Below are 57,671 nucleotides of genomic sequence, written 5' to 3'. Positions count from 1 at the left end.
GGTATTGGCCGACGGTAATCATTTCGATGTTGTGTTCACGCATATCGCGCATGATTTCGCGCACTTCTTCGTCGGTTTCGCCCAAGCCGACCATGATGCCGGATTTGGTGGGGATGTCGGGCTGCATTTCTTTGTAGCGGCGCAGCAGTTCGAGCGAGTGTTTGTAATCGGAACCGGGGCGCGCTTGTTTGTAGAGGCGCGGGTGGGTTTCGAGGTTGTGGTTCATCACATCGGGCGGTGTGCGCGACAGGATGTCGAGAGCGATATCCAAGCGGCCGCGGAAGTCCGGCACGAGAATTTCGATTTTGGTGTTGGGGCTTTTTTCGCGGATGGCGCTGATGCAGTCGGCAAAGTGCTGGGCGCCGCCGTCGCGCAGGTCGTCGCGGTCAACGGAAGTGATGACCACGTAGCGCAGGTTCATGGCGGCTACGGATTCGGCGAGGTTTTTCGGCTCTTCGGGGTCGAGCGGATTGGGGCGGCCGTGGCCGACGTCGCAGAATGGGCAGCGGCGGGTGCAGATGTCGCCCATGATCATGAATGTGGCGGTGCCTTTGCTAAAGCATTCGCCGATGTTGGGGCAGCTGGCTTCTTCGCAGACGGTGTGCATTTTTTGGTCGCGCAAGATGTTTTTGATTTCAAAAAATTTCTTGCCTGTGGGCAGCTTGGCGCGAATCCATTCGGGTTTTTTGAGTTTTTCTTCGAGGGGAATGACTTTGATGGGGATGCGGGCGGTTTTGGCTGCGCCTTTATGCTTCACGCCTTGGGCGTTGTCTAATTTGTTTTCACTCATGATGCGGTGTCTTCTTTCGGGGAGAGTTGTTTGGTGAGGTGTGCGGTCAGTTTTTCCGCGACTTCGGCTAATGCGGGGCAGGGTGAAACGAAATCGGCCATCTGAACCATTTCCATGCCGGCATAGCCGCAGGGATTGATTTGCTGGAACGGCGTTAAGTCCATATTAATGTTGAGCGCGAGGCCGTGATACACCGAGCCGTTTTTAATCCGCAGCCCGAGGGAGGCGATTTTGCGCCCGTCAACGTACACGCCGGGGCGTTGCGGGTCGGCCGCGGCGCGGATGCCGTATTCGTTTAAGGTGTCGATGATGCTGTTTTCGAGCGCGGTAACGATGTTGCGCACGCTGGTTTTACGGCGTTTGAAGTCGATCAGGGTGTAAACAACCAGCTGGCCGGGGCCGTGGTAGGTAATTTGGCCGCCGCGGTCGATTTGTACGACGGGGATATCGCTGTGCAACAATAGGTGCTCGGGTTTGCCTGCCAAGCCTTGGGTAAACACGGGCGGGTGTTCGACTACCCACAATTCGTCTTCGGTGGTGTCGGTGCGTTCGGCGTTGAAGGCTTTCATGGCTTCGAATACCGGTTGGTAATCGGCAAGCCCCAGTTGTACGGTTTTCATGTTTACAGCACTACTTTGACAAGCTCGTGGGAGGTAAGGTCGCGGTAGATGTTGTCTAACTGTTCTTGGTTTTGCACGTTGTTGATCTGTACGGTAGCGCCCAGATAGTTGCCTTTGCTGCTAGGGCGGACACTGATGTGGTGCGCTTGGGTTTCCGGTGCGTGTTTCTGTACGCATGAAAGCACGGATGATTCGAACTCGGGATGTTGCACGCCCATCACTTTAATGGGGAAATTGCAGGGGAATTCGATTAATGAAGTTTTTTGCTCTGACATAGGTGTTTCCTCAGGTAGAGGCCGTCTGAAAAGGTTTCAGACGGCCCTGTAACTTAAACCGGCAGTATTTTAACGCAAACACGGTGTGCAATCCATTATACTGCCGTGTAAAGGGCTGTTTGCTTGTGAAGCTAAAATATCGTCGCTTAAGGTTTTTTCAAGGCTTGAAATCGGGCTTCTTTAGCCCAATGTAGGCGGCAATCCGATAAATTAAAGACATATCCGAAACAATCGGCGCGTGTGCCGGATATTTCGGCAGGTCTTTCCAGTAAATGATTAAAGAGACTAAACATTATGGCTACAGATAAACATATTGAGGAATACGCCGCTCTGGCCACCCTGCCGTTGCGCGATGTGGTGGTTTATCCGCACATGGTGCTGCCCCTGTTTGTGGGTCGCGAAAAATCCATCGCTGCGTTGAACTTGGCCATGAACAACGACGAGCAGGTTTTTCTGTTGGCTCAACGCGATGCGAACGATGATGATCCCAAAGCGGAAGATTTGCATGAAATGGGTACGGTTGCCCAAATTCTGCAAGTATTGAAGCTGCCCGACGGCACGGTAAAAGTATTGGTAGAAGGCGTGCACCGCGCCCGTGCTTTAAAGGTTGAAGATACCGGCGAACTGTTTATGGCACACGTCGAAACGGCGGAAGATACGGATGCGGATAACCCTGACATGGAAGCCTTGCGCCGCACGCTGCTGTCGCAGTTCGACCAGTTTGCCAAGCTGAATAAAAAGATTCCGGCCGAAGTGATCAGCACCATTCACGGCATCAATGAAAACAGCCGTTTGGTAGATACCGTGGCGGCACATTTGCAGCTGAAATTGGAGCAGCGTCAAGAAGTGCTTGATACTGTGAGCATTACCGAGCGCATGGAATACCTGCTCGGCCAATTGGAAGCCGAACTCGACATCATGCAAGTCGAGAAGCGTATCCGCGGTCGTGTAAAACGCCAGATGGAAAAATCGCAGCGCGAGTATTACCTCAACGAGCAAGTGAAAGCGATTCAAAAAGAGTTGGGCGAGGAAGACGAGCGCGGCGAACTCGAAGCTTTGGAAAAGCAAATCAAAGAAGCCGGTATGAGCAAAGAGGCTGAAGAGAAATGTTTGTCCGAACTGAAAAAGCTGAAAATGATGCCGCCGATGTCGGCAGAATCTACCGTCGTGCGCAACTATATCGACACCTTGCTTGAGCTGCCATGGAAGAAAAAATCACGCGTCAGCAAAGACTTGGCAAAAGCCGATTTGGTATTGGATGCCGATCACTACGGCTTGGAAAAAGTCAAAGAGCGCATTTTGGAATATTTAGCCGTGCAAAAACGCATGGATAAAATCAAAGGCCCGATTTTGTGTCTGGTCGGCCCTCCGGGCGTAGGTAAAACCTCGCTGGGCGAATCCATTGCCAAAGCAACCGGCCGCAAATATGTGCGCATGGCACTGGGCGGCGTTCGCGACGAAAGCGAAATCCGCGGCCACCGCCGTACCTATATCGGTTCGATGCCGGGTAAAATTCTGCAAAATATGGCTAAAGCCGGCGTGAAAAATCCGCTGTTTTTGCTCGATGAAATCGACAAACTCGGCAGTGATTTCCGCGGCGACCCCGCCAGCGCACTGTTGGAGGTACTCGACCCCGAACAAAACAATTCGTTTGCCGACCACTATGCCGAAGTGGATTATGATTTGAGCGACGTTATGTTTATCGCCACATCCAACAGCCTCAACATCCCGCCCGCTTTGCTTGACCGTATGGAGATTATCCGTCTTTCAGGATACACCGAAGACGAAAAAATCAACATTGCCATGCAATATTTAGTACCCAAGCAAATGAAACGCAACGGCGTAAAAGAAGGCGAATTGGTTATAGACGAGAGTGCAGTACGCGGCATCATCCGCTACTACACCCGTGAAGCAGGCGTACGCTCGCTCGACCGCGAAATCGCCAAAATCTGCCGCAAAGTCGTGATGAAAATTACGCTGGCCGAAGATAAAAAAACCACTGCTTCCGGCAAAGGCCGTCTGAAAACCAAAGCCGTGAAGGTTGATGAAAAAAACCTGCACGAGTACTTAGGCGTGCGCCGTTTCGATTACGGTGTTGCCGAAGACGAAAACCGCATCGGCCAAGTAACCGGTTTGGCATGGACTGAAGTCGGCGGCGAGTTGCTCACCATCGAAGCGGTCGCTTTGCCCGGCAAAGGCAACATCATCCGCACAGGCCAACTTGGCGACGTGATGAAAGAATCGGTATCCGCAGCATGGAGCGTCGTACGTTCGCGTGCCGAAGCCGTGGGTCTGTCTCCCGACTTCTACGAGAAAAAAGACATTCACGTCCATGTGCCCGAAGGTGCTACGCCGAAAGACGGCCCCAGTGCAGGTATCGCCATGACTTTGGCCATGGTATCGGCTTTCACCCAAATTCCGGTACGGGCCGATGTAGCCATGACCGGCGAAATCACCCTGCGCGGAGAAGTATTGCCCATCGGCGGTTTGAAGGAGAAACTGCTGGCCGCACTGCGCGGCGGCATCAAACATGTGTTGATTCCGAAAGACAATGTTAAGGATTTGGAAGAAATCCCCGACAATGTGAAAAAAGGGCTTACCATCCATCCGGTGAAATGGATCGAAGAAGTGCTGGCATTCGGCTTGGAACGCCAGCCCGAACCATGGAAAAACGAAGAAGCGCCCACTGATTCGTCATTGGCTAAATCAGGCCGCAAGTCAAGCGTAAAGGCAACTAAGCACTGAATTTGTATGAATGTGTTGTAAAAGATGCGGGTGTTGTAAAGAAAGCTTTAAAAAGCCCGATACTACGCATCTTTTTGCTTGACACGTTGATTTTAGGCTTGCTATAAAGTCGGCAGATGTACGGATTTGTACCTAAACGCCCGATTTTTAGGGGTTTCATTATTTCAAACGATAGAAAGGGACTTAATTGTGAACAAGTCTGAATTGATTGAAGCTATTGCCCAAGAGGCTGATATTTCTAAAGCTGCCGCAGCCAAAGCTTTGGACGGTATGACCAATGCCGTAACCAATGCCTTGAAAAAGGGCGACACTGTAACCCTGGTTGGTTTCGGTACTTTCTACGTTGGCGAGCGTGCCGAGCGTCAAGGCCGTAACCCTAAAACCGGTGAGCCTTTGACTATTGCTGCGGCTAAAACGCCTAAATTCCGTGCAGGTAAAGCATTGAAAGATGCTCTGTAATTTGACGGATCATTTGATTTTAAAAAGCAGGCTGCCAGCCTGCTTTTTTGTTTTGTCTTTTTATCAATCAATAACGTAATGATGACATTGTTTCAAGAGAGATGCGATAAAGCGGTTCTTTATTTTCAGACGGCCTGAAATCCCAGTGAAATCTAAAAAACATTGACGCATTGTGAAAACACCGAAATCATTGCCATCTCAAGGCTGCAAGCATATTGAAAGGCTGTTACAATGTGCACCGAAATATCTATTGAAAATGCAGCCTAACGGTTTTGAAAATCGTATATCAAAACAGCTTTCATTCAGGTTTGCATAATTCACAAAATAATTTTAATTCAATCACATAATATTTAAACGCCATGTTTGTAACAGTTGAAAAATACAAAACGCCCGCCAAGATTTTATTGGGCCTGATTGCCGTAACGTTTGTGGGTTTCGGTGTGAGCACCGTTGCCGCGCCGGGTTACGATTATATTGTCAAAGTGGGTGACAGAAAGGTCAGCGAATTTGATTTGAATTCGGCCATGCAGAATTTACAGCATTCAGGCGGTGGTTCTGAATCGCGTGAGGCCGTGTTCCAAGCATTGCTCCAACGTGCTTTATTGGCCGAAGGTGCTGAGGAAATGGGTTTTGCTGTATCGCAAGAGCAGCTGAAACAAACTATCGTTAATAACCCTGTTTTTCACGATTCAGACGGCAAATTCAGCCAAAGCCTGTTTAATCAGCATTTGAGCCAACGCCATCTTTCCGAAGACCAATATATCGACGAATTGCGCAGTGAGTTTACGGTTCAGCATCTGCTGGCTATGGTAGGCGGTGGTGTCTTGGTGAGTGATGCGCAGGCCAAGCAGATTATCAATGCCAGCCAAGTGGAACGCACCATACGCACGATGACGTTTGCGCCCGAAGCATTTGCGGCTCAAGTGAAAGCAGACGATGCGGCATTGAAAAAATATTATGATGCCAATAAGAAAAACTATGTGCTGCCTCAAGCGGTTAAGTTTGAATATGTGGCATTGGGCATTCAAGATTTGGCCGAGAAGCAAACGGTTAGCGAAGATGAACTGAAAAAAGCGCTTGAGCAGGTTGTGCCGGCGCGTGAGATTGCCCATATTTTGTTTACGGTTGCCAAAGATGCGCCTGAAAATGTGCGTGCGGCAGCCAAAGCTGAAGCGGAAAAAGTGTTGGCTCAAGTTAAAGCCAATCCGGCTAAATTTGCTGCTTTGGCGAAACAATATTCGCGCGATGAAGCTTCTGCCGAAAAAGGCGGTAATCTCGGTTATCTGCCTAAAGACGGCGGTTTGTTGAAAGAGTTTGAAGACAAAGCGTTTTCATTGGAAAAAGGCCAGATTAGCGATTTGGTTCAAACGGATGCGGGCTATCACATCATCACGGTTTTGAATATTCAAGACCTTGCTCAGGAAAAAGCGCGTGTTGAGGCGGAGTTGAAACAGAAAAAAGCAGCTTCGGCTTTCAATGAAGCCAAAGAGAAGCTGTCTGAGGAAGCGTTTAATCATCCGGACAGCTTGAACGAAGTGGCGAAGAAGCTGAATTTGAAAGTTGAATCTCCGGCTGAGTGGCTGACGAAGGAAAACGGCAAGGCGGCCGGTATGCCTGAGTCGCTGATTAATGCCATATTCAGCGATGATGTGATTAAGAAAAAACATAACTCCGAGCCGGTAACGGTAAACGAGGGTTTGGTTTGGGTGGTGCGTGCCAAAGAAGTGCGTGAAGAATCTACCCAAACATTTGAGCAGGCTAAGGATTTTGTGAAGACTGATTATGTGCGCGCAGAAGCCGTCAAGCTGGCTGAAAGAAAAGCGAATCAGGCTTTATCGGATGTTCAAAAAGGTAAAACCGACGGTTTGGCGTGGTCGCAGGTATCGCAGATGACAGCGGAGCAGGCGCGCCAATCTATGCCGCCGGAAGCTTATGCTCAGCTGGTTAAAGCCCGTCCGTCTAAAGACAAGCCTGCTTATGTATTGCTTTCCAATCTGCCTGCTCCGGTGTTGGTGGAAGTTCAGGCGGTAAAAGTGCCTGACAATATCAGCCCCGATCAGATTAATGCGATTAAGCAGACCATCAACCAAGGGCAGGGCGTGACCAATTTGAATGCTTTGTTGGCTTATTTGAACTCCCATATCAAGCAGACTCAGGGCGCACAGAAGGTTAATAGTTCGCAGGAATAAGTTGAAAGTAAGTAGTGAAATAAAAGCGGAGCAGATGAAATAGTCTGCTCCGCTTTTGTATTTCAGACGGCCTCAATAGCTGATTAGGACAGGAGGCCGTCTGAAAAATCACTTTTCGATTTTATTCCTCATCATCGCGGTTGCTGTTGATGCGGATGGCGGTATGTATTTCACCGGTGGCGATGGTGGAAGGCGAAGATTTGTCGTTAGACAATTTTTGCAAATATTCTTCATCGATATCGCCGGTGATATAGCAACCGCTGAAGCATGAATCATCGAAACTTGTGATGGCAGGGTTCAGGTCTTTCACCACTTGCTCGAGGTCTGCCAAATCTTGGAATACGCAGCCGTCTGCGCCGATTTCACGGGCAATGTCTTCGGTGGTGCGGCCGTTGGCAATCAATTCTTCCCGTGTGGGCATATCGATGCCGTACACGTTGGGGAAGCGTACTTCGGGAGCGGCGGAGGCGAAATAAACTTTGCGTGCGCCTGAAGCGCGTACCATTTCCACGATTTCGCGGCTGGTGGTGCCGCGCACAATCGAATCATCTACCAGCAATACGCTTTTGCCTCTGAATTCGGATTCCATCGGGCTGAGTTTTTGGCGCACAGATTTTTTGCGGGTAGCTTGACCGGGCATGATGAAAGTGCGGCCGATGTAGCGGTTTTTAATCAGGCCTTCGCGATAGGGTTTGCCGAGGTGGTGGGCAAGCTCCATGGCGCTGGGGCGGCTGGTATCGGGAATCGGCATCACCACGTCAATGTCGTCAATCGGCAGTTCGCGTTTGACTTTTTCTGCGAGGGTAACGCCCATATTCAAGCGCGATTGATAGACGGATACGTTGTCAATTACCGAGTCGGGACGGGCGAAATACACATATTCAAACAAACACGGGCTGACTTGGGGATTTTCGGCGCATTGGCGCGAGAAAAAACGGCCGTCTAAAGTGATGAATACGGCTTCACCGGGGGCGATGTCGCGGTCCAAATCAAAGGCCATGCCGTTGAAAGCTACCGATTCGGAAGCAATGGCGTAGGCGGTTTTGCCGTTTTCATCGGTTTGGGTACCCAGAACCAGAGGGCGGATGCCGAAAGGGTCGCGGAAGGCCACCAAGCCGTATCCTGCAATCATGGCGACTACGCCGTATGCGCCCCGCACGCGTTTGTGCAGTTTGGCGACGGCATTGAAAATGTTGTCGACGCTGAGAATGGAAGAATCGGAGTCGGTAACTTCCCGGCGCAGTTCGTGTGCGAATACGTTGAGCAGCACTTCTGAATCGGAACGGGTGTTGATGTGGCGCAAGTGTTTGTTACACACGTTTTCATACAGCTCGGCGGTATTGGTAAGATTGCCGTTGTGTGCCAATACGATGCCGAAAGGGGAGCTGACGTAAAAAGGCTGGGCTTCCGCGGTGCTGTCGGCATTGCCGGCGGTAGGGTAGCGCACATGGGCGATGCCGGCATGGCCGGTTAAATCGCGCATGTTGCGGGTGCGGAAAACATCGCGCACCATGCCTTTGCCTTTGTGCATATGGAAAATATTGCCTTCGACGGTTACGATGCCGGCCGCATCCTGCCCGCGGTGTTGCAGCATTTGCAGGCCGTCGTAAAGGCTTTGGTTAACGGGTTGGTAGGCTACCATGCCTAATACGCCACACATTGTTTTTTCTCCGAAAATTAAAGAGAGGGGTTGGGTAGTTGTTCTGTAATCACAGACGATAAATAGGGTACGGCAAGCTGTGCCAATGCTTCAAAATAACTTGCGCTCAACGACTGCTGCCAGCCTTGGGTGTGCGGCAGGTCGGTAAACGAGCAAACGGTTACGGCCAAAGTAACCAGCAAGATGCCTTTGGCCGCACCGAACAGGCCGCCGAGCAGGCGGTTCACGCTGCCCAAGCCGCTGGCTTTTACCGCCGAGGTGAGCAACGAACGTAAAAAATGCTGCACGAGCCATGCAGCAAAGAATAGGGTAACGAAAGATAAAGCGATGCTTAAGGCTTGGGGTTCGAACGAACTGAATGCAATTTCGGCAAAAGGCACGGCAAATATTTTGGCTACTATAAAAGCCACAATCCATGTGATCAGCGAGGCGATTTCAACAATCAGCCCGCGCATCATCGAGACGATGATACAGATACCGATAAGACCAAACGCGAGAATATCGAAAGTCGTCATTATTGCTGCCCGATGACCATGCCGTCTGCGCCTTTTTGGCGGATTTTTTCCAATGCTTTACCGGCGGCTTCGCGGTTGGGATAGCTGCCGGTGCGGACGCGGTACACTTTGCCTTTGCTGGTTTCGGTTTCGCTCACATAAGTGCTCACGCCCGCATCGGCCAGTTTTTGCTGCATTTGCTGGGCTTGCTGGCGGCTGCTGTATGCACCGATTTGAATCATGGCTTTGGTGTTGGTTTTGCCTTCGAGAATGGCTTTGGGGTCGCTTTTTTCAGCCGGGCGGGAAGATTTGTTGGCCAGAGCGTCTTGAGCGGCCTTGCGGTTGGCTTCTTGTTGTTTTTTCTGTTCGGCTTGGGCGGCACGTTTTTCCGCTTCGGCTTTGGCTTTTTGTGCGGCTTGTGCTGCTTTTTGCTGTGCGGCTTTCTGTTCGGCAGCTTTTTTCTCGGCGGCTTTACGCGCGGCTTCGGCTTGGGCGTCGGGTTCGACGCGGTTGTTGATGATGACTACGGGAGGCGGAGCGTTGTCTGCTTCGGCTTTCGGTGCTTCGGTTTTGGCAGGCTCGCTAACCGGTGCAGGTGCGGTTTTGGCAGATTCTTTTACTGTTTTTTCAGACGGCGTTTCAGGTTTGGTTTCGGGTTTGGCTGCGGCTTGCTGTTTGGCCGTCGCTGTTGCGGCTGCGGCAGTTTCGGTCGACGGTGCGGGAGCAGGTTCGAGCACGGGTTGGGGGGCGGTTTCTGCTTCGGTTGCGGCAGGAGCGGTGAGCGGATTATCCAGCTCGACGCTTTCCGTGCCGCTTTCGGGTGCGGGTTCCAGCACGGCGGCAGGAGACAGATCGGAAGCGTCGTCGGACGAAGCGGCGCGGTTGGGCTGGATAACCGATTGCGTTTGTTCCGGAGAGGCCGTCTGAACGGAAGAGGCGGCTTTAATGGTAATGTTTTCGGCTTCGGCACCTTCGTTGCTTTGGCTTAATACCCTGGCCAAAATAAAGCCCGCCACAATAACCAGTGCCGAAGCTCCGACCAAGCGGCGGCGGTTTTTTCGCTTGAGTTGTTCGTATTCGTTTAACGATTGGAAGCGGTTGTTTGCCATGTTCTGCCTTGTTTACAGGGTTGCCATAACCTCGGCAACGGTGTGGAATGAACCGAAAACGGTAATTCTATCATTTTCCGAAGAAGCCGCCAAAGCTGCTTCGAAGGCTGTCTGAATATTGTTGAAACAGGTTATGTTTTCGATGTTGTGTTCGGCCAATTTCCGGCTTAATGAGTCTATATCCATGCCGCGCGGCAGGTGCAGCGGGGCGATGTACCATTCGTCGAACTGGTCTTTAACGATGTCGAGCACTTGGTCGATGTCTTTGTCGGCCAAGATGCTGAACACGGCGGTGCGTTTTTGGGCGAACGGCAACGCCATCAGCCCTTGCCGCAAGGCGCGGGCGGCGTGCGGGTTGTGGCCTACGTCGAGAATTACCAGCGGCCGGCCGGGCAACACTTGGAAGCGGCCGGGGTTGCTCACCAGCAGCAGGCCGCGTTTGATGGAGCCGATGTCGATGGGCAGTTTGTCGTTTAAGCATTCGATAACGGCCAGCGCGCAGGCAGCGTTGTTTAATTGGTATGCGCCGCGCAGGGCGGGAATCGGCAGGGCGTTGCGGTTGCGTTTGAGGCCGTCTGAAAACAATCGGCCGGATTGCGGGTGGAAATGGAACGACCATTGCTGCTGTTCGAGTTTGCTGAAATCGAAATCGCGCTTGATCAGCAGCAGTTCCGCACCGATGTTTTCGGCATGTTGCCGCAGGGATTCGGGCGGTGGATTTTGGCCGCAGATGGCGGGTTTGCCGCCGCGGAACACGCCTGCTTTTTCGTAGCCGACTTGTTCGACGGTGTCGCCCAAAAAGGATTGGTGATCCAAATCAATGCTGGTAACGACGGCACAGTCGGCATCGAAAATATTGACGGCATCCAAGCGGCCGCCCAAGCCGACTTCGAGCACCATCACGTCGACTTGTTCGCGCATGAAAATATCGATGGCGGCTAAGGTGTTGAACTCGAAATAAGTCAGCGAAATATCGCCGCGCGCGGCTTCGATGCGCTCGAACGAAGCGACGATGGTTTCGTCGCTCACAGGCTCGGCGTTGACGGCGATGCGTTCGTTGAATTTGAGCAGGTGCGGGCTGGTGAGGGTGCCGACTTTGAAGCCTGCCTGTTTGTAAATCTGGGTAAGAAAGGCGCAGACGGAACCTTTGCCGTTGGTGCCTGCCACGACGATCACGGGGCATTGCGGGTTGAGGTTCATGGCGGTTTTGACTTCGCCCACGCGCGACAAACCCATGTCGATCAAGCCTGCGCTGTGTGCGGTTTCGAGATGTGATAACCAGTCGTTGAGTGTTTTCATGATGGTGTTGTGTCGGTGTGTGAGGCCGTCTGAAACACGCTTTGCGTGTTTCAGACGGCCTGTTTATGTTTTCGGTTGCCCCCAGCGCGCCCACACGAGCAGGCGGCGGTAGCTTTCGCGGTCGGTCATATCGGGCAGGATAAACTGCCGAATCTGCCGGTCGCCCAAGTCCCATTTTAAAAACAGGGCGTAGCGGGAAACCAAGCTGCCTGCACACAGTCCGGCGGTAAAGGCGGTTTGTTCGCTGCCGACAAAAACGGCGGCGTTTCCCTGCGGGCCGACGGCGATTTTGTGTATGGCATCGGGGCGGTTCAGTTTATGTATGCGCCATGCCCAAATAAGGCTGGCGGCCAGTAAAATCAAGCCTGCCGCACGCGTGGTTCCGTGGAAAGCGAACAGGCAGGCAAGCACCGCCCAAAGGTGCAGCAATACGGTAAGGGTTAATGCGGTGCGGGAAGGTTTCAAGGCCGTCTGAAAAGCCTGCATGGTTTACATCATGTTGTCGAACACGGGGCTGACGGTCATGTCGGCTTCTTCCATGTCCAGCACCATATCGTGGATTTCCACTTCGAAATATTCCCAAAATGCTTTCAGGCTCATGTCTTCGGGCCATTTGTTTTTGAGGATGTCCCAACCGGCGATTTCGGCTTCAAAGATCTGCTGGTAACGCTCGTCGAAGTAGGAAACCACGGCTTCGGGTTCGTCGAATTGCGGCACGAGAAATACCGAGCAGTTGCTGCGGATTTGTTCGAGGGTCAGGTCGGGCATGTTGTCGTCGGCCTGTTTGAGCCAAGCCAGAAAGTGTGCGGTGGGTTTCAGCACCACGGCGGTGCGGTCTACAAAATACATGAAGTTTCCTTACGGGCGTTTGTTTCAGACGGCATTGTACTCAATATTGAGGCCGTCTGAAATATCGTTTTCAGACGGCCTGTTATGCTACGGAACGATGTTTAGTGGTCGCTGGCTTCAGCCGCGCCGATACCGGTCATCGAGCGTACATATTGAGCTTCGAAACCTGCTTTATCCAATTCGGCCTGTTTCGATTTGTCGGTAATCGAGAAGAACCAAGCTGCGATAAAGGCCAGCGGAATCGAGAACAGGGCAGGGTTGCTGTATGGGAAGATGGCTTCTTTGTTGTGCAGCACTTTCACCCAAACGGTCGGGCCTAAAATAATCAGCACGAAAGCAACCAACAAGCCCAAGAAACCGCCGATAACTGCGCCGCGTGTGGTCAGGCCTTTCCAGAACATCGACAAAGCCAAGATAGGGAAGTTGGCCGAAGCCGCCAGCGCAAACGCCAAACCCACCATAAACGCTACGTTTTGGTTTTCAAACGCAATGCCCAACACAATCGCCAGAACGCCCAAGCCCAAAGTAGCCAAGCGGGATACACGCATTTCTTCTTCTTGAGTGGCTTTGCCTTCGCGGATTACAGAAGAATACAAGTCGTGGCTGACGGCAGACGCACCGGAGAGGGTCAAACCGGCCACTACCGCCAAAATGGTGGCGAACGCAACGGCTGAAATGAAGCCCAAGAACAGGTTGCCGCCCAATGCGCCGGACAAATGCACCGCCGCCATATTGGTGCCGCCGATCATTTCCACAACGGATTTGCCGTCTTGAATCATGGTGGTAAAGAACTGCGGGTTGTCTTTGGTAACGAAAATAATCGCACCGAAACCGATGACAAAGGTCAGCAGGTAGAAGTAGCCGATAAAGCCGGTGGCCACGAACACCGATTTACGCGCTTCTTTGGCATCGGGCACGGTAAAGAAACGCATCAGAATGTGCGGCAGACCGGCCGTACCGAACATCAACGCCAAGCCCAGCGAGAGCGCGTCGATCGGGTTGGACACCAAGCCGCCCGGCGCCATAATCGCAGTGCCTTTTTCGTGGATTTCGGTGGCTTTCAGGAACATGCCTTCCAAGCTGAAGCCGCTGGCTTTCAGAATCATGAACGCCATGAACGTCGCACCGGAAAGCAGCAGCACGGCTTTGATGATTTGCACCCAAGTGGTGGCCAACATACCGCCGAACAATACATACGCCACCATCAGCGCGCCCACGATAATCACTGCGGAAGTGTAGCTCATGCCGAACAGCAACTGAATCAGTTTGCCTGCGCCCACCACTTGCGCGATCAGATACAGAATCACCACCAACAGCGAACCGCTGGCTGCAAACACGCGCACGGGTTTTTGTTTCAGGCGGTAGGCAACTACGTCGGAGAACGTGAATTTACCCAAGTTGCGCAAGCGTTCGGCTACGAGGAACAATACGATCGGCCAGCCCACCAAGAAGCCGGTGGAGTAGATCAGGCCGTCGTAACCGGTGGTGTACACCATGGCGGAAATACCCAAAAACGACGCGGCAGACATGTAGTCGCCCGCAATCGCCAAGCCGTTTTGGAAGCCGGAAATGCCGCCGCCGGCGGTGTAGAAGTCTTTGGTGGATTTGTTTTGCTTGGCAGCCCATTTGGTAATAAACAGGGTACCGCCGACGAAAATCAGGAACATCACGATGGCCGCGATGTTTAAGGGTTGTTTTTGAACTTCGCCGGTGAAGGCATCCGCCCAAACGCTGCCGGAAGCCAAGAGAGCAACTGCGGTGATTAATAATTTACTCATCTGATTTATTCTCCCTGAACTTCGCGCACGACTTCTTTGGTCATGTCTTCGAATTTACCGTTGGCAATGCTCACGTAGATGCCGGTGGTAACAAATGAAAAGATAATGACAAACAAACCGGCATAAATGCCCCAAGTGGTAATGCTGCCTTCAGATACGGGTTTGGCAAATGTTTCGGGCGATTCGCCGATCATCCAAATGTAGAGGACGTACATAAAAAAAATCACCGCAGAAAACCCCCATCCGATCAGGGCTTTTTGACGGGCCATCCGCTGGAATTTGGGATGTTTGAGCACTTGTTGTGCCGTTTGTTTTTCCATTTTTCTTCTCCTTTTTTACAAAACCTTTAAGGTGTAAACGATGGGCATTAAAATTAAAAAATATTGCAATGGCTAATTTTATTTTCTGATAGTATCAATTTGTTTTGTTGATGGTATAAGCCAAAAAATATGATTTTAAAAGAAATATCATTCTTAAAAAAACTTTTCAGACGGCCTCGAAATGTGTTAAAACAAGCAAGCGGACACTACATTAAATCAAGCCGCATAACGCTTTATTCATAACATAATAAATAAATGAAGTGAGAAATAATGGACTACAACCAACTGAAAACATTCACCGAGGTTGCCCATATCGGCAACCTGACCCAAGCGGCGGAGCGTTTGCATTTATCGCAGCCCGCCGTTTCCGCGCAAATTAAATCGCTGGAAAAACGGCTCGACGTAACCCTGTTTAAGCGCACCACCAACGGCATGGAGCTGACGCCCGCCGGAGAAGTGTTTTTGCCGGAAGCCGAAACTTTACTGCAACATCACCATAAGCTCGACTGCTTTGCCAAAACGCTGGCTGAGCATTATGTCGCCCATGCCGATATCGGTTTGATCCATCCCGTACCTTCCGACAAAATCACCCGTCTTACCGAAAAAGTGCTCGGCCACGATCCTGATATTCTCTTTCATATTCAATATGGTATGAGCGGCGAAATCGAACAGCGCGTGCTGGATAAACAGCTGCACGGCGGATTTTTCCTCGGCCCAGTCAATCACCGCAGTTTGCGCAGTATTTTTCTGCAAGACATTCATTATTCGCTGATTTGTCCGCTGGAAGCCGAAGAGACTGTTCGAGAAGACCTGCCCGCGAGCTTGGGGCAGTATGCGTGGATTGAAATGTCGGGCGTGTCGGGCAGCCGCAAGCACATGCAGCAGTTTTGGCGCAAACATAAAATCTCGCCCAAGCGCCAGATTATTTGCGATTATTCCCAAACCATTATTGATTTGGTGTGTCAGGGAACGGGCGTTGCCGTCGTGCCCGAACACCGTGCCCGTTTTGCCAAAGAGAGCGGCAGACCGATTGCGGTTATCGAGGAATACCGCCAAACCATGCCGCTGCATTTCATTTATTTGAACGAGTTTGAAGAAGACCCCATTTTGAATCTGCTGAAAAATTGTGTGGAAGAAGTGTGGGGAATATAAAGTTGAGGGGAATATAAAGTTGAAATGCTTGGTATGAATTCCGATTGATATCGCTAAGCTGCCATTACATAAGTACATGAGGCCGTCTGAAAAAATATTTTCAGACGGCCTCATCTATTTTTAAAAGCAGTTTACTTGGCTTTCAATGCCGATGCTTCTTGAGCCAAGCGGGTGATGGCTGCCCAGTCCTGATTTTTGACTGAATCTTTGGGTGTCAGCCATGAACCGCCGACGCATAAGACGTTGGGCAGTTTCAGGTATTCGGGCGCGGTGTCGGGGCTGATGCCGCCGGTGGGGCAGAATTTCACTTGCGGGAACGGGCCGTAGAGGGCTTTGAGCATGTTGATGCCGCCCACGACTTCAGCAGGGAAGAGTTTCATGGTGTCGATGCCGTGTTCCAGCGCGAGCATCAGCTCGCCGGGCGTGGCGATGCCGGGGATAACGGCGATGCTGCTTTGGGCGGCGGCTTTGGCGAAATGGGTATTGAAGCCGGGGCTGATGGCAAATACCGCGCCGGCATCTTCTACGGCTTTGAGTTGCTCGCCGTTGATGACGGTACCTGCGCCGACGATGGCGCCGGGCACTTCTTTCTTAATCAGCTCGATGGCTTTGAGGCCGTGCTCGGTACGCAGGGTAATTTCCAGCGTGGGGATGCCGCCTTCTACCAGTGCGTGCGCCAAATCGACGGCGGTGTGGATGTCGTCGATGGCCATTACGGGCACTACTGCACCGGCGGAAAGAATGTCGCGTGCGTTCATGGGTTGCTCCAAGTTTGAAGACGGGGAGGCCGTCTGAATTTCTGAATAAATAATAATCAATAAAGGATTCGGCTGTTTTTCAGACGGCCTCATTAATTTAAGGCAGGCCGTCTGAAAATGGTGTGTTGCTTGTTAGGCAAAGTCGCCGCCGAAGCTCATGGCACCGGTTTCGGCGCTGCTGGTGATGCTGCGGAAACCGGCAAACAGTTCGCGGCCGATGCCGTGGGTGTTTTTGCTTAAATCCGGCACGGGTGTTTCGCGGGCGTTCCATTCGGCTTCGTTGACGAGGGCGGTAAGTTTGCCGGTAACGGAATCGAAGCGGATGAGGTCGCCGGTGCGGATTTTGCCGATGCCGCCACCGAGCAGGGCTTCGGGGCTCATGTGGATGGAGGCGGGCACTTTGCCCGATGCGCCCGACATGCGGCCGTCTGTAACCAGTGCGACTTTAAAGCCGCGGTCTTGCAGGATGCCTAAAGGCGGCGTGAGTTTGTGCAGCTCGGGCATACCGTTGGCGCGCGGGCCTTGGAAGCGTACTACGCACACGAAATCGCGCTCCAATTCGCCGCGCTCGAAGGCGGCCAATACTTCGCGTTGGTCGTCAAACACGATGGCGGGCGCTTCTATGATGCGGCAGTGTTCGCGCACGGCGGAAACTTTAATCACGCCGCGGCCGATGTTTCCTTTCATCAAACGAAGGCCGCCGTCGGGCGAGAAGGGGCGCGAGAAGGGGCGCAGGATGTCTTCGTCGCGGCTTTCGGCAACGGCGTCTTGCCATTCGAGTTTGCCGTCAATCAGGAAAGGCTCTTTGGTATAAGCTTCCATGCCGTGCCCCATCACGGTATCGACATCGTCGTGCAGCAGGCCGTTGTTGCGCAATTCGCGGATCACGAAAGGCAGGCCGCCGACAGCGGCGAAGTGGTTAACGTCGGCTTGGCCGTTGGGGTAAACGCGGATTAATAGCGGAATGATAGACGATATTTCGTCGAAGTCGTCCCAAGTGAGAATAATGCCGGCAGCGCGTGCCATGGCTACCAAGTGCATGGTGTGGTTGGTGGAGCCGCCGGTTGCCATCAGGCCGATTAGGGCGTTCACAAACGATTTTTCACTCAGCATCTCGCCCATGGGTTTGGCGGTGCCGTTTTTAATGCTTTCGACCAAATGGGCGGCGGCGTAGCGGGTTAAGGCTTCGCGCATGGGGGTGTAAGGGTGGAAAAACGCGGCGGCAGGCAGATGCATGCCCATCATTTCCATCATCATTTGGTTGGAATTGGCCGTGCCGTAAAAGGTGCAGGTGCCGGGGCTGTGATACGAACCCATTTCGCTTTCGAGCAGCGCATCGCGGCCGACCTTGCCTTCGGCGAAAAGCTGGCGGGTGCGGGCTTTTTCCTTGTTGCCGATGCCGCTCTGCATCGGGCCGGCGGGGGTGAAGATGCCGGGAATGTGGCCGCAGCTCAGCGCGCCTATCATCAGGCCGGGTACGATTTTGTCGCACACGCCGAAATACAATGCGCCGTCAAACATTTGATGCGACAGGCCGACTGCCGTGCTCATGGCAATCACGTCGCGCGAGAACAATGAAAGCTCCATCCCTTCGTAGCCCTGCGTGATGCCGTCGCACATGGCGGGTGTGCCGCCGGCTACTTGGGCGGTGGCGCCGTGTTTTTGGGCTTCGTCTTTAATCCAGTCGGGAAATTGGAAAAACGGCTGGTGGGCGGACACCATGTCGTTGTAGGCGGTAATCATGCCCAAATTCGGCGTGCTGTGTTTGAGCATTTCGATTTTAATGGTGTTGGGCATGGCGGCATAGCCGTGGGCGAGGTTGGAGCAGCCCAGCTGGTCGCGCTCGACGCGGCCTTGCTGTTTCAGGGCGCGGATGCGTTTGAGATACGCTCCGCGGGTGGGGCGGCTGCGTTGGACGATGCGCTCGGTTACGGCGGCGAGCTTGGGGTGGAGGGGGGCGGGGGTGTTCATGGTGTTCTGCCTTTCGTAGCGGTGTGCGGCGGAAGATATTATTGGCTGGATGTTGTGCCTTGTTTTTAAGAAGATTCAAACAGATAAGGCCGTCTGAAAATACTCTTCTCCAAATTATAATATATATTTGTAGTTTAGTTACAAAATAATGCTTGAGCTAAGTCAAACTTTTCTGCGTAGTTTTGTAACAAAATTAAAGCCGAAGTTCATGTAACGATTTGACTATATGTTTACATAGGTCAAAATTTTATTAAAAACAGCATGGACAAAATGTGTAGTGCTGTGTAGGATTGCTACTGATTTTATTTTGATTACAGTAATCAAAAACGGCGTGTAGTTTTATGCAAATCATATACATAGTTCCGATCAAAGAGCTGAAATAAAACAGAAGGTTGGCCGGGGCTTTGAATGGTACGCGGCAGATTGCCAGACTGCGTTTGGCAGCGGTGCGAGCCGGCCTCAATATCAATAAAAAAATGAAAGAAGATGGATGAATACGCAAACAAACTTCGATTTGGTGTTATTTGGTGCAACCGGCGATTTGGCCATGCGCAAACTGCTGCCCTGCCTGTATCAAGCACATGTGGCGGGCTTACTGCATCCCGACGGCCGTATCTTGGGGGTAAGCCGCAGCGATTTGGATACCGCCGGTTTTTTGGCAAAGGTCGAAACCAACTCTAAAATCCACATCAAACAGAATTTCAGTGAAGAAGCGTGGGCATCATTCATCAAACGCATTACTTATGTACCGGTGGACGTTACCCGACCCGAGCATTTCAAAACGCTGGCCGAAACCGTAAAAGCACGCCAGCAAACCGATAACGTAGTCATCTATCTTTCTACTGCGCCGAAATTCTTCGCGCCTGCTTGTGAAAATCTGGCCGCTGTGGGCTTGAATGCCGCCAACGTGCGCATCGTGCTCGAAAAACCCTTGGGCACCGATTTGAAGTCTTCGCAAGAAATCAACACCGATGTCGCCCGTTTCTTCAAAGAAGAGCAGGTTTACCGCATCGACCACTATTTGGGCAAAGAATCGTTGCAAAACCTGCTGGCTTTGCGTTTTGCCAACGTGATGTTCGAGCCGTTGTGGAACAACAAATATGTGAAAAGCGTTCAACTGACCATCGCCGAGCAATTGGGCGTGGAAGAGCGCGGCGAGTTTTACGACATCACCGGTGCGTTGCGCGATATGGTGCAAAACCACCTGATGCAGATGTTGTGCATGACGGCGATGGAGGCGCCCGCCGGTTTGGATGCCGATGCCGTGCGCGATGAAAAACTGAAAGTGATTAAGTCTCTGAAACCGCTGACTTCCGCCGATGTCGATGCCAACGTGGTACGCGGCCAATATACCGCCGCCCAAAAAGACGGCCAAACAGTCAACGGCTATTTGCAAGAGCATAACGTACCGGCCGACAGCCGCACCGAAACGTATGTGGCCATCAGAGCGGAAATCGACAACCAACGTTGGGCGGGCGTGCCTTTCTACTTGCGCACCGGCAAACGCATGGCGGGTAAAGTGGCCGAAATCGTGCTGAATTTCCGCGATTTACCCAATCATATTTTCGACGGCAGCCAAAAAGCGCCCAACCGTTTGGTTATCGAACTGCAACCTACCGAATCCATCCGCCTGTACACGCAAGTCAAAACGCCCGGAGCGGGAAATCATGTGGAACTCACCGCTTTGAGCGTGGACATGGGTAAAGAAGTGGCCGGTCGCCGTGCGGAAGCCTACGAGCGTTTGCTGTTGGATGTGATCAACGGCAAGCTGGCACTGTTCAACCGCCGCGACGAACTTGAGGCCGCGTGGGAATGGGTGATGCCGATTATGGAAAACTGGGAAAGCAGCCCGCCTCCGCCGCACGGTTATGCCGCACATTCTTGGGGCCCCGAAGCGGCACGCGAATTGCTGGCACGCGACGGCAATCAATGGCACGAAGAACAATAAATCAAGGTTGTTTCAGACGGCCTCCTGCTTCTTGAGGCCGTCTGAAAAAATAGAGAAAGGAAATATCATGGCTTACCAATGGCACCATCACGAAAGTGCCGCCGCATCTGCCGCCGCCTTGGCCGATGCCGTTGCCGCTGCATTGGAAGTTGCGCTGGATAAACGGGGCAATGCCGTTTTAGCCGTGTCGGGCGGACGTTCGCCAATCGCTTTTTTTGAAGCCTTATCGCAGAGAGATTTGGATTGGGCTCATATTGCCGTTACGCTGGTGGACGAGCGTATCGTTCCTACCGACCACCCCGACAGCAATACCGGATTGGTACATGAATACCTGTTGAAAAACAAAGCCGCCGCCTCGGAGTGGATTCCGGTGGTGGAAGCGGAACGGCAAGTAGCCGATCTACAACCCGAAGCTGTTGTTCAGACGGCCTTGAAACATTACCGCCAGCCGGACGCGTTGGTGTTGGGGATGGGCGGTGACGGGCACACCGCATCGCTGTTTCCGCAGGCACCGCAATTGGACAGCGGGCTGGATTTGGCCAACGAAGTGCCGCTGCTGCATACCACGCCCGTGACCGCGCCGCATGAGCGTGTGAGCATGACGCTGGCTGCCATTGTGAAAACGCCCGCAGTATTTTTGGCGATTCAAGGCGCAGAGAAAAAAGCCGTGTTCGATCAGGCCGCCGCCGCGCTTTCGAAAAACCTCCCGACCAGTTTTATTCTTAATAATGAAAAGGTAAATTGCCATGTCCACTACGCAAACTGAAACCGTTGTTGCCGAATGGCCGCGTTTGGTAGCCGATGTCGGCGGTACCAATGCACGCTTTGCGCTGGAAACCTCGCCGCAGCAGCTTGAGCAGATAGAAGTGCTGAAGTGCAATGATTACGACACCATCGTCGATGCCATCCGCGAATACCTGAAGCGCGCCGGCAACCTCAAAATCAGCCACGCGGCGATTGCGATTGCCAACCCGATTTTGGGCGATTGGGTGCAGATGACCAACCATCATTGGGCGTTTTCAATCGAGACCACACGCCAATCTTTGTGTTTGGACACCTTGATTTTGTTGAACGATTTTACCGCACAGGCTTTGGCGATTACCCGTTTGCCCAAAGAGGAATTGGTGCAGGTGGGCGGTTCCAAACCGGTGGAGAATGCGCCGAAAGCCGTGATCGGGCCGGGCACCGGTTTGGGTGTAAGCGGGCTGATTCCCAGCAATTCGGGCTGGGTACCGCTGGCAGGCGAGGGCGGTCATGTAAGCTTTTCGCCTTTTGACGACGCGGAAATTATGATTTGGCAATACGCTAAGAAAAAATACGGCCATGTGTCGGCCGAGCGCTTTTTGAGCGGTGCCGGGTTGGTATTAATTCATGAAGCTTTGTCAGAAAAAGAGGGTGTCAAACGTCAAAAAATGAAGCCGTCTGAAATCAGCGAGCAGGCGTTGAGTGGCTCTTCGCCCTTATGCCGTTTGACCTTGGATATTTTCTGCGCCATGTTGGGCACGGTATCGTCCAATCTCGCGCTTACATTGGGCGCAAGCGGCGGCGTGTATTTGTGCGGCGGCATCATTCCGCGTTTTATTGATTATTTCAAAAGCTCGCCTTTCCGCACGCGCTTTGAAAGCAAAGGCCGCTTTGATGCTTATCTGGCGGCGATTCCCGTATATATCGTGTTGGGGAAACATCCCGGTATTACGGGTGCGGCTGTGGCCTTGTCCCATCATTTGGAAGGCAAGTGCAACAACACTGCGGCATTAGGCGGCGCGGCAGGCAAAAAAGCATAAAGCGGTATGTTTTTCTGCATTGAATAATCTGAGCAAACCAGTATCCGGATATCCAAAAATAAAAAAATTAAAGAGAGTAGAATCATTATGTTAAGTAAAATCAGCGAATCACTCGGCGATTTGTCGGGTGCGGAGAGAAAAGTGGCCGAATCGGCTTTGGCCGAACCGAAATGGTTTGTTCATGCCGCAGTGGCTGAGATTGCCGAACGCGCTTCCGTAAGCCAGCCTACCGTTATCCGTTTTTGCCGCAGCTTGGGTTACAAAGGCTTGCCCGAGTTCAAACTGGCTTTGTCGGCAAGTCTCGGCAATGAAGGTATGCCTTATGTGCATGAAGAGCTGAATGCCGACGATGATATGGGTACGGTGGTGGAGAAAGTGCTCGGCAATGCCGCCGCCTCCATTTTGGGCGCGCGCCGCTTTTTAAAAGAAGCCGACCTTGAAGCCGCCGTGGCCATGCTCAGCCAAGCGCGCCGTATTGAGTTTTACGGTGTGGGGAACTCGGGCATCGTTGCTCAAGACGCGCAACATAAGTTTTTCCGCTTCGGCATTTCTACCGTGGCTTACGTCGATACCCACATTCAATTGATGGCTGCATCGGTGTTGAGTAGCCAAGATGTGTTGGTGGTGATTTCCAATTCCGGTTCTTCGATCGAATTGCTAGATGCCGTGAGCATTGCCAAAGAAAACGGTGCTTCCGTGATTGCGGTTACACGCTCGGAATCGCCGCTTGCTCAATTGGCCGATTGCGTGCTGAGTATTTCCTCCCAAGAAAACAGCGAATTGTACACGCCGATGGTGTCGCGCCTGCTTCAGTTGGCTGTTATTGATATTCTGACGATCGGTTTGGCGTTGAGACTCGGCGAAACCGCCAGCCTGCAATTGCAGAAAGGCAAACGCAGCATTCACAGCAAACATTTGGAATACAACAAGGAAGAGTCATGAAACATATGCAGGAATTGCCTGTATGGCGCGAGCTGTGGAAGCATTTTGATGCCACCAAAAACCTGCACATGCGCGATTTGTTTAAAGACGATCCGCACCGTGCCGAACGCTATTGGCTGGAAGTGGGCGGCCTGATATTGGATTATTCTAAAAACCGCATCACCGATGAAACGCTGTCTCTACTGATGCAGTTGGCTCGGGAAGCGGGTGTGCTGGAACGTATCAAGCAGATGTTTCGCGGCGAAAAAATCAACACCACCGAAAACCGCGCCGTGTTGCATGTGGCTCTGCGCAACCGTACCAATGCCCCGATTCTTGTAGACGGCGAAGACGTAATGCCGCAAGTGAACCGTGTTTTGCACCGCATGGGCGAGTTTGCCCACGAAGTGCGCAGCGGCGAATGGCTGGGCTATACCAATCAAGTGATTACCGATGTGGTGAATATCGGCATCGGCGGCTCGGATTTGGGGCCGCTGATGATGTGTACCGCACTCAAACCCTACGGCCATCCGCGTTTGAGAATGCACTTTGTTTCCAATGTGGACGGTTCGCAGTTGCGCGACGTGCTGGAAAAAGTACACCCCGAAACCACGTTGTTCATCATCGCTTCCAAAACCTTTACCACGCAAGAAACCCTTACCAACGCCCTGACTGCACGCGAGTGGTTTTTGAAGCATGCCGACGAAGAATCGGCGGTGGCTAAACATTTTGTGGCCGTATCCACCAATAAAAAAGCCGTTGCCGATTTCGGTATCGACACCGCCAATATGTTTGAATTTTGGGATTGGGTCGGCGGACGTTACAGCCTGTGGTCGGCAATCGGCCTGCCGATTATGCTTTATCTGGGCGAAGAAAATTTCATTGAAATGCTCAATGGCGCGCACTTGATGGACCAGCATTTTTTCAATGCGCCGCTGGAACAGAACATGCCGGTATTGCTGGCGATGATCGGGATTTGGTACATCAATTATTACGGCGGCGGCAGCCACATTATCGCCCCGTACGACCAACACCTGCACCGCCTGCCCAAATTTATCCAGCAGCTTGATATGGAAAGCAACGGCAAACAGGTTACGCTCGACGGCAAAGCGGTGGAGCATGAAACCGCACCGATTATTTGGGGCGAAACCGGTATCAACGGCCAGCATGCTTTCTTCCAATTGCTGCATCAAGGCACGCACATTACGCCCATCGACCTGATTGCCTCGCTGCAAAAGCGCAGCAATTTACCCGGCCATCACGAAATTTTGCTGGCCAACGTCTTCGCTCAAGCGGAAGCATTTATGCGCGGCAAAACGCCTGACGAAGTGCGCACAGAGTTGAAAGCGCAGGGTATGGATGAGGCGCATATCGAAGACTTGGTGCCACATAAAACCTTCTCCGGCAACCGCCCCAGTAATCTGATTCTAATGAACAAAATCAACCCCCGCAACATGGGCAGCCTGATTGCCTTGTATGAACACAAAACCTTTGTGCAGGGCATCATTTGGGGCATCAACAGTTTTGACCAATGGGGTGTAGAGCTGGGCAAACAGCTTGCCAAAACGATTTTGTCGGAGCTGACCGGCGAAACCGAAGTGCAGCCGCACGACAGCTCCACCGAGCGGCTAATCCGCTTATACCGCAATGCCAATTGCGACAAAGATGCCGGCTGCTAAGGTTTTTATCGCATAGAAAAAGCAAACGGGTAGCACAGCATAATAGGCCGTCTGAAAACATGTTTTTAGGCGGTAAAAAATATATGAGGTATATAAAAAATCGCAATATCCGTTTGATAAGAGTATGAGTATTATCGGTATTTCAACCGCTGTCGGGTTTGCCTCCGATAGCCGTGTGGGAATAACGGTTTTTAATAAATCACGTTTGTATAAGGATTTAAATCAAATGTCTACGCAATCACAAAACAATACAGCTGCGTTGAGTGTATTGGCTTCTTTATTTTTTATGATGGGTTTTATTACCTGTTTGAATGATGTATTGATTCCTCATTTGAAAGAGGTTTTTCATCTGAGTAATCGCGACTCGATGTTGGTGCAAGTTGCATTTTTTTCTGCGTATGCTGTGATGTCGTTTGTGGTCGGTAAAGTGATTGATAAAATCGGTTATAAGAAAACCGTAGTTTCAGGTTTTTTAATTACAGCATTGGGCGCATTTTTGTTTTATCCGGCCACTGCGATGTTAGGTAACGGTGTTGCAGATAAGTCTCTGTATTACATGGTATTCTTGCCTTTGTTTTTTATAATGGCTACAGGCATTGTATTTTTGCAGGTTTCCGGCAACCCTTATGTAACATTGCTGGCACGTCCGGGTAAAGAATCCGCAACCCTCACTTTGGTTCAGGCGTTCAACTCGGTGGCGACAGCGATAGCGCCTTCTGTGGGCGGTCTGTTGATTCTTTCTGATGCCGCACAATCTTTAACGGCTGCTGAAAAAGCACAAACATTGCAAATGCCGTATCTGGGTTTGACAGGTATTTTAGTATTACTAGCGGTGGCAGTTGCTTCGATTAAATTACCGGCAGCAGAAAAAATTGCAGAGTATGTTACAGAAGAAAATAAAGACGGAAAAACCAGTGTTTTTCAGTATAAGCATATGATTTTAGGGGCACTTGCCATTTTCTTTTATGTAGGTGCAGAAGTAGCGATTGGTAGTCAATATATTCTGACTATGGAGCATATGACGCAAAACTTGCCCATGCCAAATTATGTGCCGGCCGAAGGCAGTGGGTTGATCATGTGGGTTTATAACTTTTTTGCTAAGTATTATTACTATTTGGTAAGCGATATCCATATTACTCACTTAAGCGGCGCGGTGTTGTTAAGTTTGTATTGGGGTGGAGCGATGGTTGGCCGCTTTATGGGTAGTGCAGTGTTGAGCCGCTTTGCGCCAAACAAAGTTTTGTTGTTGAATTCTTTGATTGCCGTTGCGTTACTGCTTTTAGTAGTTTTTGCAGGGGATGTGAACAAAGCTTCGACTGCGAAATATGCATTACTGGCTATTGGCCTATTTAACTCAATTATGTTCCCCACGATTTTTTCATTGGCTACCAGAGGTTTGGGAAAGTTTACTGCTGATGCGTCAGGCATTATTTGTACAGCGATTGTTGGTGGTGCTTTGATACCATTGTTACAAGGTGATATCGTAACCCGCACGGGAGATAATTATTTGGTGTCTTATTGGGTTCCTGTTTTGTGTTACTTATATATTGCATTTTTCGCGCTAAAAGGCTACAAAGCAGACGAACACGCTTAAGCGCTGTTTTGAACCTTGCTTCATGAAAACAGGCCGTCTGAAATTTCAGACGGCCTGTTTTTGTGTTAATCCTTTGGTTTTACAGATGATGCTTTCAAAGGATTCGGCTTCGTTAGTTTGAACGGAGGCTTGGAATCTGTTGGGGCCAAATTAAAAACCGCATCGCTTGAAACGGCTGTTGCCGATATAAGCGATGCGGTTTTTGTTTTTCAGACGGCCTCAAATCAAGGCTGTCGGTTTTGCATTAGGCGCGTTTGCGGAATTCGCCGGTGCGGGTGTCGATTTCGACTTTGTCGCCGTTTTCAACGTAGGCCATCACTTGGATTTCGGTGCCGCCGACCAAACGCGCGGTTTTCATCACTTTGCCTGAAGTGTCGCCTTTAACGGCAGGCTCGGTGTATTCTACTTCGCGCACGATGATAGTAGGCAGTTCTACGGAGATCGGGTTGCCTTCGTAGAAAGTTACTTCGCACACGTCTTCCATGCCGTCTACGATGAATTTCAATGCGTCGCCGATGTTTTCGGCTTCGATTTCATATTGGTTGAACTCTTCGTCCATGAATACGTACATGGGGTCGGCAAAGTAGCTGTAAGTACAGTTTTTGCGGGCCAGAATCACGACGTCGAATTTGTCGTCGGCTTTGTAGATGGTTTCGGTGGCTGCGCCGGTCAGCAGGTTTTTCAGTTTCATGCTGACTTTGGCAGAGCTGCGGCCGCCTTTAATGTATTCGGTTTTTTGTACTACCATCGGGTCGTTGCCGACCATAAATACGTTACCTGCGCGCAGTTCTTGTGCGGTTTTCATGTTGTGCTTCCAATCAATGATTCGGTTAAAAATAAACGCATTATTTTAGCGGCGTTCGATAAATTTGGCTAGTTTTTCGATGGCGGACGGCTGTTTGAAAAGTGTGTTTTTCCAATCCGCGACACTTTGCCGCCATTCGTCGGCATGCCGCTGCAAGGTTTGCCATGCTTCGAGGCGTTGCGCGGGCGTTAGGGAGCGTGCGCCGTTGAGTTCGTCCGACAGGGCTTGATGTGCCGTCTGAATATTATCGGGGTAGTGCGCATAGGTTTTGCGCCAGAAGGCGTGCAGTTTGTCGATATGCACGGATTCTTCCTGCGGGTAGATGTGCCAGAAAAAGGGTTTGGCGGCGAATTGGGCGCGCACGAAGCTGTCTTCGCCGCGGATGATGAGGCCGTCTGAAAGGTGCAGCAGGCGGTCGAAATCGCTTTGCGGAATAAATGGGATTTTAATGAGTTGAACCGAGGCCGTCTGAAAAATGCTGCCGTCGCTGTTTAAGGTATGAGGCGGAATGGCACCCGCTTTTTTCAGGCTGTCGATGATTTGGTTGCCGGCCAGCAGCAGGGTAAGCGGCTGCCCGGCTTGCTGCCACATAGTCAGCCATTTTGCCCATATGGGGCTGTGATAGCCGAACAGCAGCCATTCAGGGGTGGTTTTCGGAGGGAGTTTTAAGATTTGGCGGAAGGCGTCTTCGTCAAAACGGCAGTGTATTTCGTAGTCTTGTTCGCGCAAGAGGCCGCCGCTTCGTTCGCTGAACCCCATAAACCAGAAATATTTTTGCAAGCCGTCGGTTTGGGGCGAGGGCAGGGCGTGAAGCTTTTCGTTGCTGTCTTCGGCGCTGAGATATTCCCAGTTGAGCCACAGCGGTCGATGCCGGCGGATAACTGCCAAAACATCGGGCGGTAAATCGCAGGCGAAGGTTTCGATAACGATGTGCGGCGGCGGGGCGCTATCCAAGCCGTCGGCGCGTTCTGCCTGCCATGTTCGCACGATGATGTGCTGATGGATGCAGGGCTTAGCGGGCAAATCGGGGCAAAGGGCGCGCAGGGCGGCGGTATCGTCCACCCATAAATGCACTTGCCAGCCTAGCTCTCGGGTGAGCATTTTTGCCAGCCGCCACGACACGCCGATATCGCCGAAGTTGTCGATCACATTGCAAAACAACCAGCAAATTTTGAGGGAAGTATTTTCAGACGGCATGGTTTCTCGGTTAAGGCTTTGACTGGTCGGAGATTATAGCGGGAAAAGCTTTTGTCAAGCATTTTTATGTTTTTATCCACACAATTTCATGCGGGTGGGTATGGCTTGCCGATTGGGTGCTTGACAACTTTAATTCTGTATTAACTTATTGATATTTATAAATTTTAGTAAAAGGCTTATTTTTTGTGCAACGATGTGGAAAGCCTGATTTTTCGAGGAAAAGGGGTGTATTTCACATATTGTCCACAAAGTTATCCACATCTTTTGTGAGTAAGCGGCAAAGTATTGATGGCACTTGTATTTAGCTTGATGTCATGATGCGGGAAGGGTAGAAATTTTCATGTTTTTTTGAATGAACATTTGCGGAAAAAATATTTTTTGCTTCGGAAAAAAGCTGGCGGGAAAGTTTTTCAGACGGCCTTTCGATGAGAAAAACGTCAGGCTTTGCCCTGCATATTGTGATGCTCGATTTCAAAGCCGCTGCTCCGATAAGCGCGGAACCGTTCGCGGGCTTCGTCGAGTTCTTCGAGGTTGCTGCCGACGATTTCCAACACCCGCGCAGGCGGTATTGGTGCGTCGCACCAAAAATCGGGCGCAAGATTCAGCACCACTAAATTATTTCCTACTTCGGGGAGAGTGTTGCCGCAAGCCAGCACCAGCGGCACGTCTCGGGGGCAGTCTTGGCCGGTTTCCCAAACTTCGTGAGCCAAGAAGCTGGTCGGCTCGAACTGCCATAAGTCGATATCCAAGCGCGCCACGGCTTCGGGCGAATCCGCCCACACCAATACGCGGGAGCCGCTTTGCATGGCGCGGGCGGCCAAACGGCAGGTGAAGGCGTAGGGGTTGCCGACATGGGTATAGAATGTTGCTTTAGGCATGTTGGTCTTTCGGGTTCGGTTGCGCTGTGTTTTTCAGACGGCCTGAAGTGTCGTATGGGTATGTTTAATTATGTTTAATATAGATGGGAGATGCGGTAAGGCCGGGTTGCGGCGGAAACAATAAGATGAGGCCGTCTGAAAGTGTTCAGACGGCCTCTGCCGTTATTTGGCTTCCAGCTTGGTTACGCCGCCCATATAAGGTTGCAGTGCGGCGGGGATGTTGATGCTGCCGTCGGCGTTTTGATGGTTTTCCAGCACGGCCACCAACGTGCGGCCGACCGCCAAACCTGAGCCGTTTAAGGTGTGTACCAAACGGTTTTTGCCGTCTTCGTCTTTGAAGCGGGCTTTCATGCGGCGGGCTTGGAAGTCTTCGCAGTTGGAGCAGCTCGAAATTTCGCGGTAGGTGTTTTGTGCGGGCACCCATACTTCCAAATCGTAGGTTTTGGCTGCGCCGAAGCCCATATCGCCGGTGCACAGGGTAATCACGCGGTAGGGCAGTTCCAGCAGTTGCAGGATTTTTTCGGCGTGCCCTACCATTTCTTCGAGCGCATCGTAAGATTTTTCGGGGTGGACGATTTGCACCATTTCCACTTTATCGAACTGGTGCTGGCGGATCAGGCCGCGCACGTCTTTGCCGTATGCGCCAGCTTCGGAACGGAAACAGGGCGAATGCGCGGTCAATTTAATTGGCAGATTTTCAGACGGCATGATGCTGTCGGCTACGGTATTGGTTAGGGTAACTTCGGCGGTGGGAATCAGGTATTGCGTGGTTTTGGTTTCGTCGCCGCCGCGGGTAACGTGGAACAGGTCTTCGCCGAATTTCGGCAATTGGCCGGTGCCGAACAGGGTGCTGTCGTTGACGATATAGGGCGTGTAGCACTCGGTGTAACCGTGTTGCATGGTGTGTGTATCGAGCATGAATTGTGCCAAAGCGCGGTGCAGGCGGGCGATTTGGCCTTTCATCACGGTAAAGCGTGCGCCGGAAAGCTGTGCGCCGGCTTCAAAATCCAAGCCCAGCGGCGCGCCCAAATCAACGTGGTCTTTTACTTCGAAATCAAATGTGCGCGGTGTGCCGATTTTGCGCACTTCCACATTTTCGGTTTCGTCTTTTCCTACCGGCACGCTTTCGTGCGGCAGGTTGGGAATGCCGGCCAACCATGCTTCGAATTCGGTTTGGATGGCTTCGAGTTTGACGGCGTTTTGTTCGAGTTCGTTTTTGATATCGGCAACCTGCGCCATCACTTGTTCGGCTTCTTCGTGTTTGCCTTGCCCTTTGAGCATGCCGATTTTTTTCGATTCGCTGTTGCGGGCGGCCTGTAATTCTTCGGTGCGGACTTGCAGCTGTTTGCGTTGGTTTTCCAATGCTTCGAAACGGGCGGTGTCAAATTCGTAACCGCGTTCGGCCAAACGGGCGGCTACGGCGGCGGTGTGGTTGCGGAGTTGTTGGATGTCTAACATGGTTGCTCTCAAACAAAGTAAAAAATCGGAATGGCCGTTATTGTAAACCAATTCAGGGCGGAAAGGCCGTCTGAAAAACATTTCAGACGGCCTGAGACCTTTGGGCTGTGTGTTTATCGAATCTGCATGAATGCTTATGTGTTTTCTTCGATGTCGAGTTCAAGTTGTGGATCGGGTGCGGGCGGTTTTTCTAAAAACTCGTTCACGCCCCGTTCGCAGCGGGTTTTCTTTTCATTCAATGTGGCTTGCAGCAGGGCATCGTTGCGCGGCAGGGCGGCGCGTTCGGCTTCGTGGTGCCACAGATGGTAGGCGATACCGGCGAATTTCAGATTGTGCCGTTTCATGCCGCTATGGTAGCAGCGGGCGGCAAATTCGCTGTCTTCGCGACCCCAGCCGACAAATTCGTTGTTGAAGCCGTTTACCGCCAGTGCATCGTCGCGGAAAAAGCCCATGTTGCAGCTTTTGATGCCTTTGTGTTTGCGGTTGCCGCGTTTGCCGATCAGCTTGGCGAACTTGGTAAGGCGCAGGGCCGACAGGCGTTTTTTCACACCGTTTGAGTTAAAAGACAGCTCCGGCAAAGGCAGGCCGGGGTGGTTTAATATGGCTTCGGTGCGCTCTTTGCTGAGAATCACGCGCGAGCCTTGAATCAGACGGCCTTTTTTGGCCGCGGCGATGTGGTCGGCGATAAACGACGGATCGAGCACCATGTCGCCGTCGATAATAATCAGGTAATCCGAAGTTGCGGCGGCAATGGCGCGGTTGCGTGATTCGGCGGCGCGGAAGCCGTCGTCTTTCTGCCAAGTGTGTTTGACCGGCACGGGGCTGGCTTGGGTGAAGTTGCCGACCACTTCGGTGGTGCGCCTGTCCGAGCCGTCGTCGGCGATGATGATTTCCTGCGGCAGACGGGTTTGCGCCAATGCCGATTTCAACACCAAAGCCAGCGCGTCGGGGCGGTTGTAGGTGGTGATGATCAGCGATACGCTCATGTTGCGGTTGTGTTCGTAGAGCTTAACGTATTTGTAGTAGGAACCTTGTGCATTGGCGGCGGAAATAATCAGGCCGTCTGAACCGTAGAGAAAGCCTTTTTTGAGCAGGTAGTTTTTGATAAACGATGCCGCGCCGTGCCAAAGGGCTTTAAACGGCGAAGAATCTTTTTTGTAGCGGTTTTCTTCGGCATACAGCGTGCTGTATTGCTGCATTTTTTGAATCAGCCCTTCGGCGTTTTGAAACGAATAATGTTTCAGACGGCCTTTGAGGGAGCGGACGTTGGTTTTGGGCGGCAACACCAAGGATTCATGCACTTTGCGGTCTGAAAACTGAATATAGTTGCGCTGATACAGGCGTGGCAAAATATCAGGATACCAGCCGCAGCCTTTGATTAAGCGACCGTTGTAATGGTTCAGCCGCGACAAGGTGTACACGGTTTGCGGGTCGTCGTGTTCTATGGCATTGCGGATGCTTTCAATCAGCTCGGCATCGGGCACTTCGTCGCTGTCGATACTGAAAATCCAATTGTGTTTGGCAAACGACGCGGCGAGGTTTTTCATCGGGCCGAAGCCGATAAACTCGTGCTTGCACACGCGCACATTATCGAAGCGGGCGGCAATTTCAAGCGTGCGGTCGGTGGAGCCGTTATCGAGCAACAGCACTTCGTCGAAATCGGCCAGCGCGGTCAGCACTTCTCGGAGATAGCGTTCGGAATTTTTCACCAGCATGGCTGCGCTGGCGTGGATTTTGTGTGTTTGCATAAATAGTTGGGATGCGGGAGGCCGTCTGAAAAACGGCTTGAGTCATTTGGGACATAGGGTAAGGTCGTCTGAAAAGCATGGTAGCACGGTTTGCACGGCGGCTTTTCAGAAAACGCTGAGTTTCCGATATTTTCGCAGATTTGGCAAAAGAATCAGGCCGTCTGAACATTATTTTTCAGACGGCCTTGAGGCTTGGATAAGGTTATTTCAGCGGTTCGCGCGAGCCGGCGATGCCGATTTCCAAGCTGTCTTGTTTTCCGTCTGCTCTCACTTTCATATGGTCGAAACGGAGATTTCCGGCAATTTCTTCGCTGTTAGGGCCGAAGAAGGTTACGTCATAGTAGCCTTTGTGATGGTTTGCCGAAGACGCCTGCCCCCAAATTTCACCACCGTTTTTAAGTGGGCCGGTGGTGATTTTTTTCAATTCGCCTTTGTGCAGACTGATGTCGCCGAAGCGGTTTAAGCCGCTGATGCTGCCGCTGCCTTCACTTTTATCGAAATCGACGGTGTAAGTGAGTTTGCCTTCTTCGTTTGCGGTGAAGGCAGAGCCGTTGTAGGTGAATTTACCCGCTTTGGGTAGTTGCTCGAAAGGTGTGAACCGGCCTTGAGCATCGTCAACTGAATATTCATTGTCTTTTAAGGTAAGCTCTCCTTGTTTCATTGAATAGAGCTTATCCAGATTATTGCCCGCGATGACAGAATATTGTTGCTTGTATAAGCGCATTGAGCCTATTGCAGACTGATCATCTTTGGTTTGATTAGAAAGGCGGGTTTGAGTAACTTGGATTTGATATTTCAGATTGTTCAAGCCCAAAGGCAGGTTGGAAATATCGATGACTTTATTACCGATATGGTATTTTTTGTTGTTAAAAGTCATCACGATGTTGTTGATACGGTATTCTTCGCCGGGTATGTCGCCGATGTCGTCTTTACTGGCTGTGTAAGTATATTCCCATTCATCGTCTTGGTAATGCTTGTACATGCTCCAGCCTTTTGTGCTGGTTGGTGTTGCCGAAATATCGGGCTGGCCTCCGCCTCCGCCTCCGCAGGCGGTGAGCAGAAGAGCAGAGACGGTAAGGGATAACAAAGATGCGGTGTTTTTCATGTTGGCTCTTTCAGAAAGCGTTGTATAGGCCGGAATCATAACAAGAATGTGCTTTGAATATGCTTTTGAAATATGAGCGGTTGTTTTTTAAGCCGGGATTCCCGGAAAGCAAGCAGGCCGTCTGAAAAGTGTTTCAGACGGCCTGTATCGGTAGGGCGGTTTATTAGGATTATGCCGACAAGCTGCGGTGTAAAGTCTGTGCGGTGTTAAACGCTTCGTCGGCATCGTCGGCGCATACGGTGAAATGCCCCATTTTTCTGCCGACGCGGGCGGCTTTTTTGCCGTATAGATGCAAGTGCGCGCGCGGGTGGTTTTGCAGCGGCAGCCAATCGGGTTCGCTGCCGTTTTCGCCCCACACGTCGCCCAGAATATTGGCCATGCAGCAGCTTGACAATAAACGGGTGTCGGCGGGCGGCAGACCACACATGATGCGTACTTGCTGCCGGAATTGGTCGGCGGCGCAGGCATCAATGGTGTGGTGGCCGCTGTTGTGCGGGCGCGGGGCGATTTCGTTGACGATTAATTCGTTTGTATCGCCGACTACAAACATTTCCACCGCCAATACGCCGACGTAATCCAGTTCGTCTGCCAAGCGGCGCGCCATTCGTTGCGCTTGCTGTTGGACATCCGCACTCAAGCGGGCGGGGACGATGGAGTAGGCGAGAATGCCGTTTTCGTGGATGTTTTCGGCGGGGTCGAAGGTTTGCACGTTGTCGCTGTTCAGACGGCATACGATCACGGAAATTTCGCCGCGTAAGTCCACCATTTTTTCCAACACGCAATCTACGCCGCCGTGTTCGGCAAACGCGGCTTTCAGTTCGCTCAAGGTTTTGACGCGGATTTGGCCTTTGCCGTCGTAGCCTAATGTGGCGGTTTTGAGGATGCCGGGCAGAAAGGCAGCGCTGGCTTCGGTGATGTCTTCAGGTTTACAGACGGCCTGATAAGGCGCGGTTTGCAGGCCGGCTTTTTGAATCCATGCTTTTTCCTGAATACGGTTTTGCGCAATGGCCACGCAGTCGCCGCCGGGTGAGACTACGGTGTGTTGTGCCAGAAAACGCATGGCATCGGCGTTGACGTTTTCAAATTCGGTGGTAACGGCGGCGCATTTGGCCAACTCGTTTAAGGCGGCCTCGTCGTCGAAAGCGGCGCACAAATGGCGGTCGGCAAAGTCGGCGGCCGGCGCGTTGGGATCGGGGTCGAGCACGGTAACCCGGTAGCCCATGGTTTTGGCGGCGACGGCGAACATACGGCCGAGCTGGCCGCCGCCGAGAATGCCGAGATTGGCGGGAGGAAGGATAGGATTGTGTTTATTCATGGTTGTTATGGAAAACGGTTGGCGTAGCGGTTGGAAACTGTGTTGAACGGAGCGGAATTATAAACCATCGCGTTGGTTTAAGTGGCATTTTCGGCGTGGGGAAACTGCGGCGGAGCGTGCGGCTGCAGGTGCAAAATGGCTTGGGTTCGGGCACTGCTGCTTGAGATGATGTTTGACAGCTTTTGCATAGGTTTGCTTTTTTGCAACGAAATCATGGCGTACAATCGCGGGCGGGGTGCAGTTGCAAGGGTTTGGGTGTGACTGTGCGCAGTCGGCGTTTGCTGCCCACTGCTCCGTACCGGCTTAACGGCTGCCGGCCTTATATTGCATGATTGCACCGCTCAGGCGGATGTAGGCCGATTGCATAAAAATGCAGGTACAATCCCCGCCGGTTTTAACTCTTTCAGACGGCCTGTTATACACTGCCGCGCCGCAAGCAGCGGCACAGGTTGAACTTTATACCGCCGCCCGTTTCTTTTAATAGTATGGTAAGGCCGTCTGAAAAATTGACACAAACACATGAGACACTACATTATCTGCTTCATGCTGCCATTTTTCTTTTCGGGCTGTTTGAGCCTGCCCTCATTGGAAAACCGCACCGTTACGCACTATTTGGACGTACCGGCGTCGAAGCGTTTGACTACCGCGCTCAAATCGCCCACCAAGCGCAATACCGACTGGCAGGACGACACTTCGGGCATCTATATTCTCGACGACGCGCACGATGCTTTTGTGGCGCGCGCCACTTTGATTGATTCCGCCGACCACACCCTCGATTTGCAATACTACATTTGGCACAACGACGTTTCCGGCAAAATCCTGTTCAACATGCTGCACAGAGCCGCCGTGCGCGGCGTGCGCGTGCGCCTGCTGCTCGACGACAACAACACCAACGGGCTGGATCATGTGTTGGCCGCGCTCAACAGCCATCCCAACATCGAAATCCGCCTGTTTAACCCGTTCCTCAACCGAAAATGGCGCGCACTCGGCTATCTGACAGATTTTCCCCGTCTCAACCGCCGCATGCACAACAAAACCCTCACCGCCGATAACCACGCAACGATACTCGGCGGGCGCAATATCGGCGACGAATATTTCAATATCAGCGCCGATACTGCTTTTTCAGACTTGGATATTTTAGCTACCGGCCGCGTGGTGTCGGAAGTTTCCGAAGATTTCGACCGCTATTGGGCGAGCGATTCGGCTTATCCGCTGGAGCGCATCGTGCGGCGGGTGAATGTTGAAAAAGGCTGGCGGGATTTGGAAATCGGCGACGATGATAAAAACAGAATTCTCGCCCGCTACCGCAGCGATTTGGAGCAGTCTAAGCTGTTTGAAGCCATTAAAAACAACCAGATAGAATGGCAATACGTCAAAACCAAGCTGGTGAGCGACGATCCTTCCAAAGGTTTGAACCGCGACCGGCACAAGCCGCAAATCAGCGAGAAGATCGACGAGGCTTTGGGTTCGCCCGAAAAAGAAATTTATCTGGTGTCGCCGTATTTCGTGCCCACCAAAGAAGGCACGGAAGCCATTGCCGATTTGGTAAAACAAGGCGTTAAAGTTACCGTGCTGACCAATTCTTTGCAGGCTACCGACGTGGCCGCCGTGCATTCCGGCTACGCGCGCTACCGAAAGCCGCTGATTAAAGCGGGCGTTGATTTATACGAGCTGAAAGCCAACCATGCCGTGCCCAAAAGTAAAGACCGCGGTTTGACGGGTAGCTCTTCCACCAGCTTGCACGCGAAAAACTTTATTGTGGACAGGCAGCGCGTGTTTATCGGCTCATTTAATCTCGACCCGCGTTCGGCAAGGTTGAATACCGAAATGGGCGTGGTGATTGAAAACCCCGAGCTGGCGCAAAAAATGCAAAACAAATTGCAGCAGACGACGCCGGAGTACGCTTATAAAGTAACCTTAAACCAGCGCAACAAACTGCAATGGCAAGACCCGGAAGACGGCACAGTGTCTTCAAAAGAGCCGGAAGCGGGCTTCTGGAAAAGGATAACGGTGAAAATACTGTCGGTGTTGCCGATTGAAGGATTGCTGTAAAGATTGAGGCCGTCTGAAAAAAGTTTTTCAGACGGCCTCGTTGTATGAGTTTAAAAATGCGGTATGCTTTGAATTGCCTTATCACGCATCAAACCAATAACGGAGAGGCGGTTGTGATGAAAAAATGTGTAGTTCTGACCGGTGCGGGTATCAGCGCCGACAGCGGATTAAAAACCTTCCGCGACGCAGGCGGCTTGTGGGAAGGCTATAAAGTGAGCGAAGTCTGCACGCCCGAAGCGTTTGCCCGCAATCCGCATATGGTGCTGGAGTTTTACAATATGCGACGTAAACAGGCCAATGCCGCTTCGCCCAACGCCGCGCATGAAGCACTGGTGCGGCTGGAGCAGCATTACCGCGTGCAGATTATTACGCAGAATGTCGACAATCTGCACGAACGCGCGGGCAGCCGCCATGTGCTGCATCTGCACGGCGAATTAAACAAAGTGCGCAGCTGTGCCGATGAAGACGAAGTGCTGGATTGGACGGGCGATTTGACCGAATCGGACACCGACAGCAAAGGCCGCCCCTTGCGCCCGCATATCGTGTGGTTCGGCGAAGAAGTGCCGCTGTTTCCGCAGGCGGTGGAAGAAATGCGCGATGCTGATGTGGTGATGGTGGTGGGTACGTCGTTACAGGTTTATCCCGCCGCGTCTTTATTGGGATTCGCCCCGCCGCATACGGAATGTTTTTTGGTGGACCCCAATCCGCAGGCGGGCAGAGCGGTGGAAATTCTGGCGAAAAAAGCCAAAGACGGCGTGCCGGAATTGGTGGAAGAGTTGGTTCGGAGGGCGGAAAAGGCGCACGGCGATTAAAGTTGGATGCCTTTGAAAAATCCGCAATGATTTTGAAACACTTGCGCCGATTGCGAAACAGATTGCATATCCGCCCGCTGCGATATATTGGTAACCGTGTTGTTCGCCCATTACATTGAGGCCGTCTGAAAAATATTTTCAGACGGCCTCAATGTGTTTGGGCAAGCATTTATCAGCTTAATTGTATCAAGTGCTTAGAAACCGGCTTGCTGCTCTAAGGCTTCCACCAGTTTCTCGTCCAAATTCAAAGCTTGAGACAGCTGGGAAAGGAACACAATTTCTTTGCGCGCCAAGTCGCCGCACACCATGCGGGCAGCCAAGTAGGCTTCGGCGGCCAAAGCGGGATTGTTGCCGATGTCGCGGGCGATATCAGCGGCGGTGGCGGGTTTCAAGATTTCGTCGGCAACCCATTTCGCCGTTTCGGGATCATTGCCGCTTTCGGCCTGAATCATTTGGCGCTCTTCGTCTTCAATCACGCCGTCGGCAGCCGCAGCCGCAATCATGGCGCGCAGGATAACGCGCCCCGCATCTTCGGCGGCTTGTCCGGTAGGATCGAACGACGCCTGATTCAATACGGGCTGGGCTTGTTGGTTGGCGGCGGCATTATTGTTGTTGCGCTGCCAGTTTTGGTAAGCATGATAGGCCAGCATACCCAAAGCGGCCATCGAGCCGGCACTCAGCAGTTTTTTAGAGGTTTTTTTCTTTAACAGCATGGAAGCCAAGCCGGTAACGGCGGCGCCGCTGCCGATTTTGCCGAGCAGGCTGCCGTTGCTTTTGCCTAAGCTGCTGCTGCCTTTTTGTACGGTGTTCAAAACTTGATTCAGAAGGTTGTTGAAGTTCATGTTGATCCTTTCGTTGATGTGGCAGGCCTGATATGGCGTTGTTTGACGGGAATGCAAGCGGGATTTATGTTAGGGAATGTAGGAATAAGGCAAAGACGGATTACAAAAGCCCAAACCGCGCGGGTAGGGCAGATTATTTCCCAAGCCCTTCCAGAATCGAACACTCCGGGCAGTCGTCGCCCTTGCAGGCGTCGTGAAGCGATTGAAGCTCGGCCACCATCTGCTGCAAAGAGAGGATTTGTGCATTGAGTGCGGCGATGTGGCGCGCGGTGATGGCTTTGACTTCGCGGCTGTTGCGCACGGGATTGTCTTGCAGTTTCAGCAACTCTGCGGTTTGTTGCAGCGAAAATCCGACGTCTCTGGCGTGGCGGATGAATTTCAAACGTTTCAAATCGCTTTCTTCATAACGGCGGTAACCGCTTTCCGTGCGCGGCGCGGGCGAGAGCAGGCCGTGTTTTTCGTAATCGCGGATTTGTTTGGCAGACAAACCGGTTTGGCGGGCGGCTTCGCTGATGTTCATAAGGCTTGACCTTAACTGTAGGTAAAGGTTTATATTAACACCGTTATAGCAAATAACCCCATATTGTTTACGAAAGGAAAAATCATGGAAACCATCAATATCAACGTCGGCGGCATGACCTGCGGCGGCTGCGTAAAAAGCGTTACCAAAGTGCTGGAAGCGTTGAACGGCGTGGAAAAAGCCGAAGTGGATTTGGCCTCTGCCTCTGCAAAAATTACGTTCGACCCGGCCAAAGTGCAAACTGCCGAATTGGTTGAAGCCATTGAAGATGCGGGCTTTGATGCTTCTTTGTCTCAATAAAATGCAAAGGTAGTTTTTATGACCCAAACCCGACGCATTTTGCCGAAAACGCCGTGGTCTGCGCCCGCATGGTGGTCTTTGCGGCCGCAATCTTTGGCGATGTTGTGCTTTGCGCTGATTTTGTTCGGCGTGGGCGAAGGCATGCTGGTGAACGCTGCTTTGGGTTCTACGCCGTGGACGGTATTGGCGCAGGGCATTGTGGTGCAAAGCGGCCTCGATATCGGCACGGTAACATTTTTAATCAGCGCGGCGGTATTGATGCTGTGGCTGCCTTTGCGCCAACGGCCGGGGCTGGGCACGATATTGAATATGGTGCTGATTGCGGCGGTGTTGGGCGTGTTTGTGCAGTGGGTGTCTCCGCCTGCCGCTTTGGGCTGGCGGCTGCTGCAATGTGTGGGCGGCGTGGTGGTGATCGGCATGGCTTCGTCTCTCTATCTGACTTGTTATCTGGGTGCCGGCCCGCGCGACGGCCTGATGATCGGTTTGTGCCAGAAAACCGGTTGGCGGGTAGGCGTGGTGCGCACGATGATAGAAAGTTCGGTGTGTCTGACCGGCTGGCTGCTCGGCGGTGTGGTGGGTTTGGGTACGCTGCTGTTTGCGTTCGGTGTCGGCTGGGTGGTGCAGTTGAGTTTGCAGCAGATTGCCAAACGGTATCCGCAGCAGCCTATCGAGGCCGTCTGAAACTAAATATGAAAGGCTGAAATACCATGCAACAAAAAGCCCGTTTCCAAATCGACGGCATGACTTGCCAAGCCTGTGCCAGCCGTATTGAAAAAGTGTTGAACAAAAAAGACTTTGTTCAGACGGCCTCGGTGAATTTTGCCGGCGAAGAAGCGCAGGTGGTGTTTGACGACAGCCGCACCGATGCCGATGCGCTGATTCACATTATTGAAAAAGCAGGCTTTAAGGCTGTGTTGAAAACCGACGCTCTGCCGCGAATCGAGGCCGAACCGCATATCGGCTGGCGGCTGTGGTTGCTGCTGGCGATTAACGTGCCGTTTTTGTTCGGCATGGCGGGTATGATGATCGGGCGGCACGATTGGATGATGCCGCCAGTGTGGCAGTTTGTGCTGGCGAGCATCGTGCAGCTTTGGCTCGCAGTTCCCTTTTATAAAAGCGCGTGGGCGAGCATCAAGGGCGGGCTGGCGAATATGGACGTGCTGGTAACGGTGGGCACGGTAGCGATTTATCTCTACTCGGTGTTCATGCTGTTTTTCCACCCGCACGCACATCACGGCGATATGGCGCATGTGTATTTTGAAGCGGGCGTGATGGTGGTGGGCTTTGTAAGCTTGGGCAAATTTCTCGAACACCGCGCCAAGAAAAACAGCCTTAACAGCCTGAGCCTGCTACTGAAACTCACGCCGCGCCAAGTAAGCGTGCAGCGCGGCGGGCAATGGCAGGAAGTGCCGCTTGATGACGTGCAGATCGGCGATTTAATCCGCGCCAACCACGGCGAACGCATCGCGGCGGACGGCAGGGTGGAAAGCGGCAACGGCTGGGCAGACGAAAGCCATCTCACCGGCGAATCCAACCCCGAAGCCAAAACCGTGGGCAGCAAAGTGCTGGCAGGCGCGGTAATGACCGACGGCAGCGTGGTTTACCGCGCCGAACAGCTCGGCAGCGAAACCCTGCTCGGCGACATGATGGCAGCTCTATCGGAAGCGCAAGGCAGCAAAGCGCCGATTGCACGCATTGCCGACAAAGTGGCGGGCGTGTTTGTGCCTGTGGTGGTCGGGATTGCCGTGTTAACTTTTTTGATTACATGGTATGTGAGAACAGATTGGGTGACTGCGTTGATGAACGCCGTGGCCGTGCTGGTCATCGCCTGCCCGTGCGCGCTCGGTTTGGCCACGCCCGCCGCAATGATGGTCGGCATGGGCAAAGCGGTGAAACACGGCATTTGGTTTAAAGATGCCGCCGCCATGGAAGAAGCGGCCCATGTGAACGCGGTGGTGTTGGACAAAACCGGCACGCTCACGCAAGGCAAACCGCAGGTAGCGGCGTTGTGGTTGAGGCCGTCTGAAAAAAACTCCGCAATAAACGAAAACGAACTCTACCGACTTGCTGCGGCAGTCGAACAAAATGCTACTCATCCGCTGGCCGCAGCCATTGTTCAGACGGCCTTATCGCGCGGCATCGACATTCCCGAAACTCAAAACGCACAAACCGCCGTCGGCGCAGGCATTTCCGCCGAGATTGACGGCGCGGGCTTAGTGAAAGTGGGCAAACCCGATTACTGCAATCTCGTGCTGCCCGATAATCTTGATTCCGTATGGCGCATCGCCACCATCGTGGCCGTGTCGGTCAACGACCAACCCGTCGGCGCGTTCGCCCTTGCCGACGCGCTCAAAACCGACACGCAGGAAGCCATAGGCCGTCTGAAAAACCACGGCATCGACGTTTACATCATGAGCGGCGACAACCAAAACGTGGTCGGCTACATCGCCGGACAGCTCGGTATTACCCATGCCTACGGCAACATGAGCCCGCGCGACAAAGCCGCCGAAGTGCAAAAATTGAAAAACGCCGGCAAGGTGGTTGCCATGGTCGGCGACGGCATCAACGACGCCCCTGCGCTCGCCGCCGCCAACGTGAGCTTTGCCATGAAAGACGGCGCAGACGTTGCCGAACACACTGCCTCCGCCACGCTGATGCAGCATTCCGTCAACCAAATGGTTGATGCCCTGCTGATTTCCCGCGCCACTTTGAAAAACATCAAACAAAACCTGTTTTTCGCCTTTATCTACAACACCTTGGGCATACCGCTGGCCGCGCTCGGCTTTTTGAGTCCGATTATTGCGGGCGCGGCGATGGCGATGAGTTCGGTGTCGGTGTTGGGAAATGCTTTGAGGTTGAAGCGGGTGAAGATTAAATGACGGAGATTGAAATACGCCCGGCGGCGGTTAAAGACGCGCATAGTATGGCCGATATTTTCAGACGGCCGTATCGTCGGCGTTTTGGGCTGAATGTATTGTGAAAACAAAATCTTGGATTGCCGAAATGAACACTCAAGCGGTTGGATTTATTTATCGAATAGTTGTAGTTGTCCTAAACCGGCCGTTTCGCAGGATTTATTAAGATGATGCCTGCATGAAAACTTAGCAAGTAAACTTAAAAATTAGTACACCCGTCATACTCGGGCTTGACCCGAGTGTCTTGAGTTTCGGTAACTCTAAGAGATGCTCGGGTCAAGCCCGAGCATGACGAAACCATGACAAAAATAAAGTTTATTTGCTAAGTTTTCAGACAGGCATTGCTTTAATCTTTCTTTTCAAGCGCATCCTGATGAAGCGAAACCAAAAGCTGGTCGATTTTCAGATTATCCGTGTCGATAATTTCAAACTTGTATTTGTCGAACACCACGAAATCGGTTCTCTTGGGCACTTTGCGCAAGGAATACATCATAAAGCCGCTGAGGGTTTCGTAGTTTTCTGAATGGGGGAAAGCGGCGATGTCGAGCGCGCGCATCACGTCTTCCAGCGGCGTTGCGCCGTCGATCAGCCAAGAGGTTTCGTTGCGGCGGATAATTTGCGGCTCTTCTTCGGTTGCCACCAAATCGCCCATCACAATGCTCATCACGTCTTTCAGCGTAATCACGCCGACCACGAGGGCGTATTCGTTGATAATCACGGCAAAGTCTTCTCCGGCGTTTTTGAAGGTTTCCAACACTTCGTAAAGCGACAAAGTATCGGGAATAAACAAAGCCTTACGCAATACGCGGCGGTCGGTTAGGTTGATGTTTGGCTCTTTCAGATAATGGGTGAGAAACGTGTGCGATTCGATATAACCGATCACTTTTTCCAGCCCGCCGTTGCACACTAAAATTTTGGAATGCGGCGTTTCATCCATTTTTTTCAGCACGGTTTCGTTGTTGTCGCTTTTGTCCACATAAACCAAATATTCGCGCGCGCTCATGGTGGAAGTGACCGTGCGCTCCTGCATATCGAAAATGTTTTCAATCAGATAGTGTTCCTGCTGCTTCAACACGCCGGCCTGCGCACCGGCATCCACCACGGCGTAAATGTCTTCCGAAGTCAGCCCGTCGCTGCGCACGGTGGAAATTTTCAGCAATTTGAAAATCAGATTGGCCATGCCGTCAAGCAGGAAAATCAGGGGCTTAAGCACAAAAATCAGCAGCATCACCGGCCGTACTACGCGCACGGCCACCCGTTCGGGGTTGATGATGGCAAAACGTTTGGGCATCAGGTCGGCAAACAGAATAAACACGCTGGTCACAAAAACAAACGCCAGCACGGAAGCCGCCGTTTCCAAGCCGGTGCCGGCCAGCAGATTGCTTAAAAACGGCCGCACCGCCGCCTCGCCGACCGTACCGCCAAATACCGCCACCGCGTTCAGGCCGATTTGCACCACCGTAATAAAACTGCCCGGATGTTCCTGCATGTTCAGCACATCTAGGGCGCGCACATCGCCTTCTTTTGCCATCACTTGTAATTTGATTTTACGGGAAGAGGCCAAAGCCAATTCGGCGGCGGATACAAAGGCACTTATCAGCACCAACAGCAATAAAATGAAAACTGCTTCAAGAATACTCATAAAAAATAAAGATTTGTTGTAAACGGTTGGATTGTAGCATTATTTGATAGACAGAATTGAGGCCGTAAAGTTACACCAAGCAAAATACCTGCCTGAAAGCGCTTGATTTGGCTAAGCGGCGTTCAGGCAGGCATATTTAAGTACATAACTTTGCAACTAATATTTTCAGTCCGGCATCGGCTGGAGATAGACAGCGAATTAAACCGCAGAAACAAACGCATCCGAGAAGAAAGCTTCTTCGGGCAAGCTGCATTGCTGCTGCAACAATTCCTTAGCTGATTCAATCATTTGTGGTGATCCGCATGCATATACTTCAAAGCCGGATAAGTCGGGGTGGTCGGCAGCAACTTGCGTTTGAACATAGCCAGTCGCGCCTTGCCAGTCTTCATCAGGGCGGGACAGCACGGGCGTGAAGCGGGCATTGGGTAAACGGGCAATCAAGTCTGAGGCCGTCTGAAAATCATACAGGCCGCTTTCATGGCGCGCTCCCCAATAAAGATGTACCGTGCGGTTGCTGCCATTGTCGGCCAGTTGGCGCAGTATGCTGGCGATAGGCGCAAAACCTGTGCCGGTTGCCATGAAAATAACCGGTTTGTCGCTCTCTTGCAGCGTGAACGTACCCAAAGGGCCGCGCACACGCAAAATGGTTTTTTCTTGAATGGAAGCCTCTTCACCGAACAGCATGGCGGAAAACAAACCGCCTTCACGCTTGGCAATGTGCAGCGTCAGCGTTTCCGGCTGGTTTGGACTGCCGGCGATGGAATAGCTGCGGGTTTGGCCGTTTTTGAGCAGAATATCGATGTATTGTCCCGCCCAAAACTGGAATGGCGGCGCTTTGGGCAAAGACAAAGTTAAGACGGCCACATCGCCGATATAGTCCACGGAAGCTACCCGCGTTGGAAATGTTTTGACGGGTGGGGCGGATGCACCGTTGTAGCCGGGGATTTTCAGGGTCGCATCGCCGTTTAACGTGGTGCAGCACATTAAAATTTTGCCCTGAGCCGCTTCTTCCGAACTCAAAGCCAGCTCGGCATGAACGCCTTGCGCAACGTCGCCGCTGACCACTTCGGCTTTGCACTGCCCGCAAATGCCGTTTTGGCAAGAGTGGGGCAGGTTGAAATTTTGCCGCTTGGCTGCGCTCAATATCGGTTCGTCGGCTTCAACGCTGAAAGTCGCATGATCAGGCACAAGGGTAACGGTGTAAGACATAAGTTGCGGAAGATAAAATTGTTTATCGGAAGGGCTTTAAAGGTTTCAGGCCGTCTGAAAATTTTCAGACGGCCTCTTTAGATGCTACGCAATCAAACCAGTTTCGCTTTCAGCAATTCCTGCACCTGTTGCGGATTGGCTTTGCCTTTGCTGGCTTTCATCACTTGACCCACCAGCGCGTTAAAGGCTTTTTCCTTACCTGCTTTGAATTCTTCTACCGATTTGGCGTTGTTGGCCAACACTTCGTCGATGATTTTTTCAATCGCGCCGGTGTCGGTCATCTGTTTCAAACCGTCGCGCTCGATAATGGCCTCGGCATCCAAATCGCTGCCCCACATCGCTTCAAACACCTGTTTGGCGAGTTTGTTACTTAATGTGCCGTCGGCGATTTTCGCCACCAATCCGACCAGGCGGTCGGCTTGAATCGGGCTTTCAGACAGGCTTAAAGCTTCTTTGTTCAATGTAGCGGCCAATTCGCCGTTCATCCAGTTCGCTACTAATTTACCTTGTCCGCTGGCTTGGGCGGCGGTTTCAAAGAAAGCGGCTTGAGAGCGGCTGGCGGTTAACAAACGGGCATCGTAGTCGCTCACGCCGAAATCGGCTACGAAACGCTGTGCCATTTCAGACGGCAGCTCAGGCATTTCGTCTTTCGCTTTTTGAAGCTGTCCGTCTGAAATCATCACCGGCAATAAATCGGGGTCGGGGAAATAGCGGTAGTCGTGCGCGTCTTCTTTCAGGCGCATCACGCGGGTTTCGCCCTTATCGGGGTCGAACAGCATGGTTGCCTGCTGCACTTTGCCACCGTCTTCGATAATCTCGATTTGGCTTTCCACTTCATAATTAATCGCCTGCTCTAAAAAGCGGAAAGAGTTTAAGTTTTTGATTTCACGGCGAGTACCGAATTCCTGCTGGCCTTTCGGGCGCACCGATACGTTGGCATCAATGCGGAACGAACCCTCCGCCATATTGCCGTCGCAAATATCCAGCCACGTTACCAAGCCGTGCAAAGCTTTGGCATAAGCCACAGCCTCGGCGGCAGAACGCATTTCCGGCTCGGAAACCACTTCCAACAGAGGCGTGCCGGCGCGGTTGAGGTCGATGCCCGTTGCGCCGCTCAAGCCTTCGTGCACCGATTTGCCCGCATCTTCTTCCATGTGCGCACGGGTAACGTTGATGGTTTTGACTTCATCGCCCACCACAATTTCCAATTTGCCGTGTTCCACAATCGGCAAATCCAACTGGCTGATTTGATAGCCTTTGGGCAAATCGGGGTAGAAGTAGTTTTTACGGTCGAACACGTTTTTTTGGTTGATTTTCGCATCCAAAGCCAAACCGAGCTTGATGGCCTTTTCCACCACCTCGCGGTTCATCACCGGCAACACTCCCGGCAAAGCACATTCCACCACACTGGCATGTGCATTCGGCTCGGCACCGAAAGCAGTGGAAGCACCGCTGAAAATTTTGGATTTGGTATTTAATTGGACGTGGATTTCCAGTCCGATTACGGTTTCCCAGGTCATGGAAAAATCCTTATGAATATAAATAAAATTATCGGTTATACTGTTCTTTTGCTAAATAAATTAGCTCTTTTAATAAAGCTTTTTGTTCTTCAGAAAAATCAGAAGTTACTTGTATCCTATATGTGCCATCGTAAGACATATCAAATAATGAATTAATTTTTATATCAATTTCTTCCGTTTTTTCCAACTTTAGTTCTACAAGAACGAAAGATTTGCGAACACGAAAATAAACGAAGTTGCGAACTATTCCACCATTTAATGCTGTTCCAATATAATATTTATTGTATTTAGGGGTAGCTGTTGGTTCAATTTCTCTTACCAAAGTGAAAATTTCATTTAATAGCTGGATTGTTGCGGGGGTTCCTCGTTGTTTCCAGTATTCAAGATCAGTTACTTCAACTTTTTCTTCATCTTCATCAATTAAGCCAAGCTCTATTTCATCTAAAACTTTAGTAAAGGTAATGATATTTTGATCATGCATTTGATATGCAGACATTTTTAGTGCAATTAATGGAATATTTCCATTAAATAGTTGTATCACATTAAAAAACCTAGCATTAATCTCTTCAGCTACAATAACAGCTGTATGTTTGTATTGAGGATAACGTTTCCTTTCAATATCCCAATATTCAATTGTTCGAATAATATGACTTTCATCAGTTTTACCTAATTGAATTTCAACTTCAAAACGCTTTTTTGTATCAGGATCTTCAAGTAATAAATCTAAACGTCCTGCGTTAGCTTGCCGACGTTCTTTATCACGTAAAACTAAATCACCCAGACCTAGAATGGTTGGATTTTCTGCTATTAAATTTTGTATTTGGACTTCACTGATACCTAAATTTTTCAAACCTGTTGAATCTATTGAAATTAATTTCATTGTTTAAATATCCGTTTTATATCAATAGTCAAGCGGTACCTTGGTGTGCCAATCACTTTCCAGCTGCATCTGATGCGCCACGCCCAGCAATTTCGCTTCGGCGAAATAATTGCCAATCAATTGCACGCCAATCGGCATGCCGTCTGAAGAGAAACCTGCGGGCAGGGTCATGGCGGGAAGGCCGGCGAGGTTGACGGCGATGGTGTAGATGTCGGAAAGGTACATCTGCACGGGGTCGTTAATGTTGCTGTTCAGTTTGGGCGCGGCGGTGGGTGCGGTAGGTGCGAGGATGATGTCGCATTGCTGTAAGGCCGTCTGAAAATCGTTGGTGACCAAACGGCGCAGTTTTTGGGCTTTGAGGTAGTAGGCGTCGTAATAGCCGTGGCTCAAAACGTAGGTGCCGATCATGATGCGGCGTTTGACTTCGCTGCCGAAGCCTTCGGCGCGGGTGTTGCTGTACATTTCTTCCAAGTCGCCGAATTGGGCGGCGCGGTGCCCGTAACGTACGCCGTCGTAGCGAGATAAGTTGGTGCTGGCTTCGGCCGAGGTCAAAACATAATATGCGGGGATGGAAAGCTCGGTTTGCGGCAGGCTTACTTCTACCATTTCTGCGCCTTGTGCTTTGAGCAGGTCGATGGCCGCTTGAATGGCTTTTTGTACGTCTGCGCTCATGCCTTCGCCGAAGTATTCTTTGGGCAGGCCGACTTTCAAGCCTTTAAGGGGTTGGTTTAAGTTGCGGGTGTAGTCTTCTTTGGCGCGTTCCAAGCTGGTGGAATCGCGTTCGTCGAAGCTTGCCATGGCATTCAGCAGAATGGCGCAGTCTTCGGCGGTTTGTGCCATCGGGCCGGCTTGGTCGAAGCTGGATGCGTAAGCCACCATGCCGAAACGGGAAACGATGCCGTAGGTGGGTTTGATGCCGGTAATGCCGCAATGCGAAGCAGGCTGGCGGATGGAGCCGCCAGTGTCGGAGCCTAATGCGGCAGGTGCCAAACGGGCGGCGATAACGGCTGCGGAACCGCCGGAAGAGCCGCCGGGCACGTTTTCTAAATTCCACGGATTTTTAGTGGTGCCGTCAAACGAGGTTTCGTTGGTGGAACCCATGGCGAATTCGTCCATATTGGTGCGACCAAGAGTTACCATGCCTTCGTTGAGCAGGTTTTGTACGACGGTGGCGGTGTAGGGGGAAACGAAGTTGTCGAGCATTTTGCTGGAACACGCGCTTCTCCAACCTTGTTGGCAGAAGATGTCTTTAAAGGCAATGGGTACGCCGGTGAGGATGCCTGCGTTTCCGGCGGCCAAACGTTCGTCGGCGGCCTTGGCTTCGGCAAGCGTTAATTCTTTATTCAGAGTGGTGTAACCGTTGATCGCGGGGTTTCGGGCGTCGATGGCGTTGAGATATTCTTGCGCCAGCTCGGTGGCGGAAATTTTTTTGGCTTGCAGCAATTCGCTGGCTTGTTTTAAGGTGTATTGGGTCATTTTATATTCAACCGTATGATTCAGACGGCCTTAAATGTTAGCTGGTGGGAGGCCGTCTGAAAATATTGCTATTACATTAACAGTATGTGTTTCACACAGGCGGTTTGATTAACCGTAAGAAATGTGTTTTATGTGCCGGTTATTCTTCGATAACTTGGGGAACGATATACAGGCGGTTGCGCACTTCGGGGGCAACGGCTTGGTATTCGGCGGCATGGTCGGTTTCGGTTACTTTGTCTTCACGCAAACGCAGGGCAACTTCGTGAGGATGGGCCATCGGTTCGATGCCTTCGGTATTTACCGATTGCATTTTTTCAACCAATGAAAATATGTCGTTCAATTCTTGAAGGTTTTGCGCTTTTTCAGCATCTGTCAGGCTCAGGCGGGAAAGTTTGGCAATTTTTTCCACATCGCTCAAGGTCAGGGCCATAAAAAATCCTTAAATTTAATTCAGCAAATACCCAAACTAGGGTATTATTACGCGTTTATCTGATTATTCATCCGTTCGGCGGAGAATTATAACCGAAAACCCTATCTTTCGGCATGGCGATTTTAGTGCTTTTCGACTGTTTGTAACAGTATGCGGCCGTCTGAAATGCGATGCTCTATCTTTCTTACTTGTTTAACCAGACACCATAATCCAGGACATATTTATGTTTCGCTTTTTAACACGCTATTTTTCCAACGATCTTGCGATTGATTTGGGCACGGCCAACACGCTGATTTATATCCGTAACAAGGGTATCGTTTTGGACGAGCCTTCGGTTGTGGCGATGCAGACGGATGCGGCGCACGGCAAGAGTGCGATTTTGGCGGTGGGTGCGGAAGCTAAAAAAATGCTGGGTCGGACGCCGGGCAGCATTCAGGCCATCCGCCCGATGAAAGACGGTGTGATTGCTGATTTCAACGTGACTGAAAAAATGTTGAAACAGTTTATCAAAAAAGTGAATAACAGCCGCTTTGCCGCGCCGCCGCGTATCGTTATCTGCGTGCCGTGCGGTTCTACCCAAGTGGAGCGCAAAGCCATTCGTGATTCGGCTTCGGCAGCGGGTGCATCTTCGGTTAACCTGATTGAAGAACCGATGGCGGCGGCAATTGGTGCCGGTTTGCCGATTGAAGAAGCAACCGGCTGTATGGTGGTGGATATCGGCGGCGGAACAACCGAAGTGGGTGTGATTTCACTTTCGGGCGTAGTATATTCGCATTCCATCCGTGTGGGCGGCGATGCGTTTGACGAAAGCATTATCAATTATGTGCGCCGTAATTACGGTATGTTGATCGGGGAAGCAACCGCCGAAGAAATCAAAACCAAAATCGGCTCGGCTTTTCCGGGTATGGAAGTAAACGAAATCGAAGTGAAAGGCCGCAATTTGGCCGAAGGCATTCCGCGGGCTTTTACCATCAGCTCGAATGAAGTGTTGGAAGCATTAACCGAGCCTTTAAACCAAATCGTGCAGTCGGTAAAAAATGCGTTGGAGCAAACGCCGCCCGAATTGGGTGCGGACATTGCCGAGCGCGGTTTGGTGCTGACCGGCGGCGGGGCGTTGCTGAAAGGTTTGGACCGCCTGCTGGCCGAAGAAACCGGTTTGCCGGTGATGATTGCCGAAGATCCGTTAACCTGCGTGGCACGCGGTTCGGGTAAGGCTTTGGATATGATAGGCAAACTGAATTCGATTTTTGTGGTCAATCCTTAATATCGAATCAATCCGAACCATCAGGATGCCGTCTGAACAATGTCCGAACCTTCTTTGAACTTTGCCCAAAAGGGCATGAAGCCTGCCAGCAAATTGATTGTGCTGTCGATTGTGTGCGTGGCTTTGATGATGCTCGACAGCCGCTATGCCGCAGTTCAACATGCCAAAGGCTATGTGGCTACCGCGCTGTATCCTTTGCAGTGGCTGGCCAACCAGCCGGTGCATCTTTACCGTTATGTAAACGGTTTCATGCAGTCGCAATCTGCCTTGATGGCGGACAACAAACGTTTAAACGAAGAGAACGGCCGTCTGAAACTGATACTCGAGCAATCCAAGCTGCACGCGCGAGATTTGGCGGAATTGAAAAAACTGCAAGGTTTGCAACAGCAGGGTATACGCATCACGGGCGGAGCGGAAATCGTTTCCAACGGCAAAGACCCGCTTTCCGACAAACTGATTCTGAATAAAGGCAGCACGCACGGCCTGCGTGCCGGAGATGCCGTGATTGACGGCAGCGGCTTGATGGGGCAGGTTACGCAAGTGTATCCGTTGAACGCTGAGCTGACTTTGGTTACCAACGGCAAAACCGTGATTCCGGTAGCGGTGGCGCGCACGGGCGTGCGCAGCCTGCTTTACGGCAGCGGCAGTGCCGTAAGCCTGCGTTATTTTCCTGCCGATGCCGATTTGCGTGCCGGCGACGTGCTGTTGACCTCGGGTTTGGACAGCGTATATCCGGAAGGCATTCCCGTTGCTAAAATAGAACAGGTGGCGCATGCCGCAGGAACGCCTTACTACCGCGTATCACTTTCGCCTTTGGCCGGCTTCCGCAGCAGTAAGTATGTGCTGGTCATTCCTCAACAAGCCGGGCAGGCCGTGCCGTCTGAACAGGCCGCCCAAACTTCCTCTTAAGTCTATCAAGTCTTGTTATGACTGATTTTGAAGATTTTCACAACCGTGTGCCGGCGAGCATCATCGTATCCAGCTTCGTGCTTGCCATGTTGCTGGATTTTATGCCGTTTCCGTTTGAAGTGTTTTTTTGGCTGCCCGAATTTACGGCATTGGTTTTGCTGTATTGGGCATTGCACAAACCGCAAACTGTAGGTATCGGCATAGCCTTTGCAGTAGGGCTGCTGGTAGATATCGGCACCGCTTCGTTATTGGGCCAGCATGCGCTGGCTTATATGGTGATGGTGTTTTTTATCCAGCATCATCAAAGGCAGATTGTGCTTTACCATTACGGCTTTCAGGCCGTTGTTGTGTTGGCGGCTTTGTTGTGCAGCCAAGCCGTGTTGGCGGTGGTGCGTTTGATGCACGATCAGCGTTTTGCCGAGTGGCCGGCGTTTGTCGGCCCTTTCGTAGGTGCTTTGCTGTGGCCGCTCTTAAGCAAAATGATGCTGTCTATTCTTAACTCCCGCCGTTTACGCCGATGAACAACCATACTTACCGGCCCTACGACCACAACCATGATATTGCCCGACGCCAGCGCGATTTCAGATTGCGGCTGGTGCTGGCCTTTGTGCTGATTACCGTTTTTTTCTCGGTGTTGCTGGCACGCTTTGTGTACCTTCAGGTATTCAAGCATCAAGATTATGTGGTTCAAGCCAATACCAACCGTATTTCGCTGGTGCCCACGGCACCGATACGCGGTGAAATCGTTGATGTTAACGGCGTGGTATTGGCGCACAATTATCCCGCTTATTCGCTTGAAATCGTGCCGGGAAAAATAGAGGGCAAAATAGAAGGTTTAATCGAATCGTTACGTCCTTATGTGGATATTACGCCGGGCGACTTGAAGCGTTTTAAAAAATTCCGTGCAGAATTCCGTTCTTACGAAAACATTCCCCTTAAATTAAAACTCCATCCCGATGAAGCGGCGCGTTTGGCGGCCCAGCTTTACCGCTTCAAAGGCGTGGAAATCAATGCCCGCACCTTCCGTGCCTACCGTTATCCTGAATTGACGGCACATTTTCTCGGCTATATCGGCCGCATCAGCGACCGTGATCAGAAAAAACTCGACGAAGAAAATCTGTCTGCACTTTATCGCGGCAGCACCCATATCGGCAAATCGGGTTTGGAAAGCTTTTACGAACGCCAGCTGCACGGTTCTCCCGGTTATCAGGAAGTGGAAAAAGACGCTTATGGCAACGTGGTGCGTGTGATGAAAACCGTTCCGCCCAAAACCGGCCAGACTTTGCGTTTGGCAATGGACATCCGTTTGCAGCAGGAAGCAGACCGCCTGATGGACGGCCGCCGCGGTGCGGTTGTGGCCATCAATCCGCAAACCGGAGGCGTGTTGGCGTTTGTGTCCAAACCGTCTTTCGACCCCAATTTATTTATCGACGGCATCGACAGCGACACATGGAAAGCTTTGAACGAAGATTGGCAAAAACCGCTGATTAACCGCGTAACGCAGGGCTTGTATCCTCCCGGTTCTACATTCAAACCGTTTATGGGTATGGCTTTGCTCGAAAACGGCAAGATTACCCAAACCACGGTTGTGCCGGCGCCGGGCGCGTGGAGCATTCCCGGTTCGCGTCATTTGTTCCGCGATTCGGTGCGCAGCGGGCATGGTTCGGCCAATTTGAGCAAGGCCATTCAGGTTTCTTCCGATACGTTTTTCTACCGCTTGGGCTATGAAGTAGGGATTGATAAAACCTCACCTTATTTGGCCGAATTCGGTTTAGGCTCGCCAACGGGTATCGATTTGCCGCACGAATACAAAGGCGTGCTGCCTTCGCGCGAATGGAAAGCCAAGCGTTTTGCCAAGTCTAAAGACCCGAAAGCGCGCGAGTGGAACCCTGCCGAGATGGTATCGGTGAGCATCGGGCAGGGCTACAATGCCTACACGCCGCTTCAGATGGCCCATGCCACGGCCTCTCTAGCCAACAACGGCGTGGTGTACCGCCCGCATTTGGTAAAAGAATTGCTCGACCACGAACGCCGTGAAATTACGCTGATTGATCCCAAACCCGAGCGCACGATTCCGTTTAAACGCGAAAACTTCGAATATATCAAAGAGGCGATGGCCAAAGTGTTGCAGGGCGGTACGGCGCGGCGCATCAGTCACGGCCTGCAATACACCATGGGCGGCAAAACCGGCACGGCGCAAGTGGTACAGATTAAGCAGGGTGCGCGTTACAATGCGGCGGCATTGGCCGAACAACACCGCGACCACGCTTGGTTTATTTCTTTCGCGCCGGTGGAGCAGCCGCAGATTGCGATTGCGGTATTGCTGGAAAACGGCGGTTGGGGTGCCAATGCTGCGCCTTTGGCCCGTGCGTTGAGCGATTATTACCTGCTGACCTTGCAGGGGGGGAAGGCGGGCAAAGATGCAGTGATTCAGACGGCCTCGGAGCCTCATCTCAATCAAGCATCAAGCCATGCGCTGCTGACTGCATCAAGTGCGCCGTTGATGCAGTCGGAGCCGTCGCCGTTCCGACAGGCTTATCAAAGTGCGGCAGGCGTTCAGACGGCCTCGGGAGCAGCACCATGAATATGAATGAAGAAACACTGTTGGGCAGAATCCGGCGCGTGGTGTGGGAGCCTATGGATCCGTGGCTGTTTTATGCCATGTTGGCAATTTACATCATGAGCCTGTTTTTGCTGTATTCCGCCGACGGGCAGGAAATCGGCCAGCTTGAAAACAAAACCGTACACACGGTATTGGCGTTTATCCTGCTGTGGTTTATCGCACGGGCGAAGCCGCAGACCTTATCCGCATTTGCGCCGCCCATGTATGCCTTGGGCGTGGTGTTGCTGTTGGGCGTGCATTTTTTCGGCGTAACGGTCAACGGCTCGACCCGCTGGCTGAATATCGGTATCGGGCGCATACAGCCGTCTGAAATCATGAAAATAGCTTTGCCGATGATGGTGGCGTGGTATTTTCAGAAATACGAAATGTCGTTGCGCTGGTATCACTACGTCGTCGCGCTGCTGCTGGTGATGATTCCCGGTGTGCTGATTTTGAAGCAGCCCGATTTGGGTACGGCCACGCTGATTATGGCTTCCGGCCTGTTTGTGATTTTCTTTGCCGGTTTGCCGTGGAGAGTGATTTTTACCGCGCTGGTCGGCTTTTTGACCGCGCTGCCGCTGATTTGGAACTACGGTATGCACGACTACCAAAAAACGCGCGTGCTGACCCTGCTCGAACCGACTAAAGACCCGCTGGGCGCGGGCTACCATATTTTGCAGTCGATGATTGCCATCGGTTCGGGCGGTATTTGGGGCAAAGGCTGGCTCAACGGTACGCAAACCCATTTGGACTACATTCCCGAAGCCACCACCGACTTCATCTTCGCCGTGTACGGAGAGGAATTCGGTTTAATCGGCAATGTGTTGCTGCTGGCGATTTACCTGCTGATTTTGGGGCGCGGCCTCTACATCGCCGCCAAAGCGCCCACTTTATACAGCCGGACGTTAGCCGGTGCGCTCACGATGACGTTTTTCTGCTATGCTTTTGTCAATATGGGCATGGTCAGCGGCATTCTTCCCGTGGTGGGCGTGCCCTTGCCGCTGGTCAGCTACGGCGGCACGGCCACCTTATCGATTATGGTGGTGCTGGCATTGCTGATGGGCATCGGCAACCAGCAGCGTTGAGTGCTTCCGCAGCCGCAGAGGCCGTCTGAAAACACAATATCAAACAACAATAAAAAGGCTAATACACATGATAGGCATGGAAATCGGCAAACTGATTTTGGCGTTTATGGTGCTGATCAACCCGTTTGGCGCACTGTCGATTTATTTGGATTTAACCCGCAACCTCAGCACGCGGGAGCGCCGCAAAGTGGCGCAGGTGGCCTCGGCTACCGTGATGATTGTGATTACTGCGTTTTGCTTAACCGGCGGGGCTATCTTGAAGCTTTTCGGTATCAGCGTCGGCGCGTTTCAAGTGGGCGGCGGCATTTTGGTGCTGCTGATTGCCATTTCGATGATGAACGGCGGCAACAACCCGGCCAAGCCCGATGTGGGCACGGGGGAGGACAACGATATTACCATCCGCCCCAAAGCCGCCCAGAGCATAGGCGCGATTGCCGTAGTGCCGCTGGCGATTCCGATGATGATCGGGCCGGGCGGCATTTCTACCGTGATTATTTATGCTTCGGCGGCCAAACATTACCGCGATACGCTGATGATTTTGGCGGCAGGTTTGGTAATCAGCCTGATTTGTTACGGCGTGTTGATGGCTGCCACTTATGTGAGCAAAAAGCTCGGCGATACCGGTTTGACCATTCTCAACCGCGTGATGGGCATGCTGCTGGCGGCGGTTTCCGTAGAAATCATCGTGGCTGGCTTGAAAGCCTTGTTTCCGCAATTGGCGGTTTAAGATAAGTTGAGGCCGTCTGAAAACTTTTCAGACGGCCTCGGTAACACATCAGGCATCATGCCTGAACAATATTAAAAAATAAAAAGCACGGATGCCGTTGTTTTCGGCACCGACCGAATAAAATACCGACACATTACAAAAATGCGACTCATACGTTTTTTACTGCTTGCCGCAGTGCTTTTCTCTGCCGCTTTCGTACGCGCGGGTAAAGTGGAGCATGTCGAAGGTAAACTCGACAACGGCTTGATTTATCACATTTTCAACGTGCCTTCCGCCGAACGCAGGCTGGTTTTGCGCTTGCAGGTGGAAGCCGGAGCCGCCGATGAAGACGGCGGCGAGGAAGGCATCGCCCACATCACCGAACACATGGTGTTTCAAAGCTCGGCGGCTTTTCCGCAAGGCTTGTCGGATCATTTGAATCAGGAAGGCTGGCAGCTCGGCCGCCACTACAACGCCCAAACCGGCTACCGTTTTACCCGCTATCTGCTCACGCCGCCGCAGGGCAGGCGCCAGCTTGAAGACGCTTTGGCGGTTTACCGGCAGATTCTTTCCCCGCAAAACTTCTCGCCTGCCGATTGGCACAAAGAGCAGCAAGTGATTTTGGCCGAGTGGCGCCAGCAGCAAACGCTGGCCAACCGCCTGAGCCGCCGGCATCACGCCTTGCTGCACAGCGGCTCGCGCAGCGGCCGTTATGCGCCCATCGGCAGCCGCGATGCGATTGAAAACGCGCAGATTGCTACGGCAAACCGTTTTCACGGCAAATGGTACGGTAGCAATAATGCCGTGCTGGTTATCGTCGGCGACATCAATCCCAAAAAAGCCGCCGCTGCCGTTGAAGCCGCATTAGGCCGTCTGAAACCGATCAGCCTGCCCGTGCGCAATGCCACCGAATACGAACCCAAGCCGCACGCGCAGCCGCAGCAGTATATTACCGATAAAGACAATACCGAAAACAAACTGTCGCTGGTGTTCCGTTTCAATAATGCCGCGTCGCAAGAAAACAGCGATGCCGGCCTTTATCAGCGGCTGCTGGATAATTTTGCCGCGCACATTATCAACACGCGTTTGCAGGCGGAAGGCGGGACTGTGGCCATGAAGTTCGGCGATCTCGGCAAGCAAACAGGCTCGCTCGGTTTCTATACCGATGTTCTGCCGGGCGGGCATCAAGAGGCTTTGGCTGCGTTGCACCGCCTGATTGAGAATGTGAAACAGCAGCCCGCGTCAGACAGCGAAACCGCTGCCTACCGCAAAATCGTGCACAACCATTTGAGCCGTCAAGACGCATTGCCCGACGATTTCCCCAACATCGTTCAGACGGCCGATGAAACCGCGCTTGCCGGTAAGCGTGTGCCTTCTGCCGCGCAGAGAGCCGCCGAACGCGGGCAGCTTTACCGTGTGAATGCCCAAGCCGTGAATCGCCGCATTTTGGAATGGCTGGATTCGGCCGACAAACTCGTGATGATGCAGACGGCAGCGTCGGAGCCGCAAAACACAACCGCGTCTGATAAGCCGCTTGCCGAATCTAAGGCCAAGATGCCGTCTGAAAAAACAGTGCCGACGCGTGCGCATATCCGCCCCGTTACGCC

At 52.0% G+C, this 57,671-nt stretch carries 50 protein-coding genes (2 of these 50 running past the window's edge); 22 read left to right on the top strand and 28 right to left on the bottom strand.

Annotated features, from left to right (window positions below; translation table 11 throughout):
- The 3 genes in view from lipA to CKV66_RS08355 are tightly spaced (at most 2 nt apart) and all read right to left on the bottom strand, a layout consistent with a single transcriptional unit that may run on beyond the window.
- On the bottom strand, positions 1 to 790 hold the 5' portion of the coding sequence (lipA, locus tag CKV66_RS08365; RefSeq protein ID WP_085362979.1) for a lipoyl synthase. It extends 185 nt beyond the left edge of the window; the window shows 790 of its 975 coding nt (coding positions 1–790); it begins with the start codon at positions 788 to 790; its stop codon lies off the left edge, out of view.
- Complete coding sequence (gene lipB / locus CKV66_RS08360; RefSeq protein WP_085362978.1) at positions 787 to 1,410, bottom strand: lipoyl(octanoyl) transferase LipB; 624 nt, start codon at positions 1,408 to 1,410, stop codon at positions 787 to 789. Before lipB ends, lipA begins: the two co-directional genes overlap by 4 nt.
- Before the next feature lie 2 nt (positions 1,411 to 1,412).
- Positions 1,413 to 1,685 carry a YbeD family protein gene (locus CKV66_RS08355; protein WP_085362977.1) on the bottom strand — a complete coding sequence of 91 codons (273 nt, stop codon included), beginning with the start codon at positions 1,683 to 1,685 and terminating at the stop codon, positions 1,413 to 1,415.
- A gap of 294 nt (positions 1,686 to 1,979) precedes the next feature.
- Between CKV66_RS08355 and lon the strand changes: the two genes are divergently transcribed.
- From lon to CKV66_RS08340, 3 genes are all read left to right on the top strand, one after another.
- Positions 1,980 to 4,430 (top strand): endopeptidase La, encoded by a 2,451-nt coding sequence (gene lon, locus CKV66_RS08350; RefSeq protein WP_085362976.1) that lies wholly within the window; start codon positions 1,980 to 1,982, stop codon positions 4,428 to 4,430.
- A gap of 189 nt (positions 4,431 to 4,619) precedes the next feature.
- Positions 4,620 to 4,889, top strand: a complete 270-nt coding sequence (locus CKV66_RS08345; protein ID WP_054598979.1) for an HU family DNA-binding protein — start codon at positions 4,620 to 4,622, stop codon at positions 4,887 to 4,889.
- 359 nt (positions 4,890 to 5,248) lie between these two features.
- Complete coding sequence (locus CKV66_RS08340) at positions 5,249 to 7,078, top strand: SurA N-terminal domain-containing protein (protein WP_085362975.1); 1,830 nt, start codon at positions 5,249 to 5,251, stop codon at positions 7,076 to 7,078.
- Between the two features lie 121 nt (positions 7,079 to 7,199).
- Here CKV66_RS08340 and purF read toward each other — a convergent pair whose 3' ends face one another.
- From purF to CKV66_RS08300, 8 genes are all read right to left on the bottom strand, one after another.
- Positions 7,200 to 8,738, bottom strand: coding sequence for an amidophosphoribosyltransferase (gene purF, locus CKV66_RS08335; protein WP_085362974.1), 1,539 nt, complete (start codon positions 8,736 to 8,738; stop codon positions 7,200 to 7,202).
- A 17-nt stretch (positions 8,739 to 8,755) separates the two neighbouring features.
- The gene (locus CKV66_RS08330) at positions 8,756 to 9,253 is read right to left on the bottom strand and encodes a CvpA family protein (RefSeq protein ID WP_085362973.1); all 498 of its coding nucleotides are present in this window, start codon (positions 9,251 to 9,253) and stop codon (positions 8,756 to 8,758) included.
- Entirely contained in the window at positions 9,253 to 10,341 is a 1,089-nt protein-coding gene (locus tag CKV66_RS08325; protein WP_085362972.1) for an SPOR domain-containing protein, read from the bottom strand. The genes CKV66_RS08330 and CKV66_RS08325 overlap by 1 nt, the downstream gene beginning before the upstream one ends.
- Before the next feature lie 12 nt (positions 10,342 to 10,353).
- Positions 10,354 to 11,640: a bifunctional tetrahydrofolate synthase/dihydrofolate synthase gene (gene folC / locus CKV66_RS08320; protein WP_085362971.1), complete on the bottom strand. Its 1,287-nt coding sequence runs from the start codon at positions 11,638 to 11,640 to the stop codon at positions 10,354 to 10,356.
- 63 nt (positions 11,641 to 11,703) lie between these two features.
- The gene (locus tag CKV66_RS08315; RefSeq protein WP_085362970.1) at positions 11,704 to 12,126 is read right to left on the bottom strand and encodes a protein YgfX; all 423 of its coding nucleotides are present in this window, start codon (positions 12,124 to 12,126) and stop codon (positions 11,704 to 11,706) included.
- Positions 12,127 to 12,129: 3 nt separating this feature from the next.
- Positions 12,130 to 12,489: a hypothetical protein gene (locus CKV66_RS08310; RefSeq protein ID WP_085362969.1), complete on the bottom strand. Its 360-nt coding sequence runs from the start codon at positions 12,487 to 12,489 to the stop codon at positions 12,130 to 12,132.
- A gap of 101 nt (positions 12,490 to 12,590) precedes the next feature.
- Positions 12,591 to 14,267, bottom strand: coding sequence for a cation acetate symporter (locus CKV66_RS08305; RefSeq protein ID WP_085362968.1), 1,677 nt, complete (start codon positions 14,265 to 14,267; stop codon positions 12,591 to 12,593).
- 5 nt (positions 14,268 to 14,272) lie between these two features.
- The gene (locus CKV66_RS08300) at positions 14,273 to 14,587 is read right to left on the bottom strand and encodes a DUF485 domain-containing protein (protein ID WP_085362967.1); all 315 of its coding nucleotides are present in this window, start codon (positions 14,585 to 14,587) and stop codon (positions 14,273 to 14,275) included.
- Between the two features lie 270 nt (positions 14,588 to 14,857).
- On the opposite strand from CKV66_RS08300, the gene CKV66_RS08295 reads away from it, so the two are divergent.
- Entirely contained in the window at positions 14,858 to 15,739 is an 882-nt protein-coding gene (locus tag CKV66_RS08295; protein WP_085362966.1) for a LysR family transcriptional regulator, read from the top strand.
- Positions 15,740 to 15,870: 131 nt separating this feature from the next.
- Here the strand turns inward: CKV66_RS08295 and CKV66_RS08290 are convergent, their stop codons facing one another.
- Positions 15,871 to 16,497: a bifunctional 4-hydroxy-2-oxoglutarate aldolase/2-dehydro-3-deoxy-phosphogluconate aldolase gene (locus tag CKV66_RS08290; protein ID WP_085363102.1), complete on the bottom strand. Its 627-nt coding sequence runs from the start codon at positions 16,495 to 16,497 to the stop codon at positions 15,871 to 15,873.
- A 132-nt stretch (positions 16,498 to 16,629) separates the two neighbouring features.
- A complete protein-coding gene (edd, locus tag CKV66_RS08285; protein ID WP_095197864.1) occupies positions 16,630 to 18,468 on the bottom strand; it encodes a phosphogluconate dehydratase in 1,839 nt (612 codons plus the stop codon).
- Between the two features lie 490 nt (positions 18,469 to 18,958).
- Between edd and zwf the strand changes: the two genes are divergently transcribed.
- From zwf to CKV66_RS08255, 6 genes are all read left to right on the top strand, one after another.
- Positions 18,959 to 20,416 (top strand): glucose-6-phosphate dehydrogenase, encoded by a 1,458-nt coding sequence (zwf, locus tag CKV66_RS08280; RefSeq protein WP_085362964.1) that lies wholly within the window; start codon positions 18,959 to 18,961, stop codon positions 20,414 to 20,416.
- A 67-nt stretch (positions 20,417 to 20,483) separates the two neighbouring features.
- Entirely contained in the window at positions 20,484 to 21,182 is a 699-nt protein-coding gene (gene pgl, locus CKV66_RS08275; protein WP_085362963.1) for a 6-phosphogluconolactonase, read from the top strand.
- Complete coding sequence (locus CKV66_RS08270) at positions 21,163 to 22,200, top strand: glucokinase (protein WP_085362962.1); 1,038 nt, start codon at positions 21,163 to 21,165, stop codon at positions 22,198 to 22,200. The genes pgl and CKV66_RS08270 overlap by 20 nt, the downstream gene beginning before the upstream one ends.
- A gap of 87 nt (positions 22,201 to 22,287) precedes the next feature.
- Complete coding sequence (locus CKV66_RS08265; protein ID WP_085362961.1) at positions 22,288 to 23,142, top strand: SIS domain-containing protein; 855 nt, start codon at positions 22,288 to 22,290, stop codon at positions 23,140 to 23,142.
- The gene (gene pgi / locus CKV66_RS08260) at positions 23,139 to 24,800 is read left to right on the top strand and encodes a glucose-6-phosphate isomerase (RefSeq protein ID WP_085362960.1); all 1,662 of its coding nucleotides are present in this window, start codon (positions 23,139 to 23,141) and stop codon (positions 24,798 to 24,800) included. Before CKV66_RS08265 ends, pgi begins: the two co-directional genes overlap by 4 nt.
- Positions 24,801 to 25,026: 226 nt before the next feature.
- Complete coding sequence (locus CKV66_RS08255) at positions 25,027 to 26,394, top strand: sugar MFS transporter (RefSeq protein ID WP_085362959.1); 1,368 nt, start codon at positions 25,027 to 25,029, stop codon at positions 26,392 to 26,394.
- A 244-nt stretch (positions 26,395 to 26,638) separates the two neighbouring features.
- Here CKV66_RS08255 and efp read toward each other — a convergent pair whose 3' ends face one another.
- The 7 genes from efp to CKV66_RS08220 form a co-directional block, all read right to left on the bottom strand.
- Positions 26,639 to 27,199 carry an elongation factor P gene (efp, locus tag CKV66_RS08250; RefSeq protein WP_085362958.1) on the bottom strand — a complete coding sequence of 187 codons (561 nt, stop codon included), beginning with the start codon at positions 27,197 to 27,199 and terminating at the stop codon, positions 26,639 to 26,641.
- A gap of 45 nt (positions 27,200 to 27,244) precedes the next feature.
- The gene (earP, locus tag CKV66_RS08245) at positions 27,245 to 28,396 is read right to left on the bottom strand and encodes an elongation factor P maturation arginine rhamnosyltransferase EarP (RefSeq protein ID WP_085362957.1); all 1,152 of its coding nucleotides are present in this window, start codon (positions 28,394 to 28,396) and stop codon (positions 27,245 to 27,247) included.
- 437 nt (positions 28,397 to 28,833) lie between these two features.
- Complete coding sequence (locus CKV66_RS08240; protein ID WP_085362956.1) at positions 28,834 to 29,274, bottom strand: DNA polymerase III subunit chi; 441 nt, start codon at positions 29,272 to 29,274, stop codon at positions 28,834 to 28,836.
- 162 nt (positions 29,275 to 29,436) lie between these two features.
- Positions 29,437 to 30,732, bottom strand: coding sequence for a serine--tRNA ligase (serS, locus tag CKV66_RS08235; RefSeq protein WP_085363101.1), 1,296 nt, complete (start codon positions 30,730 to 30,732; stop codon positions 29,437 to 29,439).
- A 134-nt stretch (positions 30,733 to 30,866) separates the two neighbouring features.
- A complete protein-coding gene (locus tag CKV66_RS08230) occupies positions 30,867 to 32,480 on the bottom strand; it encodes a glycosyltransferase family 2 protein (protein WP_085362955.1) in 1,614 nt (537 codons plus the stop codon).
- A 202-nt stretch (positions 32,481 to 32,682) separates the two neighbouring features.
- Positions 32,683 to 33,585 (bottom strand): factor H binding protein domain-containing protein, encoded by a 903-nt coding sequence (locus CKV66_RS08225; RefSeq protein WP_157739158.1) that lies wholly within the window; start codon positions 33,583 to 33,585, stop codon positions 32,683 to 32,685.
- 169 nt (positions 33,586 to 33,754) lie between these two features.
- Positions 33,755 to 34,900 (bottom strand): 5-(carboxyamino)imidazole ribonucleotide synthase, encoded by a 1,146-nt coding sequence (locus tag CKV66_RS08220; RefSeq protein ID WP_085362953.1) that lies wholly within the window; start codon positions 34,898 to 34,900, stop codon positions 33,755 to 33,757.
- Between the two features lie 519 nt (positions 34,901 to 35,419).
- Here CKV66_RS08220 and CKV66_RS08215 point away from each other — a divergent pair.
- Together CKV66_RS08215 and CKV66_RS08210 are read left to right on the top strand one after the other, a co-directional pair.
- The gene (locus tag CKV66_RS08215; protein WP_085362952.1) at positions 35,420 to 36,952 is read left to right on the top strand and encodes a phospholipase D family protein; all 1,533 of its coding nucleotides are present in this window, start codon (positions 35,420 to 35,422) and stop codon (positions 36,950 to 36,952) included.
- Between the two features lie 116 nt (positions 36,953 to 37,068).
- A complete protein-coding gene (locus CKV66_RS08210) occupies positions 37,069 to 37,764 on the top strand; it encodes an SIR2 family NAD-dependent protein deacylase (RefSeq protein ID WP_085363100.1) in 696 nt (231 codons plus the stop codon).
- Positions 37,765 to 37,958: 194 nt separating this feature from the next.
- Here the strand turns inward: CKV66_RS08210 and CKV66_RS08205 are convergent, their stop codons facing one another.
- Together CKV66_RS08205 and cueR are read right to left on the bottom strand one after the other, a co-directional pair.
- A complete protein-coding gene (locus CKV66_RS08205) occupies positions 37,959 to 38,606 on the bottom strand; it encodes a tellurite resistance TerB family protein (protein ID WP_085362951.1) in 648 nt (215 codons plus the stop codon).
- Between the two features lie 133 nt (positions 38,607 to 38,739).
- Positions 38,740 to 39,126 (bottom strand): Cu(I)-responsive transcriptional regulator, encoded by a 387-nt coding sequence (gene cueR / locus CKV66_RS08200; RefSeq protein WP_085362950.1) that lies wholly within the window; start codon positions 39,124 to 39,126, stop codon positions 38,740 to 38,742.
- Positions 39,127 to 39,210: 84 nt separating this feature from the next.
- Here cueR and CKV66_RS08195 point away from each other — a divergent pair, with 84 nt between their 5' ends.
- From CKV66_RS08195 to CKV66_RS08185, 3 genes are read left to right on the top strand one after another with little or no spacing between them, the layout of a single operon-like run.
- Positions 39,211 to 39,426, top strand: a complete 216-nt coding sequence (locus tag CKV66_RS08195; protein ID WP_004283341.1) for a heavy-metal-associated domain-containing protein — start codon at positions 39,211 to 39,213, stop codon at positions 39,424 to 39,426.
- Positions 39,427 to 39,444: 18 nt separating this feature from the next.
- The gene (yczE, locus tag CKV66_RS08190; RefSeq protein ID WP_085362949.1) at positions 39,445 to 40,107 is read left to right on the top strand and encodes a membrane protein YczE; all 663 of its coding nucleotides are present in this window, start codon (positions 39,445 to 39,447) and stop codon (positions 40,105 to 40,107) included.
- A 26-nt stretch (positions 40,108 to 40,133) separates the two neighbouring features.
- Entirely contained in the window at positions 40,134 to 42,305 is a 2,172-nt protein-coding gene (locus CKV66_RS08185; protein ID WP_085362948.1) for a heavy metal translocating P-type ATPase, read from the top strand.
- A 382-nt stretch (positions 42,306 to 42,687) separates the two neighbouring features.
- Here the strand turns inward: CKV66_RS08185 and CKV66_RS08180 are convergent, their stop codons facing one another.
- From CKV66_RS08180 to gatC, 6 genes are all read right to left on the bottom strand, one after another.
- Positions 42,688 to 43,983, bottom strand: a complete 1,296-nt coding sequence (locus tag CKV66_RS08180) for a hemolysin family protein (protein ID WP_085362947.1) — start codon at positions 43,981 to 43,983, stop codon at positions 42,688 to 42,690.
- A gap of 198 nt (positions 43,984 to 44,181) precedes the next feature.
- Positions 44,182 to 45,192 (bottom strand): 2Fe-2S iron-sulfur cluster-binding protein, encoded by a 1,011-nt coding sequence (locus CKV66_RS08175; protein WP_085362946.1) that lies wholly within the window; start codon positions 45,190 to 45,192, stop codon positions 44,182 to 44,184.
- 92 nt (positions 45,193 to 45,284) lie between these two features.
- Positions 45,285 to 46,712 (bottom strand): Asp-tRNA(Asn)/Glu-tRNA(Gln) amidotransferase subunit GatB, encoded by a 1,428-nt coding sequence (gene gatB, locus CKV66_RS08170; RefSeq protein WP_085362945.1) that lies wholly within the window; start codon positions 46,710 to 46,712, stop codon positions 45,285 to 45,287.
- Between the two features lie 28 nt (positions 46,713 to 46,740).
- Positions 46,741 to 47,592 carry a hypothetical protein gene (locus CKV66_RS08165; protein ID WP_085362944.1) on the bottom strand — a complete coding sequence of 284 codons (852 nt, stop codon included), beginning with the start codon at positions 47,590 to 47,592 and terminating at the stop codon, positions 46,741 to 46,743.
- A gap of 21 nt (positions 47,593 to 47,613) precedes the next feature.
- Positions 47,614 to 49,068, bottom strand: a complete 1,455-nt coding sequence (gene gatA / locus CKV66_RS08160) for an Asp-tRNA(Asn)/Glu-tRNA(Gln) amidotransferase subunit GatA (RefSeq protein WP_095197863.1) — start codon at positions 49,066 to 49,068, stop codon at positions 47,614 to 47,616.
- 139 nt (positions 49,069 to 49,207) lie between these two features.
- Positions 49,208 to 49,498 (bottom strand): Asp-tRNA(Asn)/Glu-tRNA(Gln) amidotransferase subunit GatC, encoded by a 291-nt coding sequence (gene gatC / locus CKV66_RS08155; RefSeq protein ID WP_054599055.1) that lies wholly within the window; start codon positions 49,496 to 49,498, stop codon positions 49,208 to 49,210.
- Between the two features lie 223 nt (positions 49,499 to 49,721).
- On the opposite strand from gatC, the gene CKV66_RS08150 reads away from it, so the two are divergent.
- From CKV66_RS08150 to CKV66_RS08120, 7 genes are all read left to right on the top strand, one after another.
- Positions 49,722 to 50,762: a rod shape-determining protein gene (locus CKV66_RS08150; RefSeq protein ID WP_085362942.1), complete on the top strand. Its 1,041-nt coding sequence runs from the start codon at positions 49,722 to 49,724 to the stop codon at positions 50,760 to 50,762.
- A gap of 39 nt (positions 50,763 to 50,801) precedes the next feature.
- Positions 50,802 to 51,671, top strand: a complete 870-nt coding sequence (mreC, locus tag CKV66_RS08145; protein WP_085362941.1) for a rod shape-determining protein MreC — start codon at positions 50,802 to 50,804, stop codon at positions 51,669 to 51,671.
- A gap of 17 nt (positions 51,672 to 51,688) precedes the next feature.
- Positions 51,689 to 52,192, top strand: a complete 504-nt coding sequence (mreD, locus tag CKV66_RS08140) for a rod shape-determining protein MreD (RefSeq protein ID WP_054599058.1) — start codon at positions 51,689 to 51,691, stop codon at positions 52,190 to 52,192.
- A complete protein-coding gene (mrdA, locus tag CKV66_RS08135; RefSeq protein ID WP_085362940.1) occupies positions 52,189 to 54,255 on the top strand; it encodes a penicillin-binding protein 2 in 2,067 nt (688 codons plus the stop codon). Before mreD ends, mrdA begins: the two co-directional genes overlap by 4 nt.
- On the top strand, positions 54,252 to 55,358 hold the full coding sequence (rodA, locus tag CKV66_RS08130; RefSeq protein WP_085362939.1) for a rod shape-determining protein RodA: 1,107 nt from the start codon (positions 54,252 to 54,254) through the stop codon (positions 55,356 to 55,358). The genes mrdA and rodA overlap by 4 nt, the downstream gene beginning before the upstream one ends.
- Positions 55,359 to 55,425: 67 nt before the next feature.
- Positions 55,426 to 56,085 (top strand): MarC family protein, encoded by a 660-nt coding sequence (locus CKV66_RS08125; protein WP_085362938.1) that lies wholly within the window; start codon positions 55,426 to 55,428, stop codon positions 56,083 to 56,085.
- A 141-nt stretch (positions 56,086 to 56,226) separates the two neighbouring features.
- A protein-coding gene (locus CKV66_RS08120) for a M16 family metallopeptidase (protein ID WP_085362937.1) crosses the window boundary here: on the top strand, positions 56,227 to 57,671 show its 5' portion. The gene runs 1,303 nt beyond the window's last position; the window shows 1,445 of its 2,748 coding nt (coding positions 1–1,445); it begins with the start codon at positions 56,227 to 56,229; the stop codon falls past the right edge of the window.

Source organism: Neisseria zoodegmatis (assembly GCF_900187305.1).
GTDB classification, from domain to species: domain Bacteria; phylum Pseudomonadota; class Gammaproteobacteria; order Burkholderiales; family Neisseriaceae; genus Neisseria; species Neisseria zoodegmatis.
This window is presented reverse-complemented; position numbering and strand designations above follow the sequence as displayed.

Bases quoted from the DNA above. Each gene is read 5' to 3' on its own strand.
- CKV66_RS08290 (WP_085363102.1), bottom strand. From the start codon at position 16,497: ATGAACGCACGCGACATTCTTTCCGCCGGTGCAGTAGTGCCCGTAATG.
- CKV66_RS08230 (WP_085362955.1), bottom strand. From the start codon at position 32,480: ATGCAAACACACAAAATCCACGCCAGCGCAGCCATGCTGGTGAAAAAT.
- CKV66_RS08165 (WP_085362944.1), bottom strand. From the start codon at position 47,592: ATGAAATTAATTTCAATAGATTCAACAGGTTTGAAAAATTTAGGTATC.
- lipB (WP_085362978.1), bottom strand. From the start codon at position 1,410: ATGAAAACCGTACAACTGGGGCTTGCCGATTACCAACCGGTATTCGAA.
- CKV66_RS08315 (WP_085362970.1), bottom strand. From the start codon at position 12,126: ATGCAGGCTTTTCAGACGGCCTTGAAACCTTCCCGCACCGCATTAACC.
- CKV66_RS08215 (WP_085362952.1), top strand. From the start codon at position 35,420: ATGAGACACTACATTATCTGCTTCATGCTGCCATTTTTCTTTTCGGGC.
- lon (WP_085362976.1), top strand. From the start codon at position 1,980: ATGGCTACAGATAAACATATTGAGGAATACGCCGCTCTGGCCACCCTG.
- CKV66_RS08180 (WP_085362947.1), bottom strand. From the start codon at position 43,983: ATGAGTATTCTTGAAGCAGTTTTCATTTTATTGCTGTTGGTGCTGATA.
- CKV66_RS08330 (WP_085362973.1), bottom strand. From the start codon at position 9,253: ATGACGACTTTCGATATTCTCGCGTTTGGTCTTATCGGTATCTGTATC.
- cueR (WP_085362950.1), bottom strand. From the start codon at position 39,126: ATGAACATCAGCGAAGCCGCCCGCCAAACCGGTTTGTCTGCCAAACAA.
- mrdA (WP_085362940.1), top strand. From the start codon at position 52,189: ATGAACAACCATACTTACCGGCCCTACGACCACAACCATGATATTGCC.
- folC (WP_085362971.1), bottom strand. From the start codon at position 11,640: ATGAAAACACTCAACGACTGGTTATCACATCTCGAAACCGCACACAGC.
- purF (WP_085362974.1), bottom strand. From the start codon at position 8,738: ATGTGTGGCGTATTAGGCATGGTAGCCTACCAACCCGTTAACCAAAGC.
- CKV66_RS08175 (WP_085362946.1), bottom strand. From the start codon at position 45,192: ATGTCTTACACCGTTACCCTTGTGCCTGATCATGCGACTTTCAGCGTT.
- CKV66_RS08310 (WP_085362969.1), bottom strand. From the start codon at position 12,489: ATGTATTTTGTAGACCGCACCGCCGTGGTGCTGAAACCCACCGCACAC.
- CKV66_RS08125 (WP_085362938.1), top strand. From the start codon at position 55,426: ATGATAGGCATGGAAATCGGCAAACTGATTTTGGCGTTTATGGTGCTG.
- serS (WP_085363101.1), bottom strand. From the start codon at position 30,732: ATGTTAGACATCCAACAACTCCGCAACCACACCGCCGCCGTAGCCGCC.
- CKV66_RS08150 (WP_085362942.1), top strand. From the start codon at position 49,722: ATGTTTCGCTTTTTAACACGCTATTTTTCCAACGATCTTGCGATTGAT.
- CKV66_RS08185 (WP_085362948.1), top strand. From the start codon at position 40,134: ATGCAACAAAAAGCCCGTTTCCAAATCGACGGCATGACTTGCCAAGCC.
- CKV66_RS08270 (WP_085362962.1), top strand. From the start codon at position 21,163: ATGTCCACTACGCAAACTGAAACCGTTGTTGCCGAATGGCCGCGTTTG.
- CKV66_RS08355 (WP_085362977.1), bottom strand. From the start codon at position 1,685: ATGTCAGAGCAAAAAACTTCATTAATCGAATTCCCCTGCAATTTCCCC.
- CKV66_RS08300 (WP_085362967.1), bottom strand. From the start codon at position 14,587: ATGGAAAAACAAACGGCACAACAAGTGCTCAAACATCCCAAATTCCAG.
- edd (WP_095197864.1), bottom strand. From the start codon at position 18,468: ATGAACACCCCCGCCCCCCTCCACCCCAAGCTCGCCGCCGTAACCGAG.
- CKV66_RS08220 (WP_085362953.1), bottom strand. From the start codon at position 34,900: ATGAATAAACACAATCCTATCCTTCCTCCCGCCAATCTCGGCATTCTC.
- earP (WP_085362957.1), bottom strand. From the start codon at position 28,396: ATGCCGTCTGAAAATACTTCCCTCAAAATTTGCTGGTTGTTTTGCAAT.
- rodA (WP_085362939.1), top strand. From the start codon at position 54,252: ATGAATATGAATGAAGAAACACTGTTGGGCAGAATCCGGCGCGTGGTG.
- gatC (WP_054599055.1), bottom strand. From the start codon at position 49,498: ATGGCCCTGACCTTGAGCGATGTGGAAAAAATTGCCAAACTTTCCCGC.
- yczE (WP_085362949.1), top strand. From the start codon at position 39,445: ATGACCCAAACCCGACGCATTTTGCCGAAAACGCCGTGGTCTGCGCCC.
- CKV66_RS08255 (WP_085362959.1), top strand. From the start codon at position 25,027: ATGTCTACGCAATCACAAAACAATACAGCTGCGTTGAGTGTATTGGCT.
- pgl (WP_085362963.1), top strand. From the start codon at position 20,484: ATGGCTTACCAATGGCACCATCACGAAAGTGCCGCCGCATCTGCCGCC.
- pgi (WP_085362960.1), top strand. From the start codon at position 23,139: ATGAAACATATGCAGGAATTGCCTGTATGGCGCGAGCTGTGGAAGCAT.
- CKV66_RS08210 (WP_085363100.1), top strand. From the start codon at position 37,069: ATGAAAAAATGTGTAGTTCTGACCGGTGCGGGTATCAGCGCCGACAGC.
- mreC (WP_085362941.1), top strand. From the start codon at position 50,802: ATGTCCGAACCTTCTTTGAACTTTGCCCAAAAGGGCATGAAGCCTGCC.
- gatB (WP_085362945.1), bottom strand. From the start codon at position 46,712: ATGACCTGGGAAACCGTAATCGGACTGGAAATCCACGTCCAATTAAAT.
- CKV66_RS08265 (WP_085362961.1), top strand. From the start codon at position 22,288: ATGTTAAGTAAAATCAGCGAATCACTCGGCGATTTGTCGGGTGCGGAG.
- zwf (WP_085362964.1), top strand. From the start codon at position 18,959: ATGAATACGCAAACAAACTTCGATTTGGTGTTATTTGGTGCAACCGGC.
- CKV66_RS08205 (WP_085362951.1), bottom strand. From the start codon at position 38,606: ATGAACTTCAACAACCTTCTGAATCAAGTTTTGAACACCGTACAAAAA.
- CKV66_RS08305 (WP_085362968.1), bottom strand. From the start codon at position 14,267: ATGAGTAAATTATTAATCACCGCAGTTGCTCTCTTGGCTTCCGGCAGC.
- mreD (WP_054599058.1), top strand. From the start codon at position 51,689: ATGACTGATTTTGAAGATTTTCACAACCGTGTGCCGGCGAGCATCATC.
- CKV66_RS08325 (WP_085362972.1), bottom strand. From the start codon at position 10,341: ATGGCAAACAACCGCTTCCAATCGTTAAACGAATACGAACAACTCAAG.
- efp (WP_085362958.1), bottom strand. From the start codon at position 27,199: ATGAAAACCGCACAAGAACTGCGCGCAGGTAACGTATTTATGGTCGGC.
- CKV66_RS08195 (WP_004283341.1), top strand. From the start codon at position 39,211: ATGGAAACCATCAATATCAACGTCGGCGGCATGACCTGCGGCGGCTGC.
- CKV66_RS08295 (WP_085362966.1), top strand. From the start codon at position 14,858: ATGGACTACAACCAACTGAAAACATTCACCGAGGTTGCCCATATCGGC.
- gatA (WP_095197863.1), bottom strand. From the start codon at position 49,068: ATGACCCAATACACCTTAAAACAAGCCAGCGAATTGCTGCAAGCCAAA.
- CKV66_RS08240 (WP_085362956.1), bottom strand. From the start codon at position 29,274: ATGCCTAAAGCAACATTCTATACCCATGTCGGCAACCCCTACGCCTTC.
- CKV66_RS08225 (WP_157739158.1), bottom strand. From the start codon at position 33,585: ATGAAAAACACCGCATCTTTGTTATCCCTTACCGTCTCTGCTCTTCTG.
- CKV66_RS08340 (WP_085362975.1), top strand. From the start codon at position 5,249: ATGTTTGTAACAGTTGAAAAATACAAAACGCCCGCCAAGATTTTATTG.